Here is a 57671-nt window from a genome sequence, read left to right on the forward strand (position 1 = left end):
AGGAGATCATCGGCTTCTTCATCTCCGGACATCCGCTCGAACGGTTTCGCGCCGTCGTCGAGGTCGTCGGCACACGGACGACCGCGACCCTTGGCGAGTGGGACGAGCGGCCGGTCACGATCGCCGTGGTGGTGACGGCGATCAAGCGGCAGATCTCCAAGAAAACCGGCAAGGAATACGCGCGGATCACGCTCGAGGATTTCCACGGGACGGCGGAGGCAATCGTCTTCCCCGAAGCGTGGAGCAAGCTCAACCAGGTGATCCGGGTCGACACCGCGATGATGCTCAATGGCGGATACTCCCCGCGGGATCGCGGTGAGGAACAGGCGCCGTTCATCGTCGAGGGGGCCCGCGATCTGGCCGAAATGGAAGCGTCCGGGTCGCTGGCGGTTGCGATTCAGTGGGACTCCCCGGCGCCGCCGTCGGCCGACGTGGTCGGGGCGGTGGTACAGGTCTGCGAGGCCCACCCCGGCCCCGCCGCGCTCTATATTCAGTGGACTGATGGCAACGGCCAGTCGGCGCGGCTCCGGTCGCGCCGGCTGCGGATCGGCGCCGAAGAGGAGACGCTCCGGGCACTCCGCGACCTCTTCGGTACGACGGCCGTTTCACTGATCCGGGCGGAGTGATCTGATGGCCGTAGCGTACACCCTCGAGTTCGAGAAGCCGCTCGCCGAGCTGGAGCGCCAGATCGACGAGCTGAAGCGGATCAGCGGCGAGCGCGGGATCGATGTGGCCGAGGAGATCGGCACCCTCGAAGCGAAGCTCGGCGCGCGCCGCGACGAGATCTATCGCAACCTCACGCCGATGCAGCGCGTCCAGGTGGCCCGGCATCCACGCCGGCCGTACACCCTCGACTACCTCTCCTCCATCTTCACCGACTTCATCGAACTCCACGGCGACCGGCTCTTCCGCGATGATCCGGCGATCGTCGGCGGATGGGCACGGATCAATCGCCAGTCGGTGATGGTCATCGGACACCAGAAGGGCCGCGACACCAAGGAGAACATCAAGCGCAACTTCGGGATGCCGCATCCCGAGGGGTATCGCAAGGCACTGCGCCTGATGCAGGCCGCTGCGCGCTTTCATGCGCCGATCATCACGCTGATCGACACCCCCGGCGCCTATCCCGGACTTGGCGCCGAGGAGCGCGGTCAATCGGAGGCACTGGCGCGGAACATTCTCGAGATGTCGGCGCTCGCCACCCCGATCATCTCGGTGGTGATCGGCGAAGGCGGCTCCGGCGGTGCGCTCGCCCTTGGTGTTGCCGATCGGGTGATGATGTTCGAAAACTCGGTGTACTCGGTGATTTCGCCCGAGGGATGCGCCGCAATCCTCTGGAAGGATGCGACCCAGCGCGAGCGCGCCGCCGAAGCGCTCAAGCTCACCGCCGAGGACCTCACCCGGCTTGGCCTGGTCGACGAGATCATCGCCGAACCGCTGGGTGGTGCGCACTTCGATCCGGAATCCACCGGCGAAGCGTTGCGCGAGGCGCTCATCAAGGCACTCGCCGAGCTCAACAAGGTCCGCCCCGAAAAGCTGGTCAAGCGCCGCCACGACAAGTACGCGGCGATGGGATCGTACGCCAACGCGTGACGATGCAAACGGTCGAGGTCCGCTTCAAGGGAAATCGCCGCGGCTTCTTTGACTGGGGCGTCGCGTCGGCTCCGCTGCGCCTCAATGAGGCGGTCCTCGTGCAGGCGGAGCGCGGCCTCGATTTCGGCCGGGTGAACGCGGTAGGTGCCGCGGCGCTCGCCAAGTGCGGCGGCTGTTCCTCCTGCGAGACCTCACCCGCAACCGGCGTTGAAGGGCGAGGAACCGCCGTTGCGGATGAATCCCCGACCGACGCAATACCGGCCACCTCGGTGGCAGCAGCCGAACACGCGTCGCCCGCCGAAGCCGCAACTCCCGACACGCCAGATGAGATCGCGGCGCCCACCGAATCGTCCGCCGCCGAATCGGTACCGGCAGCAGCACCGAAGCCCGAAGGCGAGCAGCGCCCGCGCGTGATTCGCCGCGCGGGGCCGCGCGACGTGGCCCAGCACGAAGAGCTCCGCCGCAACGAAGACGACGTGCGCCGCCAGGTGACTGAGCGCGCCACGCGCCAGAAGCTGCCGATGCGCGTCTCCGATGCCGAATGGCAGTGGGACAAGAACCGGCTGACGATCTATTTCACGGCGGAGACGCGAGTCGACTTCCGCAACCTGGTTCGCGAGCTCGCCACGCAGTTCCGCACCCGGATCGAGCTGCGCCAGATCGGCGTTCGCGACGAGGCGGCGCGGATCGGCGGGATCGGCCGCTGCGGACGCGAGTTCTGCTGCAGCACCTGGCTCACCAACACCGGACCGGTGAATCTCTCGCTGGCGAAGGATCAGCATCTGTCGCTCAATCCGGCCCAGATTTCCGGCGGCTGCGGCCGGCTGCTCTGCTGCCTCAAGTACGAGCACGAGTTCTATCTCGCGTCGCGCAAACGCTACCCCAAGGAAGGGAAGACAGTGGTGACGTCGCGCGGCCCCGAGAAGGTGATCGCCGTCGACATCTTCCGCGAGCGCGTTGCGCTCCGGAGCGACGAGCATGGCAGCCGGATCATCGCCGCGGTCGACCTCCGCGACGAAATGGAGCGCGCGGCAGCCGCTGGCCCGCCCGACGCGACAACGCCTGCGCCGGCGCCCACAGCTGCACCCCATGACAAGAAGCGCCGCCCGTGACGAAGGCGTTTTACATCACGACCGCGATCGACTACTCCAACGGCGACCCGCATCTCGGCCACGCGCTGGAGAAGGTCGGCGCGGATGCGATCGCCCGCTGGCACCGCCTCAACGGTGAGGCGGTCCATTTCCTCATGGGGATGGACGAGAACGCGCAGAAGGTGATCCAGGCAGCCGAAGCGGCCGGAAGCACGCCTGCGGAGTGGCTCGACGCGATGAGCGAGCGCTTCAACTCGACCTGGAAGCGGCTCGAATGTTCTCACGATGAGTGGATGCGCACCACCGAGCCGCGCCACGCACGCGGCGTGACTGCACTGATTGAAGCGATCCGGAATCGGAATCCCGAGGATCTCTTCGTCGGCGAATACGAAGGACTCTACTGCGTCGGCTGCGAGGAGTTCAAGTCGGAAAGCCAGATTCGCGACGAACGGTGCATCGAGCATCCGTCACGCGAGCTGGTTCACACCAAGGAGCGGAATACCTTCTTCCGGCTGTCGCGCTGGCGGGATACCGTGCTGGAGAGGACCCGCTCTGGCGAGTTCCGCGTCGAACCGGAGATCCGCCGCAACGAAATCCTCCGCGTCCTCGAGGACGGCCTCCAGGACATCTCGATTTCGCGCGGACGCCTGCCGTGGGGGATTCCCTTCCCCGGTACCAACGATGAGACGGTCTACGTCTGGTTCGACGCGTTGATCAATTACCTCAGCGCCACGGGATATCCCGACGCCAACTACACCAACCTCTGGCCGGCCGACGTGCACGTCGTCGGCAAGGGAATCACCCGCTTCCACTGCATCATCTGGCCGGCGATGCTCCTCGCCGCGGGCGTGGAACTGCCGCGGATGGTGTGGGCGCACGGGTACGTGCAGTGGGGCGGCGCCAAGGTGAGCAAGTCGGAAGGCACCTCCGTGTCGCTCGACGAGGCGATTGACTATCGCGGCCCCGACGCGCTCCGCTGGTTCCTCCTCCGCGAAGTCGGCTTCGAGAACGACGGCGATTTTTCCTTCGAACGCTTCGACGCCCGCTACGACGGCGATCTCGCCAACGGCCTCGGCAATCTCGCATCGCGCGTGACGGCAATGATCGTGAAGTACCGTCAGGGCACTATACCATCGGTTACGACAGCAACCTCCCTCGACACTGCGGCCGCTGCAGCGCAGCAGAGCTATGCCGAGGCGTTCGCGCGCAATGCGATCAAGGACGCTGCGGCCGCGCTCTCGGACCTGGTGACCGCTGCGGACGGCTTTATCGCCGCAACCGCACCGTGGTCGCTGGCCAAGGCCGGCAACGACGCAGAGCTCGACGGGACGCTCTCTGCCCTCGCCCGCACACTCGTCCGCCTCGCCGTGATGGCGTCGCCATTCATGCCGACCAAGGCACAGGCGCTCTGGACCGCGCTCGGCCAATCGGGATCACCTGGCGACCCCGAGGCGTGGGCTCGCGCCAAGGATCCCGATATCGGTGGGTCGAAGGTCACCAAGCCCGACAACCTCTTTCCGAAGCCCGCCGCCTGATACGACAAAGGGCGAAGAGAACCGTCTCTTCGCCCTTTCGCCTGCCGGCAACTACTTCGTCAGTTGAACTTCACCGTCGGCACGTTCGCCGCATCGGGGCTGCTCAGATCGAAGTACGGTCGAGGCTTGCCGAGCCCGAACATCTTGGCAGTGAGCACCGTCGGGAACTGCCGGATCGCGCTGTTGAACTGCTGCACTGCCGTGTTGTAGTCGGTGCGGGCGGTGGCAATCCGATGCTCCATTCCTTCGAGCTGATCCTGCAGCGTCCGGAAATTCTCGCTGCTCTGCAACGTCGGGTACGCCTCCTGGATCGCCAGGAGCCGGCCGAGGGGTGCTGCCATCGCCGAATTGGCGGCGGCGATCTGCTGCATGTCGTTGCTCTGCAACGCACCGCTCATCTTTGCCCGCGCGTTGGCGATGGAGATGAAGACGGTGTCCTCATGGTTGGTGATTCCCCGCACCGTGTTCACCAGATTGGGGATCAGGTCATTGCGTTGCTGCAGCTGCACCTTGATCTGGCTCGACGCCTGGTTGATCTGCTCGTCGAGACGCTGCAGCCGGTTGTAGCTGCAACCACTTGCAAGAATCACCAGGCCAGCGAGAAGCGGAGCCGAATAACGGGTACGGCGCATCACTGATCTCCGAGGTGAAATGTGTCTACCAGTTCAACCGTCCGGCACACCAGGTCGAGATACCGGGTGAATGTCTCGGGCGGGCAATTCCATTCGTGTTCGGCGCGATGCATTGCGATCTCGATCGCCACCTGCACGTCGGCGCCGAGTTCGGCGCTGAGCGCCTTCGCCGTCTCGGGCGGCGTGACGCCCGGGCCGCGGCGATATAGCACCGCGATGCACCGCAACAGGGCGAAATAGGTCGAAATCGACGCCAGCGCAAAGCCGCCGAGGATCATCCCGGCATCGCCAAATCGGACATATGCCTGGCGCAGGCGGATCAGCTTTCCGCGCAGTTCCTTTTCGACTGCCTCGCGAAGGTCGGCGGGTGCGACACTCATCCCCTGCACCGGATCGTTGCCGCACAGCACCTTGTGCGACAGCTGCATGTCGGTGATTTCGATCGGGAAGACGTCGTTGGAATGCTCCCATTCGCCGCGGCCCATGATCAGCGGCGGCACGAAGCCGGCCGCATGCCACGCCGTCACCGCCGGCGTCAGCTTGCGCAGCGCGGCGTGCGACACGTCGTCGACCAGCAGCAGCAGATTGACGTCCGAACGCCCCGGAATCCAGTCTCCGCGCGCGGCCGAGCCGTAGAGCATCACGCAGGCATTGAGCCCCGGCAACGCGCTCACCGCGCTGGTCAGTTTCCCGAGTGCCTGGTCGAGCTTGGCACGATCCATCAGAAGCTCCCTCCGGCGCCGCCGCCGCTGAACCCGCCACCACCGCCAAAGCCACCGAATCCGCCGCCGCCACCACCGCCGCCGCCAAATCCTCCGCCGCCGAATCCGCCACCGCCAAAGGAGCGGCCGATCATGTACGGCAGGATCCAGCTGCTTCCGATTCCGCCGCCGCCACCACCACGGCCGCCGCGACCACGCGCGATGAGCGACACGATCCACACGATGAAGATCACCGCGTAGATGATCATCTTGAGCTTGGTGCCGAGCGGAATCGAATCGTCGGATCTCGGCGGCGGACGCGGCCGACGAAGCGACGTATCCTCCACGCCGAGCTCTCGGGCGACCATGTCGCCGATACTGCTCGCGGCGACGTCGAGTGCGCCCGCGTAGTTCCCCTGCTTGAGCGACGGGAGCATCGCGTCACGGATCTGGCCGGAACGGGCGTCGGTGATGGTCCCCTCGAGCCCCTGCCCGGCGCTGATCCAGACCGACCCGTTGTGATCCTTGGTGTGCGGCACCACGAGCACTACCGCACCGGCGTTCCGCAACTTGCTCCCGATCGGCGCATTCTGGCCGACCTTCCAGACGCGGCCGATGTCGCGAGCGACATCCGCCGGGTCGTAGTCGCCAATCGTCGGGAGCGTCACCATGGCGATCTCGGCCCCGGTCACGTCCTGGAGGTGCTGGAGCCGCGCCTCGAGGGCGCCGCGAGTGCTTGCGTCGAGCAGGTTGGCGGCGTCGGTGACGAACCCGGTCGGAGTCGCCGGGAACAGCTTCGCCGTGGGCGGGAGCTGCTGCCCACCGAGCGCCAGAGTTACACCGAGTTGGAGCGCCGCGAGGGCGCCGGTACCTTTCCTCAGAGTCGCCATCTGCTCCAAAGCCTGGTGGACATCACCGGCACCGGACGTCTTTCAGTTCCGGTCCGCAACAAAGATACTCGTTGAGGGCCTCGTGAGTTTCGTTTCGGTCGTTTCGCGCCTGCAACATCTGTCACCGAAGTCCGCCGCGCTCATGCTCGCGTGCGGCGCCTTGTCACTTGGCGCCGTGACACTCGACGCGCAAGCCCAGGCCCAGACGCTTCCGATTGCGGCGCGAGCGAAAGGCCTCAAGACCGCGCCGGTCACGGTGTACGAGATGGCGGACTTCCAGTGTCCGTACTGTCGTCAGTTCGCCGTCGAGACGATGCCGACGATCGACAAGGAATACGTCAAGACCGGCAAGGTACGCTGGGTCTTCATCAACCTGCCGCTGCAATCGCTTCACGCCAACGCCGAGGCCGCGGCCGAATTCGCCGCCTGCGCCGGCCGGGAGAATCGCTTCTGGCAAGCGCACGACATGCTGTACCAGGCACAGGCCGACTGGGAGAACCTTCCCAATCCGGCCGCCTACTTCCAGTCGCACTTCGTCTCGCTCGGGCTCAAGCGCGACAGCATGATGCAATGCCTCACCTCGGGTGCCGGCGCCGCGATGGTCAAGGACGATGCCGCCGGCGCCGAAAAGGCGGGTGCGCACAGCACGCCGACGTTCTACATCGAGGGCGGAATGATGGACGGCGCGCAGCCGATCGGGATCTTCCGCAGGGTGCTCGATTCGATCTACACCGCGAAGAAGAAGCAGCACTGACCGATGCCGTGAGCGTCAACCGCCACTGACCGTCACGATGATGTCGTAGAGCGAGTGGGTCCACGCGGTGATCCCGAAGCCACGCATCAGGTAGAGGGTGCTGAACACCAGGCCGGCGAGGAAGCGAAAGAGGAACGACGACACCTTAAGCGTGTCGCCATAGGCACCGATGTAGTGGAAGGAGGAGAAGAGCAGCGCACTCAGCACCGCCGCGAACACGCCGGCACCGCGCGCCTTCCACCCGAAGACCCTCGTCGCGACGAGCGACAACCCGCCCACGAGAATCACCCGGAACAACAGCTCTTCGTAGATCCCGGCGCCGAGCGACACCATCAATTGCGTCTTGATGTCGAGCCCCTTGATCGGCGCCGCCAGGACGAAGTAGTGGAGCAGTGCCGCCGTGGCATATCGCAGCAGCACGCCGACGACGACGGCAAGGATCACCGACTCGGCGAACATCCCCGCGAAGATCGCCGGCTTGAGCGGACCGCGGTTGCGGCGCCAGTCACGAATCACCAGCCACGCACCGAACGTCACGAGCAGCACGTCGAAGGCGATCACGCCATTCGCGCCGGCGAGCCTCGCGAACGGCGCCTTCAGCATCACGTCAGCGCCGTTGCGCACCCCCGGCGCCGCCGGATCACTCAGCGCCCACGCAAGTACCTCGTAGGCGGCAAGCAACGGAGCCGCGAAGAGGATCGAGTATCGCGGGCTGCGGCTGTAGACGTAATACGCCGGCTGAGGCATCGGCGAAAGGTAGCGGCCCCGGGGAGACCCCGGAGTAGCTTTCGCCATGCCGCGAACGTCAGTCGCTTACCGGATCGCCGCCACCATCGGCGTTCCACTCGTTCCATTGGTGGCACGCACCGGAGGCAGGCGGCATGCTCACGCCGACCGGCTCGATGCGCCGGAAGACCTTCGCGATTGGGCGCAGACGCATCGTGATGCAGCGCGCCCGCTCGCCTGGTTCCACGCTGCTTCGGTTGGTGAGGGGCTCCAGGCGCTGGCGGTGATGAACGCGTTCCGGCAGATGGTGCCCGAGGCGCAGGTCATCTACACCCACTACTCGCCATCCGCCGAAGAATTCGCGGCGACAACCGGCGCCGACTGGCACGGCTACCTCTGCTATGACCGCCGCTCCGATGTCGAGCAGATGCTCGCTGCTGCCGCTCCGGATCTTCTTGTCTTCGCCAAGCTCGATCTCTGGCCCGAACTCGCGACACGCGCTTCCGCCGCAGGTGCCGCGGTCGCAATGGTCGCCGCCAGCGTGAGCCCCGACAGCGGCCGCCTCCGCTGGCCGTCGCGCGTCTTCGCCCGCCCAGGCTACACCGTGCTCGATCGTGTTGCCGCGAATTCCGCCGAGGACGCCGAGCGACTGGTCATCCTCGGCGCACCGGGCGACCGCATCACCGTCACCGGCGACCCACGTGTCGACTCGGTCATCGATCGTGTCGACCGCACCCCCGCCGATGATCCGTTGCGACGAATCGCAGAAGCAGAGCGGACCCTCGTCGCTGGAAGCACCTGGCTGCAGGACGAGGAGGTCGTCCTCGCGGCCTTCCGGCGTGTTCGCGACGCCCATCCGCGTGCGACGCTGATCATTGCGCCGCATCAGCCGACACGTGAAAATCTCCATCGCATTGCACGCCGGGCTGCCGAACTCGGACTGCCGGAAACGGTGCGGCTCTCGACGATGCGAGGCCCGGGAGAGCATCCGCTGATCGTCATCGACACCGTCGGCGTCCTCGCGCGCGCATATGCGTCGGGGTCGATCGCCTACGTCGGTGGCGGATTCGGGTTGAAGGGGATTCACTCGATCCTCGAGCCGGCGGCATGGCACCGGCCGGTGATCATCGGACGGCACGACCGCGGCTCGCGCGACGCGGCAATGCTCGACGCAGCCGGCGCTCTCACTCGGTTGACCGCGTCCGATCCCGCTGCGCAGCTCACTGCACGCTGGTTGTCGTGGCTCGACGATCCCGCCGCCGCGCACGCCGCCGGTGAAGCGGCTCGCCGCGCACTCGAGGGAGACCGCGGGGCGGCACAGAGATCTGCCGATCTCCTCGTGCCGTTGTTGCGCCGAAAGAGTGGCGGGTAAGGCGACCGCTTAAACGAAACGAGGCCCCATCGGGGCCCCGTCGACGATCAGATTGTCGCTGCAATCACGGCGCGAAGCCGAGCCCAAGACTCACGATGCTCGGATGCAGCCCGTCGTTCGACACGTGGTCGTACGCGGCGCGGATCGTTATGCCGTTGATCAGCGAGAGATCGATCCCGCCGCTGAAGCCAAATTCCGTGTTGGTCCCCGTGACGTCGGAATGCAGCATGTCGAGGCGCGGCGCGATCCATGGCTTGATCGCGAACGCCGGGTTCGGGATCGTCGCGGCGAATCCAATCGACAGCGGCACGTGGGTGAAGTGTTCGTTGCCGAACGACCAACTGCCGACGCCGCCCTGGAGCATGATGCGGAACGGCACCAGCGGTCCGCCGAGTAGGCGCAGCGACGCCGCGACCGCCGGCGACCATACGCCGTCCGCGTCCTTCGGAGAGTAGTGCGAGAGCTGCCCTGACACCCCGAAAAACCCGAGGCCGATCGCCGCGCGCCCTGCCACTGCGGTCCCCGAGCCGTAATCGCTGTTCGGAAAGCCGACATCGGCGCCGATGGTCAGTCCGGTTGGCGCGCCGTTGTTCACGACCGGCATGCCGAGCGCCTGGCCTTCTGCGGCCGTGGTGATCGACGCGGCAAGGCCGAGCGTCAGCAGGATACGACCAACCATCAGGCTCTCCAGGTCTTCAGTGCAGGAATGCGGCGGTGAATCCGATGCCGCTCATGTCGCCGATCGCGGCGCTGAAACGCAGATCGAGGCGAGGCGTCACGCGCGCGTCGAGACCGAAACCGAGGGTGAATTGCGTCCCCGACGCGTCGCCGAAGAGTAATCTCAGCACCGGCTGTGCATAGGGGACCAGTGAAATATCGGACCCCTCGATCAGCACGCGCCGGCCCATCGAAAAACCGATCGGGACGTAGCCGAAGGTGAAGCCGTTGCCGCTTTCCATTCCGAGCCCCGCGGTAAATGATCCGTCAAGCGGGAACGACTCGGAGTGGGTCACCAGCCGGGCGCGCAGGTCGGTTCCGAGGAGGAGATCGGTGCGTGAATCGGGGCCGGGACCGTTGTGAAAGCCGCCGCGGAAGCCAAGATCGACGGAATTGGTGAAACCTTCGCGGTAGGAACCTTCGAGGTCAAATCCGGCGCTCGGCTCCGACAGCGAGATGCCGATTTCGCTGTGGGCAAAGGCGCGGTACGGCGCCTGGAAGACCGGCGTACCAGTCGACTGCGCAGCACAGATGGCGAGCGGAAGTGCCACCATCAGTGCCGCACCATACAGACTATTACGGAGCATCAGCTCTCTCCTTGAACTCGTTCTGCGAGAATGCGGACGCTGTTCTTGACGACCTGCAGAAAGCCGCCTTGCACACGAAAACGACGCGTCATTCCGCCGGCCTTCACGGTAAGGAGACCGGAGCCGAGCACGGTCATCAGCGGCGCGTGGTTGGCGAGGATACCGAGCTCGCCGTCGAACGCCGGAGCGATCACGGAATCGGCGTCGCCGTCGAAGACCGCCGCTTCCGGCGAGATCACGGTGACGTGCATCAAGACTTGAGCTCCTGCGCCTTCTTGATCACGTCCTCGATGCCGCCCTGCATGTAGAACGCCTGCTCCGGCAGCGAATCGAACTCACCCGAGAGGACCCGTTCGAACGACGTGATCGTGTCCTCGAGCTTGACGTACTTGCCGGGGAAGCCGGTGAACTGCTCGGCCACGTGGAACGGCTGCGAGAGGAACTTCTGCAACCGCCGCGCCCGGCCTACAATCAGCTTGTCGTCTTCCGAGAGCTCGTCCATGCCGAGAATCGCGATGATGTCCTGGAGCGCCTTGTAACGCTGCAGCGTGCGCTGCAGGCCGATCGCGACGTTGTAGTGCCGCTCGCCGATGAACTGCGGCGCCAGGATGCGCGACGTGGAGTCGAGCGGATCGACCGCGGGGTAGATCCCGAGCTCGGAGATCGCGCGCGACAGCACGACCGTCGCATCGAGGTGCGCGAACGCCGTCGCCGGCGCCGGATCGGTGAGATCGTCGGCGGGGACGTAGATCGCCTGCACCGACGTGATCGACCCGTTGCGTGTCGAGGTGATCCGCTCCTGCAGGTCGCCCATCTCCGTCGCCAGCGTCGGCTGGTAACCCGCCGCGCTCGGCATCCGCCCGAGGAGCGCCGACACTTCGGCGCCGGCCTGCGTGAAGCGGAAGATGTTGTCGATGAAAAGGAGGACGTCCTGGCCTTCGACGTCGCGGAAGTATTCCGCCACGGTCAACCCCGAGAGGCCGACGCGAAGGCGCGCACCCGGCGGCTCGTTCATCTGGCCGTAGATCAGGGCGCAGCTGCCGAGGACCCCTGATTCCTTCATTTCGAGATAGAGATCGTTCCCTTCACGAGTCCGCTCACCGACGCCGCAGAAGACCGACTTGCCGCCGTGGCCCTTCTGCACGTTGTGGATCAGCTCCATGATGACGACCGTCTTGCCGACGCCGGCGCCGCCGAAGAGGCCGATCTTGCCGCCCTTCACGAACGGGGCGATCAGGTCGACGACCTTGATCCCGGTCTCGAGGATCTCGGTCTTCGGCTCGAGCGCCGTGAACTGCGGCGACGGCCGGTGAATCGGCCAGCGCGGCACGTCGCTCCCGATCGGAGCGCCGCCATCGACCGGTTCGCCAAGGACATTGAGGATCCGGCCGAGAGCCGCTTCGCCGACCGGCACCGAGACCGGGGCGCCGGTGTCGATCGCCTCCATCCCGCGGGTCACGCCGTCGGTCGAGCTCATCGCCACCGCGCGCACCTGGTTCTGCCCGATGTGCTGCTGCACTTCGGCGGTGAGATGGACCGGCACCGGCCCCCTGGTGTCGTTCACCGTGAGCGCGTTGTACAGCTCGGGGAGGTGCTCCGGCGGAAACTCGACGTCGAGCACCGGGCCGATGATCTGGACGATCGTCCCGACAGTCTTCTCAGTGGATACGGCGGTTGCGGTCATCGTGTCGTCATTCCCTGTTCGTAAATGTTCATCGTTCACCAACCTGTCATCCCGAGCCGCAGGCGAGGGATCGCATCGTTGCGGGCCGATCACTCCAGCGCTGCCGCGCCCCCAACCAGCTCGGCGATCTCCTGCGTGATCTGCGCCTGACGCTGCCGGTTGTACGTCCGTTTCAGCGCCTCAAGCAGATCGCCTGCGTTGTCCGTCGCGTTCTTCATCGCCGTGCGCCGCGCCGCCTGCTCCGCCGCCACCGTCTCGACCAGCCCGCGATAGAGCATGTTCCGCACATAGAGCGGCAGCAGCTCGCGAAGCAGCGTTCCCGGGTCGGGCGCGAGGATGTAATCGGGACGCATCCCCTTCGCCGTCGTCTCCGGCCGCTCGACCGGCAGCACGCGCACCGTCGCCGGTGGCGCATTCAGCACCGACATGAACCGCGACTGCACCAGCTCGACCACACCGACGCGACCTTCGGCGAAATCGGTCAGCACCCCATCCATCACCGATGCCGCGTGCTCTGCCGTCGGCCGATCGCCGATGTCGACGCGTTCGGCCAGGAATTGCCGTCCGATGTACTTGAAGAAGGAGATCCCCTTCTTGCCGATCCCCACCAGCTCGACGGTGTACCCCTCGGCGCTCAACGCGTCGATCCGCCGGCGCGCTTCCTTGATCAGGTTGGAATTGAAGCCGCCGGCGAGGCCGCGGTTCGACGTGATCAGGATCACCACCGCGCGCGACGGTCCGCCCTGCGACGGCTTCGGCGGGGTGCGCAGCAGCGCGAACTGCGACGCAAGATCGGGGGTGGCGAGATCGGCAATCACTTCACGCAGCGCGTCGGCGAACGGGCGCGCCGCGGTGACGCGGTCCTGGGCCCGCTTCAACTTCGACGTCGCCACCAGTTCCATCGTGCGCGTGATCTTGCGCGTGTTGTTGATCGACCGGATCCGGCCCTTCAATGCGCGATTGGTCGCCATCTCAGGCCGGCTTGAACATCGGCTTGAAGGCGCCGATGGCGTCGTTGATCTCGCCCTTCACGGCGTCATCGAGGGTCTTCTTCTCCCGGATCGCCGCCAGCACCTGCGGCCGCGACGAGCGGAGCCACGCGATGAAATCCGACTCCCACTGGCGGACGTTGCGCGTGTCGACATCGTCGAGAAAACCGTTGGTCACGGCATAGATCGCGACGATCTGCTCGTCGACCGGGACCGGCTGGTACTGCGGCTGCTTGAGGACTTCGACCATGCGCGCGCCGCGCGCCAGTTGCCGCTGCGTCGCCGCGTCGAGGTCGGAGCCGAACTGCGCGAACGCTTCGAGTTCGCGGTATTGCGCCAGCGAGAGCCGCAGCGGACCGGCGACCTGCTTCATCGCCTTGATCTGCGCGTTGCCGCCCACGCGGGAGACCGAGATGCCGACGTCGACCGCGGGGCGGACGTTGGCGTAGAAGAGATCGGTCTGCAGGAAGATCTGGCCGTCGGTGATCGAGATCACGTTGGTCGGGATGTACGCCGAGACGTCACCGGCCTGCGTCTCGATGATCGGCAGCGCCGTGAGCGAACCGCCCGGCACCTTGATGCGCGGATCGAGTTCGGTCGTCCTGGGATCGGTCGAGATCTTCGCCGCGCGCTCAAGCAGGCGCGAGTGGAGATAGAAGACGTCGCCGGGATACGCTTCGCGCCCAGGCGGGCGGCGGAGAATCAACGACATCTGGCGGTACGCTGCGGCCTGCTTCGACAGGTCGTCGTACACGCAGAGCGTTGCCTTCCCCTGCTCGTACATGAAGTACTCGGCGATCGCGGCACCGGCATACGGCGCGATGAACTGCAGCGGCGCCGGATCAGATGCGGAGGCCACGACCACGACCGTGTAATCCATCGCGCCGGCCGACTTGAGCTTCTCCACCACCGTCGCCACGGTCGAGCGCTTCTGCCCGATCGCGACGTAGACGCAGATGACGCCGGTTCCCTTCTGATTGATGATCGTGTCGATCGCGATCGCCGTCTTGCCGGTGCCGCGGTCGCCGATGATCAGCTCGCGCTGTCCGCGGCCGATCGGAATCATCGAGTCGATCGCCTTGATCCCGGTCTGCAGCGGCTCGGTGACCGGCTGGCGAACGATGATCCCAGGCGCGAGGAACTCGACCGGGCGCGGCGTCGCTGCTTCAACCGGACCCATCCCGTCGATCGGTTCGCCGAGCGCATCGACGACGCGGCCGAGAATATTCGGCCCCGACTTCACCTCGAGGAGGCGGCCGGTGCAGCGCACCTCGTCGCCTTCCTTGAGCTTGAGGTAGTCGCCCATGATCGCGGCGCCAACCGAATCCTGCTCCAGGTTGAGCACCAGTCCCGCGATCCGGTCGCCGGTTTCGCGCACCGTGAACTCGAGCATCTCACCGGCGATGGCGCTTCGCAGCCCGTAGATCAGGGCAACGCCGTCCTTCACTTCGAGGACGGTACCGACGTCGTTGACGTCCATCGAGCCGAGATCAGCGGCCTCGATTTCCTTGAGCAGAATCTCTTTCAATTCGCCGGGGCGCAGCATCGAATCCGTGGCCATGACACTCAACGGCTGAAGGTTCAGGAACGGGATCGTGAATAGCTTGTGAAAATAGTCACAAGGGCCGGTTTGGAACAAGCGCAAAAGAATAGTCTGGCGCCCCGTTTTGGGCACCGATTCCGGCGTCTTCCGATCACTTCCAGCGGCTGCTGATTCCGGTGCCGAGACGCTCGGCGATCCGGGACGCATCGAGGGTCGCGACCCGGCGGGCGGGAACGCCAAAAGTCCGCCGCGCGGTCTGCTGCAGCAGCGAGACCGACGAGAATCGAAGCAGCCGCGCTGCGTCCTCGACGCGATAGCCGGGATTCCCCAGCAGCTGTCCCGCCGCCACCAGCCGCACCGCGTCGATCGCCCGCTTGAGCGAGGGGGCGCCGCCGGCCCCGAATCGCCGCGACAATGTCTCCCGCCGCACGCCGAGGAGCCGGGCCAGCGCGTCGGTGTCGAGTCCCGCGGGCGCGTGGGAGATGATCAGCGACCAGGCGTCGCGCTGCATCGAGTCAGTGAGATCGAGGTCGTTCGAGAGCGGGAGAAGTTCCGAGAGGCGCCGGCCAGTGAGCCCGTGCCGATCGAGGATCCTGCTCAGGACCGGTTCATCAAGTCCCTCGACTGCCAGTGCCGCGACCCGTTCGCGATGGAGGCGGCGGAGGAGGTCGGCGTCGTCGGAACGGATCGGGAGATAGGCGATCAGCGGGATCGCGGGAAAATCGCGACGCAGCGCGTCGAGCACCGGGCCACGTGCGGCAGCCGGACCAAGAATGATCGCGTCGAGACAGTGACGATGGAGGAGTGCGGCGAGCTGCGCCGGAGTCCGTGCGGTGAAGAGCGGCCACGCGGTGCGCGGGAGTGCCCGCCGGAGTGCCACGGTCGCAGGCTGCCGTTCGAGCAACGCCGCGACCGCTGGCATCTCAGCTCACGAGCCGCTCGGTTGCACCGGCTCGGGGAGCGGCCGCGCGCGCCCCTGCCCCACTGCGATCATCGTCCGCGCCATCTCGGCCGCACGCCGGAGGACACCGCGCGCGTTGTCGTAGCTCAGCACGTCGAGGGCGCGATCGAGATGCTCCCATCGCACCGCAGTGATCCCCTCGTCGAGCTGCGGAGTGCATTCTCCCTCCAGCGACTCGAAGAGAAAGAAGTGGCAGAATTTGTGGATGTAGCGCCCGCGGAAGCGGAAGTGCCAATCGATGATCCGGATCGGCCCCTGCACGGTGAGCTCCGCGAGCCCGGTCTCTTCGCGGGTTTCGCGCACCGCCGCGATCACCGGCGACTCGCCGTCTTCGAGGTGTCCCTTGGGAAAGCCCCAGTGCTGATAGCTGTCCTTGATCAGCAGGAAGCGCGGCGTCCCATCAGCGTCACGGCGATAGACGATCCCGCCGGCAGAGACTTCGCGCTCGGCCTTTTTCTTCGACATGGAGGCAATCTAACAACGGGAAACGTGAGGGGAACGCAGTACCGTCTACGCCGCGAAACTCTGCAGGGCGCGCCCCACTTCGCCCTCGCGCAGCCGCTTGAGCGCGCGGTCACGGAGCTGGCGCACTCGCTCGCGCGTCACGCCGAGCATGGTGCCGATCTCCTCGAGGGTGTGCTCGCGGCCGCCGTCGAGACCGAAGTAGAGCGATAGCACCTTCGAGTCGCGCGCCGGCAGGGTTTTCAGCGCCTTGGCGATCTCCTCGGCCCGGAAGCGCTGCATCACCTCTTCCTCGGCGTCGACCGGGCCGTCCATCGAGAAGCGGTCGATCAGCGAGCGATCACTTTCGCCGTCGAGCGGCGCGTCGAAGCGGACCTCGGCGGTGTTGAGTGCGGCGAGCGACAGCACCACTTCGACAGTGAGGCCGGTGGAGCGAGCGAGTTCTTCCGGCGTCGGTTCGCGGCGGAGTTCCTGGCGCAGGAGTTCCGCGGTGCGGACGATGCGCGAGAGATCGGCGGTGCGATTGAGCGGGACGCGAACGGTGCGGCCGTGCCGGGCGAGCGAGGCGAGGATCGACTGGCGGATCCACCAGACGGCGTAGGAGATGAACTTGACCCCCTGGTCGGGGTCGAACTTCTTCGCCGCGGTCATCAGGCCGACGTTCCCTTCACCGATCAGGTCGGTGAGCGCCATCCCGCGGTTCTGGTACTTCTTGGCGACCGAGATCACGAAGCGGAGGTTGCGCTTCACCAGCTCCTGCATCGCGTCTTCGTCGCCCATCCGGACCCGCTTGGCGACGGCGATCTCCTGCGGGAGGGTGAGCAGCGGAGTGCGCGACACCTCGTAGAGATATTGGTCGAGGATGTCGCCGTCGGCGTCAAAGACGCCCAGGGACCGGGATGTATCGTGCTTGCGAGGCTTTCGTGGAGGCGGCGATTCGGCGGCGAGGATCTCAGCGAGACTGAGACCATCGGCGAGCCGGCGAACCGTCGCGGAGAGGAGCGGCGGCCTTGGCGCACCACGAGCGAGAGCGGTCGAGCTTTTCATCGATGCGTGCCCTACGATAGGCGTGCGACGCAAACCACGAAAGATCTACCGATTTTCCTTGACACCATCTGACGCGACAGATAGGTTGACCGCCCGCTGGACCGGGCCGATTTGTATGCGGTGCAGCAAAGGTAACGGGGGCGTAGCTCAGTTGGGAGAGCGCGTGAATGGCATTCACGAGGTCAGGGGTTCGATCCCCCTCGCCTCCACTTGTCCCGAGCGCAGCGAGGGATCGGCTGGAGTGGCAAAAAGAGGGTCGGGACGATAGTTTCGGCACCTCGATGCGGGAATAGCTCAGTTGGTAGAGCACAACCTTGCCAAGGTTGGGGTCGCGGGTTCGAGTCCCGTTTCCCGCTCTCGTGCAGGATGATTGAATCGTCGCGGGGTGGAGCAGTCTGGTAGCTCGCCGGGCTCATAACCCGGAGGTCGTGGGTTCAAATCCCACCCCCGCCATGGCAGGACACGGGCAGCCGGCCTTCGGGGCCCGTTGCCCGTCTTGTTTGATGGGGCGGTTAGCTCAGTTGGTTAGAGCGCTACGTTGACATCGTAGAGGTCACAAGTTCGAGTCTTGTACCGCCCATCCTGAGCGCGGCAGCGGCATCGCCGCTGCGGAGTCGAAGGATCGCTCACGAGCAGTTCGCGGGTCCATAGCTCAACTGGATAGAGCATCTGACTACGGATCAGAAGGTTGGGGGTTCGACTCCCTCTGGGCCCATTCACGAGGTGCGAAGGTCGCCGACCTTCGCACCTGTTTCTTTTTCGGCGCATTAGAGTCCTGTCCATCCTCAACCCCGGAATCCCCGCTGACGTTCACGTCGCTCAAGCTCCACCCAGCCTTGCAGAAGAGCCTCAAGGAACTCGGATTCACCCGCCCCACGCCGGTGCAGGCGGAGGCGATCCCGCCGGCCGTCGAAGGGCGCGACGTCCTGGCGTGCGCCATGACGGGCAGCGGCAAGACTGCCGCGTTTCTCCTTCCGATTCTCAACCGGCTGATCGACCAGCCGCGCCGCACCACGCGCGCGCTGATCCTCACGCCGACGCGTGAGCTCGCGGCACAGATCCTCGAGGATTGCAACGCGCTGGCGATTCATACGCCGGTGACAGCGGCCGCGATCTATGGTGGCGTCGGAATGGGACCGCAGGAACACGCGTTCCGGAGCGGCGTCGACGTGCTGGTCGCGACACCCGGGCGGCTGCTCGATCATTTCAAGTTCTCGTATGCGCGGCTGACGGGAGTCGAGGTGCTGGTACTCGACGAAGCTGATCGCATGCTCGACATGGGATTCCTCCCCGACATCAAGCGCGTCCTCCGTCACGTGCCGGCCAAGCGTCAGACGCTCTTCTTCTCCGCCACGATGCCACCGCCGATTGCCGCGTTGACGCGCGACATGCTTCGCGATCCGGTGTTGATCCGCTTGCAACGAGAGGCGGCTCCCGCGGTCGGGATCACCCAGGCGGTGTATCCCGTGCCGCAGGATCTCAAGGTCGGTCTGCTCATCGCGCTGCTGCAACGCGGCGAAATCGACGACGCGCTGGTGTTCACCCGCACCAAGCACCGTGCCGACCGGTTGGCCAAGTATCTGAGCGCGGCCGGGATCCCGGTCGACCGGATTCACGGCAATCGCTCGCAGTCGCAGCGCACCGCCGCCCTCCGTGCGTTCAAGAGCGGCCGGGTTCGCGTGCTCGTGGCGACCGATATCGTGGCGCGGGGTATCGACATCACCGAGCTCGGCCATGTCGTCAACTTCGACGTCCCCGCGGTGCCGGAGGATTACATCCACCGGGTGGGCCGGACGGCGCGCGCCGCCGCGACGGGTGATGCATTCACTTTCGTGTCGCCTGCCGAAGAAGAGGATCTGCGGGGGATCGAGCGCGCGCTGGGCAAGAGACTGCCGCGCGTGACGGTGCCGGATTTTGACTACACTGCCCGCGGAGAGGTGCCGCCGCCGGCGCCGAGACCGCAGGCGCGGCGATCAGGTCAAGCGAAACGCCGGCCACCGGAAGGGGCGCACGGAAAGACGCCAGCGGCCAAGCCGGTGGCAGGGCCCGGGGCGGGGGCGGGGGCGGGGGCGCGCCCCGCGCGCGATCCGAATTCGTCGCGCAGCAACCGGCGGCGGCGTTGGCGCGGGAAGCAGGATTGAAGAGGCGTCGGAAAATCGGCTGACGGCGAAAAACATTGCGTCCGCCGGAGATGACATCGCTTCCGGCGCCTTGGACCATCCTTTCCCCGTCGAGAAATCGCTTTCCCGGCCGATGATATCACTTCACCAGAAAATAGATTGCGTCAGTTCGCGATGACATCGCTTCCCGGCGCGAGGACCGTATTTCAGGCGGGATAAACTCTGTTTTACCCGGAAGGAATTCCGCTTCACCCCAGCAAGAAATCACTTTCCGGTGCCATGACGCCGCTTCCGGCGCTCACGACCTCGTTTCCGCGGCCGCGACGTTACATCACCGGATTGGAATCGTCTTTCCCGGTGAAGTATCGAACCCTGGCGCCAATTCACCGAGCTTCAGCAAGCGAATCGCTCTCTTCGGGAAATGATACGCTACTTCGGAAGTCGAGTACGGTTCTTCCGAAGTCGAAGACGAAGCTTCCCAGGAATGAGATCGAGCTTTTGCCGAACGATATCGAGCTTCAGCGGCGGGATACTGCATCGGGATTGGATGGCGCAGTGCTACCAGTGGGGGGACGCGCCGACTATGTTCGCCGACGTGTCTGGCGGGCGGAGTTTGCGAGGAGGGCGTGGTTGGGAGCGGGCGGCGGTATCGATCGCTTCGAGATATGGCCCTTTTCCCGAATTGAAGTGTCGTGTAAGTTGTTCCGCCGCATGAGTTTCGGGGCGTAGCGCAGCCCGGTTAGCGCGCCTGCTTCGGGAGCAGGAGGTCCGGGGTTCAAATCCCCGCGCCCCGATGAGTTTGCAAATGATTGCCCTGCTTCGGTCTACACGACTTTGCGGGGTTTTCGTTTTCGGGGGTTTTCCTGCGTTGGTGTCCGTTCCGGTGTCCGTTGCGAAAAACACGGTGTCCGTTTGCTCAACTTTCCAGCACTCTTCTCGCTGCTTGCGCAGCGCGCATCGCCTCTTCGCTTGGGCGCTGGTAGCACTTCACCACCGTCATCGGGTCCTTCCATCCTCCCAAATCGCAGAGGTCTCGCAGTCCCACATGGCGAAGTTCTGATGCAAAGTTGCGTCTGAACGCATGCCATCCCCTTCCCTTCACCACCGACAACTTCGCGAGCAGCTGCGCCTTCTGCATCCAATCGCGTGCAAGGTCGGTACCAACCTGCCTTGCTGTTGCCTTTACTCCGGGAAGGACGGGAGTATCTCCGATGCCTGGCGCTTGTCGCCGAGCATTTTCGAAGGCACATCGTGCAGTATCTGTCATCGGCGTCACATGTTCGTTGCCGATTTTATCCGCTTCCTCTCGCCACGTAATGCGTCCCGTAGCGAAATCGATGTCCCGCCACTGAAGTGAAAGAATCGCGTTGAGCCGATGCCCCGTCTCATGCGCAAGTACGAGCAAGCAGCCGAACTGCCATGGAAAGGAGTCGGCGGTGGCGAGCAACGCGCGGTACTGTGGTTCGGTGAACACCGGACGATGCGGTGTGCCATCATCGGTGATCTTGAGCGTTGCCAGCGGATTCCGTTCAAGGAACCCTGCGGTCACTCCCCACGTCAGAATCCCCTTAAGGAGCCGGAGATCGTAGGCAATAGTGCGCCGCTTGAGCGGGAAGTGCTTGCCGCGGTCCGCCTTCTTGCGAGGTCTGAGGTCGCCGAGGCGGCGCCTCTCGACTTCGAATCGTGCAACATCTCGCGCGGTGAGTTCGTACGCAAAACGCTGTTTCCCGAGGATGCCCCGGAAGAGCGCGATAGACGCCTTGTCGTGTCCCTGGGTTGATAGTGCTTTGGTTGGCGTAACGGTCCGTTCGTAGTTGTCAAAGAGCGTGTCGAGCGTGACGTCTTCCGGGCGGTCGGGGAGTCGCAACGTTGCCGCGAGTTCATCGGCTTGCTGCTTGGCCCGTGCGCGGTCGGAGTGTCCCAACGATTCGCGAACCTTCCGACCGTCCCGCCTATACTCGGCGAACAACCTTCCGGAGTGGTGTACAAAGATCCGGACCCTGTTCGCTCCCTTCTCGCCGCTGATGTATTTCCAGCGGGCCTGCGTGGTAGCGCGTGGCATTATTTGCCTCCATCTGGCGTCAGGTGTGACGCCCGCGCTGTCTGCCGAGCAGGTCGAACATGCAGGGGGCGGCCGGGAAGCCGCAACGGCTTCCGGGGTAGGTCGGCTGCCCGGACCTTGGGAGCATTCTTCCGCCCCCGGTTGACCAGCCGACCCGTCCGCAGCATTCGCCCGATGGAATCGGGGCTGTAGCCGCTCCGGAGGGCCGCCTGGGTGAGGTTCAGGAGCTCGGTCCCCTCATCCCGGGCGACCGAGTCTAGGTCGGCCAACAGCTCGTCTAGAATAGGGCCGACCGGGGCGCTGAAGCCGCGCCGGGACCACTCGTCCCGAAGCCCGACCCACTTGGCGTTGAAGTCGTGACGCGTCACCGCTCGGCCTATTCGTCCCATTCGCGGAGAATGTCATCGACAATTGCGACGGCATCGTCTCGCGTCGACTCCGGATCGATTTCGTTTCGAAGCGCGTCCTTCACCTCTCGCGCAACGTCTCGGCGATCCCATTCGTCCCAGAGTTGGGTCTCGCGTTCCGCGTGTGAGAGCCCGTACTGAATCACTTCCTTGCGGCGCTGGCGGTTCTTCGCTTCTTCGCGTTCGTCGGCCGCATGCCGGGCAGTCCGTTCCCGCTCGTCGCACCACGGTTGCAGGATCTTGTCGACGCGTACCTTGATGTATTGGTACGCATGCGCTGACGCCGAACGCGGGAATTGCGTCGCGGTAACGTAGGAGGCGAGATCGCGCGTCACCTCGGCGCGGTGCTCCACAGGCGCGCCAGCAAGAGCCGCCACCATATCCCCGTACTGCCTCAGCCCGGACAATCGTCGCTCGTCGTCAGCTTGGGCGCGTACCTGTTCGTCTCGCTCTCGCGAGGCGCGCTCTGCGGCCCGCGCTTGGGCATCGCGCCGTTCAGCTACCTCTCGCACGCGCCGATCGATCTCGTCGCGCTGAATCGCGATCTTGCGGACTTGAAGGTCCGCCCGCGCCTGATGGACGGAATCTTCCCACGGTTTGGATGGGGCCGACGACGGGCTGAGCGGTTCGTCTTCGGTGACGTAGTCAAACTCTGGCATCTCGTCGCTATCCGGCGGATCATCGCTCTGCCCGTTCGCCCGTGAACTCTCGTGAGCTCGTTCTGACCGAAGCTCCTCGATCTCACGTTCGTCGTACCGGCGCTCGCCGCCCGGTGTCCGTACCGGGTGGACGAGGCCCCGCGCCTCCCACCGCCGGAGCGTCGCCTGCGCTACGCCCAGTCTGATCGCAGCTTCGTTGATTCGCAGCATCGCGCCTTCCTTGGCCCAGCTAACTGTGTCCAGACATGTCTAACGGCCGGGTCCCGTCGGCAGACTTGTCTATGCATACCTTGACCACAAAAGAGAATTGGCATTTATTCACTATATGGCAATACCCACTCATTCTGATCTGAGCGGCAAGGTCAACGCACTGATCGAGCGATTCTTCGGAGGTAATCGGAGCGCCGCCGCGAGGACCTGGCGGGTGCCGCAGCCGACGGTGCAGCGCCTTGCGGTGGGCGACACCGAGACGGTTCGGGCGTCGACACTCATGAAGATCGCCGCGACACACGAAACCTCCGTTGACTGGCTATTGAACGGGCGGGGACCGGATCCTCTGGCTACTGACCCGCTGCCCTTCGTCGAATACACGGACCTCGAACAGATCGTCGACAGTTTGGGGCTATCTGCGGTGACGCGCCGGTACGTCCTCGACCTGCCGAAAACGATCTCCACCGCCCATTCAATTCTTTGCGACTGGGGAACAGTCGGACCGGACGCCCCGCCCTCACAACCGGACGACGTCGTTCAGGTGGCGCGAGATGCGAAATACAAGGCATCAGCGCTTCAGTATGTGAGTTGGGCCTATTTGTTCGATGGGATGATCAAAGCGTACGGGCGGGAGCGTGTTCGGGAGAAATTGGAGAGCGAAGTTCGAAGAATCAGACTAGGGTTTCATCCAGTTCCGCTGGAACTGATGTGGATGAAAGAGGCGGCTCCAATTCTGGATGCACTCGACGCGCGACTCGCTCTGTACGGTGGCGGGCCCGTGGGGGTGGCGATGTATGACGATCCGCCGATCCTCGCGCTGAACTCGATTCCACCGGAATCGTCGAAGCCAAAGCGAGGACGTCCAGCGAAAGTCCACCGGTCAATGAGGGGCTAATGGATCTTAAGGAGATCACGTGGCAACGGCGGCGCCCCGCATTCGCCATGAATGGCCGCACAGCCCTATTGCTAGTCTCGATCGCAATATTTGGACGGGTGAACGGCATCGACGCGCAAGAAGTTCGGTATGAGGGCTCTGTCACGAATCATGGGTTCGCTTCACAACCAAACCAGAAGGGGCTCATCGGCACGCTCCAATGGAGCGGTAGCGTCGCAGATTCCAATAGCGGGGTGTTGAGAATTGGCGCCCCGCTCAGCGGGTCAGGAGCCGCAGCGTATTGGACGTGGGACGACACCGTCGTGCTCGGGTCGATCAGCCCCACAGGTGATACCATCTTTTGGCTCGGACGGATCCGCGGCGACACGCTGGAAGGCGAATACGCAATTGCGGGAGGCAGCGCCCTGGGTCAGGGCGGTACTTGGCGAATGGCACGTACTGCCGGTCCCCCATTCTCAGAGACACCCGATACAGATCGGATTGACCTTACGACGCTTGTGAGGATGACGGCTCCGTTCCGTAGCTTTGCCGATGATGTAAATTCGATTGGTCAGCCGCCGAGTGCAGTGGACCATTCGGGTGCCTCGGATTCGGCAACCATTCCGGCAGTGACCGATTCACCGAACTCGCAAACCACTCCACCTGAACGCAATCTGAATCGCATCATTCCGATTCTGGTACTCGTTGGAGTCATTGTACTCGCGCTAACATGGTTTTTTCGGCGGGCGGAGCCCATCGCAAAGAGACGCGCCCGGGCCCAGGCGAGACCGGGCAGCGTAACGGTGTCCAGCAAATCAACGGGGACTAGAACTGTGCCAGCCGAAGCCCGCTGGCAAGTCACGGGTGATCTGGACGAACCCGCCAAGAACAGAGTCAGCACCGCGGCGGTTGCGTGGTTAGGTCGCAATGCCTTTCGCACTTTGGGTCTGCCGGGCGATGCCACAATGAGCGCCATTTACGACGCGGATCAGGCGGCAAGGAGATCCGTTCGACTCGGGACCCGGAGGCGAACGGTGTGGGATCTGGACTTCATCAGCGAACCGAATCGCTCTGATGCGACACTTCGCGATGCGGTCGGCCGCCTCGCTAACCCGCTGGATCGTGTGCGCGAAAGGTTGTTCTGGGTGCATCAGTGCCCGGATATCGCACGAGCGTCCGCCCACGCTCTAGACCAACTCGCATCCCTTTCATCCGGTGTGTTTGGACCCCACGACTCTGCATTCTTCACACTGTTGCACGTGTGCGTGCACGATCCGCTCATGTTGGATGAACCTCGGTGGCTTGGAGCCATCGCCGCGTGGACTCGTGCGCTAGAAGGAGACGGCTATTGGGCCGCGGTCGTTGCCCTGGAGGCGACCGGCGGGTTTTCCTCTCCGGCAGCAGAAACGGACATCACGCTTCTCCGTCGGGAAGCGTTCCGGGGGGTCGCCGACGTACTCGCTTCAATCGCCCGTACCGCCATAGCTGTTGAATCATTGCCCCTCGCTAGCCGAGCTCTCCGGATCTTGACCCAGTCGGCATTGCCAGGACGACCAGAGGTTGAGCTGCTCGCCGACATATTGAACCCTCTGCTTCGGGCGCTCGAAACACTTTGCGAAGAGATTGCCACAGACTGTGCCAAGGAGGTCGTCCGTCTCAATGATGCCAGCGTCATTGCCAGCAATGTCGCAGCCTGTTCAGTCGGACTAGCGCGCTTTGACTCCCGAATCCCCAACCGGTTGGATGATATCATCGCTCTGGGCGGCTTGGACAGCGCCGTCGGAAGAGCTGCGCGCGAGGCCGCAGCCATTTGCTTGCGACGACTCGCGACCGACTTCACATGGGGTAACGAGTTCGCTACCGCGGGCGACCTATTGAACCGGGCGACAGAAGTGGCACGTGGATTGGCTATCTCGGCTCAAATCGAGACAGAGCGAACCAAGGTTCAAGCGACGGCCGCGCACTTCTATGCGCCGATAGCGACGATTGATATCAATGGCACTCCGCTGATCGTGCATCGCGACAAGATCACGTTCGGTAATCAGTCGATAGTCCCGCACAATGTTCGCCATATCAAGCTCGGTATCTTCAAGAGGTACACAAATGGGCTGAGGACCAGTCAGTCCTATTGCGTTTGGTTGTCCGACGGATCCAAGACAATGACCATTGAATGCGCGGCCGGTTGGCTCGTGCCCGGTTCCGTAATCGAGACCCGTTGGAAAGCGACCGTCGGCGCAATCTGGACTGCCGTAGTGGCGCGGATGCTCGACCAGTGCATCAATCAGCTGCGGAGCGGCGATGGCTTTGAAATCGGCAACCTACGATTCGACAAACGCGGCGTTCATCGCGTCGGCGAGTATTCACCGGTTCACATGGCTCTTTTGCGGGCGAGACGCCGCGCGTTCGGCGGTGCGAGCGCCGAAGAGCGGCAAAGGTCCGCATTTCATGCAGAATGGAAAGCGGTGTCATTCCGCACCGCCGGCGGCTCGGTCACAGTGTTCAACGCGAAAAAGGTATTGGCGAGATTTGTGCTTCGCGAGACCTGGAATGCGGTGCTAATCGAACCATTGCTATCGCATCTATTCGAAGAGGGGCGGCTGTGGGCCGTAATCCAAGAAAAAAGCACCTGAAATCCGCCAAGGCGCGGAAAACGATTGCACAGCCGCCGAAACTGACGGCTCTCGATGGGGACTCTGGCAACGTCTCGATCTCCTTGGAAGCCCTCGGTGAGCTTGGAGTCGAATGGTGGCGGCTCGATCGGTGGGCGCTCGACGTACCCGACGATCGTTTGGTCGCGAGGCATGTCGCTCGCCGTTTATCGCGAGTGCTACAAGCAATCGGCGTCGAAGTGGTCGATCTCACTGGAAAACCCTATGACGCGGGAATGGCCGTCGAGGTGCTGGAAACGATCAGCGACCCGACTAAGTCGGCAGTCGGCGACGCGGTGGGTGAAACCGTTGCGCCTTTGGTATCGTTGTCGGGCCGAATAATACGCCACGGACAAGTCGTGGTGCACAGGGGGATGAACCAACGATGACAACGCATCTTCAGTATGGCATCGACCTCGGCACCACAAACTCGTGTGTCGCACGAGCTACTGGGCTGGACCTGCGGGTTTATCAAAACAACGACCAGATGAACGTAACGCCCTCCGTCGTTCGCGTTCTTAAGACAGGTCGCGTCATCACGGGTAAGCGCGCGTACAACGCGATCGCGGACGACGCGGCTAACATCGCTCGTGAATTCAAGAGATGGATGGGGCAGAAAGCGGGTAAGGACTTTCCGTCCACCGGACGGTCGATGTCTGCTGAAGAGCTTTCTGCCGAAATAATCAAATCACTTCGGGATGATGTTGCACGCGCCGAGGGCGAGTCACCAACTGCCAGCGTAGTAACAGTCCCGGCTGCGTTCGGAGCCTTGCAATGCGAGGCCACGGCCCGCGCTTGTAACCTGGGTGGGCTAGTTCAGGCACCCCTCCTCCAAGAACCTCTCGCGGCAGCAATCGCCTACGGCATTGCTCCGGGCGCGCGAGATCAACGCTGGCTCGTCTTCGACTTCGGCGGTGGCACCTTGGACGTGGCAGTTGTTTCCACAAAAGACGGCCGTTTGAGCGTACTCGAACATCGAGGGAACAACTTACTGGGTGGGAAAGACATCGACCGCGCGATCGTCGAGCACGTCTTGCTCCCCGCCGTCAAAGCAAGTTTCCGGCTGCCCGATCCGGCCGAAGACCCCGCCCGCTTCGCTCGACTCATGCAACACCTGCTTGTTAGCGCGGAAGAGGCTAAAATCGACCTGTCGTCAACCGAATCTGTCGTCGTGAGTTTGATTGATTTGGGGCTGGATGCCGACGGGCGTGCGATTGAATTGGAGCTTTCCGTTAGCCGGTCGGAATTGGAGCGAACAATGGAGCCGATTCTCGACCGGGCGATTCGACTGGCGGAGGAGGCTTTGACCGGTGCTCGTACTGCTTCCGACGACCTGGATCGAGTCCTACTCGTGGGCGGCCCGACGCAGAGTCCGCACGTGCGCGATACAATCGCTTCGCGGCTGAAAGCTAGAGTCGACCTTTCCGTGGATCCAATGACCGCTGTTGCGAGAGGTGCTGCACTCTATGCGGCGACTATTGAGCGGGAATACCATCCACCGCTGTCCGCTACCAGGGTAACCGCTGAAGCAACTAGACAACGCATAGTTCTTGCCTACGACGCAGTCAGTGCAACACTGTCGCCCATAATTGCTGGAAGACTCGACGGCGGCGCCGGACGGGTAAGTGAACTCCGCCTGGAAACGGATGGTGGGTTCTGGACGAGCGGCTGGCTCTCTCTTCTAGATGGTACATTCGAAACACAACCGATGTTACAAGAAGGAAAGGCATCTCGCATTTTCATCTATGGTCGCGACGCAACGGGCACCCTTGTCGACGTCGAACCGGATGAACTGTCTATTCGTCACGGCCTGGTGGTAGCGTCTCCACCTCTGCCGCACACGCTTAGCGTCGAGGTCATGCGAGCCAACGGCAAAATGGAGCTCGATCCAATCTTCAAGCGTGGCACGTCACTCCCTGCTGAGCGAAGCGTGCGGTATCGGGCTGACAGGTCCGCTAAGCCAGGGCTTGCTGAGACATCCCTAGCAATCAAGCTCTGGGAAGGAGAGGCCTTTAGCAATCCATCAGATAACGATTGGGTCGGCCACGTGACAATTGAGGCGACGGAGATCAGCCGCACGATTCCTGAAGGATCAGAGATCGAGATCACAATTCGCATCGACGCATCCCGAATTATCACCATCGAAGCTTTCGTGCCAATCTTGAATCAGCATTTCGCCGATCGGCTGTTTGTCCCGAAGGAGCAGGAGAAGGACTACGACGAAATCGCGTCGACGATGCCTTCCGAGATTGAGGATTATAGGGCACGACTCACGAACATCAGGTCAGCGATGGATGGGATCGCGGGATCAGGCGACAAGCATTCGGAAGAAGTCGGTCGCGTTCAGGCCGAACTCGAAGACTTGACCGCGCAGTCGAAACAATATTCCGGTCTAGGGAGCGAGGACCCCGACCAAGCGAAGCGCCTCGCGGAAGGAGCGCGCAATGTGCGCGCGCGCCTGTCCAACTTGGAAGGTGCCGTCGGAGGCGTCGGTCGGGCATCCTCCTTGATCGAAGCAGTTCGGGCAACGCGCGAGAGTACACGCGAAGTCGTGGAGCGCTTTGGAGACGCCATCGAAAAGAAGGAATTGATGTTGCTGGAAGGTCAGCTCGGACCTAGGTCAGGAGCAGGGTCCGACGAGCAGTTGGAGAAGCTGCTCAGCGCGCTGAAATCGTTACGGTGGCGTGTTCTGGCTGCGCAGGACTGGTGGTGGCGCGAGTTGTTCGATTCGCTCAAGGCACCGGAAAGGGGATTGGAACGCCATCCGGGAGCGGTAGAACTCTTCTCGGAAGGTGACGCTGCCGTACGCAAAAGCGATGGGACGCGGCTGCGGCACGTGGTGAACGAGCTATGGAAACTGCTGCCGAAGGATCAATTGCAGAAGGATCAGGAGCGCGTCATTCGCTCGGGGCTTCGGAGGTACTAGATGAGCACATCCAAACGCCCGAGCCTCCCGTCCGGCCATCCAGTAGACGGGGGTTCACGAATCGAGAAGCCACTACATGTCGACGGCGTCATAGAGGTCTACAGTCTGGCCGGAGATTCCGCGAGAGTCTTCGTGCATGTTCCAGGCGCCAGTGAAAACCCCTCTGCCGTTGGCGTTCGGCTAGCATCATGGTGGGACGCGTTGGGCAATATGCTCGCTACGGTCACGACGGTCCCCGGCTCGCAGCGAGGTTTTGACGCAGTTGTTGAGGTGACAGGCCGCTGGCTTGGTTCGAGGGGGAGCCAGAATGGGCATCCCATGGCGGAGCCTGAGTTACTGGAACTGCTCAGCGACCTCTCCTCGGTATCCGCAATCTCGATGGCGTGCGGCGGCGAGCCGCTGCTTATGCCGTCGCTGCTCTGGTGGCCGCGGCCCAATGGGGCGCGTGCGCTTCCGATTTACCTTGCCCCGAATCTGCCTGATGAGGCTCGGCTGGTGAGAGAGGCCGGCCGGCTTGTCTACGAGTTGGCATCCGGCATCGCGTTGGCTGACGTGAATGGACCCGCGCCACTCATATCGAAGTGGGTCAGGTCGATCAGCCCGGCGTTTGCCGAACTGCTCCGGCGTTGCCTGTCGGACGGACCCGATCGTATTAGCACATTGGCCGAGCTGGACCACTACTCAGCGAATGGACCGAGCGCCAAGCCTCCTCCAATCGCCGGTCCGGGCCTCGCAGTGAGCGAACGCGCGGGAAAGGGGCTTTCTGCCGTCGCCGGGATGCATGATCTGAAATCGCTACTCGAGAGGGAGGTCGTCGGACCCATCCGCGATCCAGAGCCGTACAGGCGATATGGCTTAGGCACTCCAAACGGAGTGCTCCTCTACGGACCGCCTGGGTGCGGCAAGACATGGATCGCGCGGAAGCTCGCCGAAGAAGTCGGCCACTTCTATGTCGAGATCATTCCGTCCGAGATTGCCAGCCCGTACATCCACGACAGCGTGCTTCGTATCCGTCGGCTATTTGATACAGCAGCCGAAAATGCTCCGGCGATAGTCTTCATCGACGAATTTGAGGCGTTGGCGCCGTCGCGTGCCGATCTTGGCGGTCATCAACAATACAAGAGCGAAGAAGTCAATGAATTCCTCGTGCATTTGAATGCTTGCTCAGACAAACATGTGTTCGTAATTGCGGCCACTAATGAGCCACAGAAAATTGACCCGGCAATTCGGCGCACTGGCAGACTCGACAAAATTATCTACGTCGGCCCGCCTGACCAGGAGGCGCGCATCGAAATGCTGCGCATGCATCTTGCCAAGCGCCCCGTCGCCCCAGACCTCGATTTTGAGGGAATCGCATCGAGACTGGAAGGCTACTCTGCGAGCGACATACGATTCCTTGTCGATGAGGCTGCGCGCGGCGCCCTAGGATCGAAGAGCGATATCACCAATGATATTCTGATCGCGGCCCAAGGCCGAGTCCCCGCCTCGGTAAGGCCCGAGGATGAACTGCGCTTCCGGGATATCATGGGACGGGGTTGACCTATCGACCGCAGACCCGCCTGGCTCCTAGTCCCTCGGTCCAAGGCAGCGCCCTAACAAAGCACCTCCAACGGCCGTATAATCTCCGCTCGCCTCGCATCGCCGGAGCCGTTATGGAATTGCTTGTCGTCTGTGCGTTGATAGGACTCTTGCCTGCTGCGATTGCCAAGAGCAAGGGACACAGCTTCGCGCTCTGGTGGATTTACGGCGCGGCACTCTTCATTATTGCGCTACCGCATGCTCTGATCATGAAGCCTAGCAAGACAGGATTGGAAGCCGAAGCTATCGCGGCAGGCAAGAAGAAGTGCCCATACTGCGCCGAAATGATTCAACAAGAGGCGAAGGTTTGTCGGTATTGCGGAAAAGACGTCGCCTAGTGTCAACACCCCAGAGACGTATCATCGGCGCACTTGCGGTGTTGGCACTCGGAACCTTGTTCTACGCTCTTTGCGGAATTTATACGATTCAACCAATCGGTGCCCTGCCGGAGGGCAAGACGTTGCTCGTGTGGCGGCAATCTGGCTCGCCCTTCTTTGATTCACCTGACGGCACATGCTTACGGCGCACCGGGAGCGTTTCGATTTTATGCCGACTCATAGCACTGAAAGCCGCACCCGTCGACCACATTATCATGCGCTTTGCCTACAGCCGATGGGCGTACATGCAGAGTACCGATGGCGCGACATTCGACCGCTAGGCCGCTCGCACGTCGCCGTGCGCACGCAGATCGATTCGACGCCGCTCCCAATTCGCCGGCGAGTGAGGCGCCGCCCCAAGCGTTCAATTCCAGCGTCGCGCTGAAAGCTGTACCAGATTTGGAGAGAGGAGTCGTGATACCACTCCCTGTTGCATTCGAGATTGTTCTCGCGGGTTTGCTTGCAGCCTGTTAGCCAGGACGAGACTCGCCCCACAGCGCGTCGAGGACCCCCGCACCCAGCCAACGGGCGAGCTCGCCAGTTGGTCGTTGCTTGCCGATAGCCGCACCAACACGCTGCGTCCAGTGTACCCCCTTGGGATCCAGAATCTTGCTAATCTCTGAAATCACGACCTTCACATCGTCCGATACTCTATCCCATGACCGTACCGCCGCTAAGCGGCTAGCCTTATCTCCAAATTGGTTCGCAGCAGCTTCGATCCTCGAGCATCCGGCATCCCAGGTCAGTCCCGGCTCCAACGACGCGAGAACGTCGGTAGTTAGGTAGAGGTTCTCAGCCTCACGACACTCCGTGCGCAAAAACCGCACATGCCTCTGTTGTGGATTGTCTCCCACCGGAAGCGGTTGATCGCCATCGAGGAGAGCGAATCCTGCCGGCATAGCAGCGTCGTCCCTCAGGCTAGCGAACACCCGTTCGAGACTAACCTGGTATTGTCGAATTTTTTGGCCTTCGCACGGAACCACCGCGAATGACGTTATGTGGTGACGTGGCACTTGACTCCAAATCCGGTAGTCATCGTCGCCCTCCACAAGCAATAGCGGAACTCCGAAGAGCGGGCCCATGAGCGCGTGGCCGCCCAAAACGGAAGCAAGCTCCCGAAGAGCTTCTGAGAACGGCACCGCGTGCAACTCGGTCTTCGTGCGATCCATGTAGATCTGTGACGTGTTCTCTTTCCCGAATTGCCCAATCGCCGCCAACAGCGTCGTGCTGTGCGTCGCGACCACAAACTGCAACTCAAAACGATCGCCTACCTGTACTAAGAAATCGGCAAAACGGACCTGAAGATCCGGGTGGATATGTGCATCTGGCTCGTCAACAAGTACGACTCGTGGCACTCCCGCTTGAAGCTCCCAAATCGCCGCAATTGTGAGAATGTCGATTCCAATGCTTAAGAGCTGAGCTTCGCCGCTGCTCAATTGATCCACATTCTTAATCTCTTGACCGTCGCTGGCGCGACTAAGGCGATATGGCGGCACGGCGCTTCGAAGCTTGACGTCGAAGTCAGGCAACAACATGGAAAGAAAGCGCTCAAGCTCATCTGGCGCGGGAGTCCCAACTGCACCTGCTCGCCCTGCTCCCCGCTCCATGAAATACGCTTGCACTCTCGCGAGCGTGTGGCTGCGGTATTCTGGTGTAAAGTTCCTTTGTGACTGCTGACTGCGTTCCTCAGCGCTCAATTGAGGCTTCAGAAAATTCGCGTTGTAGTTGAATTCGCCTGTGCGTTCTGGAACGACATAGTGTGTACCGATTCGGTTGTGGTCCCGCCAAGAACGGAGCAAGAGGCTCTTCCCGCTGCCATTCTTGCCGAAAAGTACCGTCAATGCGGTGAGATCAGCGAGCTGCCATGCCCCGCCGCCGAGAACGGCAGCTCGTGGAACGCTCGATTGCTGGGTGTAGACCTTCATTCCAGCCTCCCCGGCCGAGAAAGCCACAGCTGCCAGATAGACGGGCAACGCATGTCTGTGGCTCGCGTGAACGCAACGGGTTCGCTTATTCGGCCGACGTGGCCTGGTTCGATGCGACTTCGGCCGACTTCGCGTCGTAGTCGTTGATGAACAGCCAAATCAGGTCACCCCGTTGGAGCTTTGCCCGGTTACCCAGCTCAACTCGAATAGCTCTTAGCAACGCCTCAACCTTGTCCATTCCGTCGATTGAGCTAGATGCTTTCCAGTCGTGGTTTCGAACGATTCCCCAGGCTCTGATTACGTCGTTTCCGCCCCACATAAGCGTTTGCTCCGTGAAGCCTTGCATGGCAGCCTGGACTTCTCGATCTGACATCTTTTGATGCGGGTACTTCGACGCCGCCATTGTCCGCATCAACGTGGTAATAAGCTTTTCATAAACCGGTGCCTTTCGCTCGCGAAGATCCTGCTGCAACTTCACGCGTTGCTCCCACGCCTTACCAAGCACCACCGTCGCAGCGGCCACGATTATCGCAGTTGTACCGCCGACAATGGCTTTTCCGACGTCCGAACCGACCTGACTCAACCGACCTATGATTCCAGCCACAAACAGGTAGAGGCCACCGCCGAGGGCGCCGATCATAAGAATTCCGAAGATGACCGATGTGAGCTGACCAAATCTCGCTCGCATTCTCTCCCTCCGTGCTCGTCGAGTACAATGCCTGCCATTCTTGTCGCTTACGTTCATCCACCACAGCGCCAGGTCAGAAAAGTCCGTTAGTTCGCCGTTCGAATCGGCACCGGGCTAGCTCATGAGAAACTGGAGCGCGAGCGCCGAGCCGTCCGTCAAGCCCAAGTCGGCGCGAAAGGCCGTGGCCGAAATCAGCTCCATATGCCGACGGCCGGAACAATCAGGAGAATCGCCGACGAATCGCAGTCCTTCGTCGTCCGATCTCCAACGAAAGTTCCAGGCCAATACTACCTGATCGACTATGACGGGATAGAGTCGTGGATCGAACCCAAACTGGTGCCGGCGCCGTTCGAGGGAGACAAGATCGGCGTAAGCTGCTAACGAGAAAAAGGATTGGGGCCAGGTTGGGTCGACATCCGCGCAAGCGTTCGCTGTACCTCGCGCCAATTGAATCCTCTGATCCCGCGCCCATGCGTCAAGCATGGGTTGTAGGAAGAGTCCCGCGGTTCCGGTGCCTGGACAAAGTCTGCACCGAACATGCGATCCGTTAGGGCGAGTCATCGGTAGTCCAAGATGGGGGGATCGGCGCCGAAGGCACAGATGCATACGTGGCAGCGGCTCAGGGTCAACGCCAAATGGTCCCCTTGCCATCGGTGCGTAGCCCGGCGGACAGAACTGAGAAGCCCGGCGGAGGTCTGTGACCGGCTTGAAGTTTGAAACACGCCTAGCTCTTGCCTGGAAACGAGGCAATTTATCGAAAATTCCCGCGACCGTCGTAAGGATAGTTCGCCGCTCCCCCGAGGTGCCCACGCTCGTTCGAAGGGCGAACAGCGGCAGTGGCCGTGACGGTGCGTTCTTCGTTAGGCTACTACTCCGGCTGGTCGACTGTCAACGCAATCGCGGCGCTGATTGGCGCGCCACGCTCGGAAAACACCCGGCGGACGCCGTCGTCGTTGGGAGAGGTGGTAACGTAGCCTTGGCGGCAGCTGACTAGTTCGTCGACGAAGGTCTCAAGTCGCCATCCCGCCGAGTGTTGTTCCTCGTCAAAGGGCGACCTAAGCAGATAGAGCAGGTCCCCGTAGGAAGGGCTGTATCCCTTCTCACGACTAGCTAGGCTGTCGCGTAGCGCGGCCGCAGGCACCACTCGAACCCCGACGTCGTTTCGGCGGCGGCGGTACGGGCGGGGCGAAAGCGGAAAAGATTGACTCAGAGGTATGCGAGTAGGGTGGTAAAGCATGTAGTGGACCGGAATCTGGTGTGTCCTCTCGTACTCCCGTATTGCGCGGTACTGTTCGTCGTCAATTGTCAGCGCCTTGTATCGCGCGCTTGTCGAAAATGAAAACGTCCGGGCTTCAGTGCTTTTCGCAAATGATAGGTCCGATTGCCAAAGTCGCCCGAAGCCAACCTGATAGTCGATGGGCCGATCTTCCTCGAAATCTTGCTCGATTGGGTACAGGCGCTTGCTTTGCAGCAGCGCAATTTTGCCCTTTCGAACTTTGCCACCGCGGCGCAATAGGAACAGAATGCCGATGTCGGCGATCTCCCAGGAGCCCCAGTGATGCATTCCACCGAGGTAATGGATGTCCATGCGTACGACCCATTGGGACGGAAGAACCGTCGGCGCCGCGACGTTCGAGAAGTGTTCTACCAGCGAAAGGTCAAAGTGGGTTTCGTGAAGCGTGGGAATGTGCGCCATTTTGTGAGCCAAGCGCCAGTTGCACTCGGCGAACGTCGCGCGAAGCCAATCGCGAACGTCCTTAGGGATCGGAACCTCAGACCTAGCCATTGGGAATTAGGCTGGAGTCCTTCACGTAGACGAAAAAGATTCCTTTGATCAACTCATGCCTGCGATAGAAGTCATCCTGACTGAGCATCTTGACTGGTTTCCCGGGTTCAATTTTGGGCAACCCCAATGGCCAAGTGATCTCTTCCCGATCGATTACAGGTTCCGGCAACCACTGCCACGTCCCGTCTGAAAACAAGATGATTGCCTTTCGATTCACCAGTGTGTACATCATGCCTCCTTGAATTTCGCGCCCTAGATTGTAAGTATACCGCGAATCGAGGCGCAGTTCTGTTGGTTACCGAGGCAGATCTGCCGCAGCTATGTCGCCTCAACGGACTTCGAACGCGCCCGCCCCCCCCCCAGACGAATGGACACCGGAACGGACACCACGTTTTGGTGTCCGTTCCGGTGTCCATTGAGGTACGTTTTCGTGTCGAATCGAGAGAAACCATCCCGGCAGACAGGCGGGCTTTCTCAGGAAACTCCGGCATTGCAGCGTGATTGGGCACTTGCGTAGGACGCTTCGGGAGCAGGAGGTCCGGGGTTCAAATCCCCGCGCCCCGATGAATTGGAAGTGATCGCCTCGCTTGGGTCTACATGACTGAGCGAGGTTTTCGCTTGCCCCGTCTTCCGAAGCGCTGACGCGACGTTGCGCCTGATGGCGTGCCATCCCCTTTCCTTGACGCCCGCCCGTTTGTTCTGTATTGTAGAACATATGCAACCCTCCATGGGCGACCTCGAATTCTCCGTCCTGCTCGCGGTGGCCCGCGAAGCCGACGCGGCGTACGGCGCAGCGATACGCAGGGATGTCTCGACCCGGGCACGGCGTGACTACTCCGTCGGAGCGATCTACTCGACCCTGCAGCGCCTCGAGGACAAGAGGCTGCTCACCTCCCGTGAATCAGAGCCCATGCCGGTTCGCGGCGGTCGCGCGCGACGCTACTTCATGCTGACCGTCTCGGGCCGGGGCGCACTGCGGGCGGCCGCGAAGGCTCGCCGGGCACAATTGCGCGACCTGCCGTTCGGATGGCGGCCGGCATGACGCGTACGCCCCCGCCTGACGCCCGACTGTTGCTGTCGACGCTCATAGGCACGCACCCGTATCGCGACAGCATTCTTGGTGATCTGGAAGAGCAATACGCAGAACGTCTCGAATCCACCGGCGAGGCCGCCGCCCGCCAGTGGTATCGCCGTGAGGTAGTCCGCTCGATCATCCCGTTCGTGGCAATGCGAGGTGCGGCCTGCCGGTCAGCGCTTCGCGTCGTCGCGGCGGTGCTCGCGGCGTACGCCGGAACCCTCGGCCTCATTGCGGCCCTGGTTCCACCGCTCGAGCGGATCGCTGCAGTTCGTGGTGCCCCGCCATTTGGTCTCGGCTATCTCGTGTTGCTGACAATCATTGGCGCAATGGCCGGGTACGCCGCCGCGCGCTTTGCCGCCAAGGATGCCAGGCTGGGTGCGCAGATCCTGTTGATTGTCACGCTGGCCATAGGAGCCGGTCACGTCGCAAAGGGTGCGCCATCCGAACGCTGGTTGCGCGCGGTCAAGGTGATCATGCTTGCGACCGCGTTCGCCGCCGGAGCGGCCGCCGCATCGAGGCGACATCGATCATCTTCACTGCCCAGGACAGGATCGATCCGATGAAACTGTCAGCCCGTACGATCGCTATCGCACTCTGCCTTTCCCCAGCGTTCGCGCCCAATGCTCGCGGTCAATACGCCGCGCGGCCGCAACCAGCCGTCGCCGGACTCGTCGCGGCGTTTGCCCAGCATCCCGTGGTGGCAATCGCGGAGGCACACTCGCTGCGCGAAGCGGGCGATCTGTATGTCGCGCTGGTGCGTGACCCGGAGTTTCAGCGAACCGTCAACGATATCGTGGTCGAATTCGCGAGCCGGCAGTCACAGGCGTTGCTCGACCGCTACGTCGTTGCGGGAGATTCCGTGGCCGAGGACACGTTGCGGACGATCTGGCGGAACACCACGAAGGTGGCCGGCTGGGACTCGCCCGTGTACACGCGGTGGCTTACCGCAATTCGCGATGTCAATCGAAAGCTTCCCGCCGGCCACAGGATCCGCGTGCTCGCCGGAGACACGCGCGTGGACTGGCAGGCATTGCACACACCCGCAGACTGGGCCGCACTGGGCGACAACAACGTGTCGTTCGCGGATGTGATCATCAACGACGTCCTGAAGAAGCGGCACAAGGCACTCGTCGTCCTCGGCAGCAATCACCTGATGCACGGCGGCTCGCCGCGTGACGGCACGCCCAATACCACGTCACGCGTCGAGGCGCAGTTTCCCGGGGCGATGTACGTGGCACTCGAGTTTACCGGATGGCCAGGAGGCGACACCACCGGCATGCGCATCGCCAGCGAACGCTGGCCCAACAGGAGTATTGCTGCGGTGGCCGGGACGTGGCTCGCCCCGGTGCTCGTCGGCAGCAACAATTACCGATTCGATGCGCTCGCCGATGGGCTGCTCTATCTCGGCCCCGCAGAGGCGTTTCATCGGGAAGAGATGCCGCCGTCATACTACGATCAGGCATACATCACCGAAGTGCCGCGACGTTCGTGGATCGAGTTTGGCGATTCAGCTCGCCTGGCAGGACTGATGCCGGTTGGACAGGTTATCGAACATCAGGTGCCGAGCCGAGTGTTGCCGCGGGACCGGCATGTGTGGGTATATATACCGCCGGGATATCGCATGGCGGACAGCGCCAGCACGTCGCTGCTGATCGCGTTCGATGGAGGCGTCTACACCGGCGACATTCCGCTTCCACGGATCCTCGATTCGCTGATCACCGCGAAAGCGATTCCGTCGACTGTGGCTGTCATGATCGACAATGCTTCGGGTCCGGAACGCATTGCCGACCTCGGCAATCGTGTTCCGTTCGCGACCTTCGTGACCGACGAGCTGGTGCCGTGGATGCGAACTCACTACGGCGTCACCCACGCGCCGGAACGGACGGTTATCACGGGGTCGAGCGCGGGTGGGCTCGCGTCAGCCTACATCGCGTTGCGCCGCCCGGATATTGTCGGCAACGTGGTCTCGCAGAGCGGCGCCTTCTGGCGCGGCATTGACGCGAGCGATGGCCCGCCATTCGAGCTGATTACACATCAAGTAACCGCTGCTCCGCGCGCGAACATCCGGTTCTTCCTGGATGTCGGTTCCACCGAATCGACGGGGGCAATGGGCGGGACGGCGCCATCCATTCTCGATGCGAATCGCCATCTGCGGAGTGCCTTGATTTCGAAAGGATACGCTGTGACATATTTCGAGGTGCCGGGCGGCGCTCACGCGCCGGATTCATGGCGGAAACGGCTTCCCATCGACTTGGCCGCCGCGCTGAGGGTGAGGTGAGGCGCGCTGAGACCCGGACAGCGGCCGCGATCGTCGTGCGTAAATGACGCACAACTGAAGAAGAGGCCACCCCGTCCTCACGAGGAGCAGCCCATGACAACCGCCCCCGAACGGCATGTCCTCCCTGAAGGCGCCGGACTTCGCCTTCAATCCGGCCCGGGCCGCGACCTGATCTTCAAGGTCACTGGCGACGACACCAACGGCGCCTTCGACTACTTCATCGTCGAGGTGGCACCGCATGGCGGGCCACCGCTTCACGTTCATCACCGGCAAGAAGAGACGATTCACGTGCTCACGGGGAAGTTCAAGGTCCGGATCGGCGAATCGACCTATAGTCTCGACGAGGGAGGCTTCGCGTATCTCCCGGCCGGCGTACCCCACGCGTTTCTCAACCTCACCGCCGAACCAGCGGAGATCATCGTGGTGTACACGCCGGGCGGCGGCCACAGATTCTACGAGGATCTCGGTCCGGTGGCGCGGAATCCAGCATCGACTCGCCAGGAAATCGCCGACGTCTTCGAGCGACATGGGATGACACTGCTGGGGGCGCCGCTCACGGCGGACTAGCCGACGTGGCTGCCTCCGTGCGTAGAATATCGACCTCGCTCCCGACATTTCCTCACGAGGAGGAACGCCCCGCCCCGCGAGCACCCCTCGTCATTTCCGCTTCTGAAAACGGATACTTCGATTCCTTGTTGCGAAGGAGGATGATCGGCAAGAGGAACAACACCAGCGCGGCGGCGAACACACCGATGCCCCCAAGGATGAAGTCTTCCGTCGTCGCAAGATTGTTCGTCACCACATACCAGATGTACCAGGCGCCGATCGGCCAGAAGAGGAGGACGTTTGTCGCGAACCCCGGGTTGTAGAGCCTTCTCTGCTTGATGGGAATCACGACGACATGGGCGAGCGTCTGAAACAGGCCGAGACCGATCTGGGCTAGGCCGAGCCAGATCATACCGGGGAAACAGATTGCCAGGATATAGAAGGGGTAGGTCAAAAAGACGTTGCTGATCATGCACTGGTTGGCGTTCAACGGGTATCTGTCTGGATGCGCCTTCTCTCCGAACATGATCGTGTTCGATACCGTAGGAAATCCTCCGGGGTAGGCATATTCCTCGACCTGGTGAGCCAGCATCGCCATGAAGCTCAAGATGAGGATTAGCTGAATGGTGCTGAAGCTGCTCCCCCGGAAGCCCAAGAGAAACGCAAGGGCGACGAAAAGGATTCCTCCGACATGGTACCAGTTGTGGCGGTAGTATTTCATCTGTGGTAGACGTGTTCGCCGCGCTATGCGTGGCGCGGCAGCGTGCGAACCCAGTCGGTGAACGTCAGCGCGCGAATCCCATACCGCTGTTCCGTTCCCGCGATGTCGGCTGAGTAGCCGACCCTCTCGAACCATTCGGTCATGAGTGCCACGTCCTCGCTCTGCTGGCGCACCTGCTCGATCGGGATCTGCTGGTACGTGAGCGCCTTGCCGACGACCGGCGAAAGTGCGGCAGCAGCTTCGGTCATCGTAACGGAGTCGCCAGCGATGTCGACTTCGGCGTTCTCCATCCGGTCAGCATCAGCAAAGGCCTTCGCACCGAATTTGCCGATGTCGTCGACGGCAATCATCTGCAACTTTGTATCAGGTGCCAGCCCCATGGCGAGCTTGTCCCCGGCAAGCGACCACGGCGAGAGGAGGTTCTCCATGAAGAACACCGGGCGGATGATCGCGTATGACGGGAAGCCAAGTCCCTTGACCGTCTGTTCGATACGGAACTTGTTGTCGAAGTGCGGAATGCCGGTGTCCTTCTGGGCCGAGCTGACGGACGCGTACACGAACCGCTGCACGCCCTGGTCGCGGGCGAGTTGCGCGAGGCGCTTCCCCTGGATCTCTTCCTTCTCGACCCCGGCTTCCCACGTATTCTGCACCGAGTAGACTCCCCATGCATCGTCGAGCGCGCGCGCCAGCGAAGCATCATCGTCGAGATCGCCCGCGACGATTTCGACGCCAGCGGCGGCGAGGGCCTTCGCCGCGTCGGATTCGGGTTTACGTGTGAGCGCACGAAGCATGAACCCGCCGCGCTTCACAAGGTGACGGAGCGTCGCGCCGCCCTGATGTCCCGTCGCGCCGGTGATCAAGATCAGTTTGTCAGGCATGTGAACTTCCCATTGAAATTGTTGCACGCCCAGCCTTCAGACGGCGTTTCACCACCCAGCTCCCGAAAGGTAGAACCCTGCGGACCCAACCGGCGTTGCGGAGCCTCCGCCCAGGCGCGATACTCCACTCCTCCCGCCGACTGCGCCGCAGCCGACCGTCCTCGTCCGATGAGCCAACAATGAAATCCGGATTCCATGCCCGCTTCGCCGCACTGATCGCTGCTTCGATCCTCGCGGCCTGTTCCGGCTCCGGGTACGGCACCACCACGCCGCCACCCCCGCCACCGCCCGCTCCACCACCACCGCCACCACCTCCGCCGCCGCCGCCGCCGGTCACGCAGCATCTCTATCTCGGGCAGGACGACGTACCAGGGAAGCTTCTCGTCTACAACTTGCCGCTCAGTGCCAGCAGCACGGCGGTCGACAGCGTGCCGTACAATGCCAACGGCTCCCTCAGCATCAACACGACGACACTCGTGGCAACCCGGATCACGGACCTCAGCGTCTCGTTGTTCCAGCTCCCGCTGACATCGGCGAGCAGTGCGTATGCCACGATCCCGGTGGGACTCGTCGAGTATCCGCTCCTCCTGCCGAGCGGTGCACTCTATCTGAGCGCGCGGGACACGATCCACATCTATACGCCGCCGTTCACCAGCGGTTCGACGCCAGGCAGCCAGCTGGTGACGCCAAACTTCACGGCCGGCATGACCATTGATCCCAACGGCACGGTCTACGCGAGCAATGCAACGCAGATCGACGTCATCAGCGGCGGTATCCTCACGACAACGCTGACAGCCGCCCCAGGAACCGAATTCGATGCAGTCGCCGCGAGCGCAACGCAGCTCTTCGCGTGCGAGGGGACCAACATCGCCAGTCATGTCTACATCTATTCGCTGCCGCTCACCGCAAACGCAACTCCCGCGGTGACGATGAATTCAGGAACCATAGGCATCAGCGGCTGCGCGCTCGATTCGAGCGGCAAGCTCTACCTCACCTGGGGGCCGACGGTCGTTGTCTTTGCTCCGCCGTTCACCAACAGCAGTACTCCCGTCCTCTCCCTCACCGTCAACGGCGGTGCCAGCGGCATTGCGATCGGACCGTAGCCGGCGCTTTCACCACTTTCGTTCAGCGCCAGGTTGCCCGCGTGGTCGAACGGACGGACCAGCAGGCAAGCTGACGAGAAGCTGTCAGCATCCGTCGTTTACGATCCGGATAAAGCCGGATCCGCCTTGCACCGGCATACATGCTGCGTCACGATTGAGTCATGATACGCGGGACTCAGCAGCTTTGTCGTCGCCAATCCGAACCAGCGTTCACCGTCGCTGGAGTACGTCGGCCGAGGTTGCGCGCGGCGTGATTGCCATCATCCTCGCCGCGGGCCGCGGGCCGCGGCAGGCGGCTCGGCGATCTCGGCACCGGGATGCCGAAGTGCCTCCTGCCGATCAACGGGCGATCGTCGCTCGATCTCTACGCCAGCGCCTTCGAGCGCGCCGGGGTGATCGACGAGGTCATCGTGGTGGGCGGCTACCGGATCAATGATGTTCGCAACAGTCTCCCCGCCGGCTTTCGCCTGATCGACAACCCCGACTACGCCACCACAAACAGCCTGGCGTCACTCGCACTGGCACTGCAGTCGATTCCCGCTGACGACGACATCGCGGTCTTCAACGCGGATGTGATCTATCAGCCCGATCTCCTCGGCCGCTTCGTGCGATCGCCGCGACGGACGGCGATGCTGATCGACGAGCTCCGAGATCATGACCCGAACGAGTACCAGGTACGGGTCGTCGATGGCATGATCGCGCGCCTCAGTCCGTTGATCCCGCCCGAAGAGTCGTTCGGCCAGGACGCGCAGGCGTTCAGGATCGCACCAGAGCATTTGCCATTGGTCCGCGACTTCGTGCAGCAGGAGCTCGACGGCGGCGGCCGCACCACGCTTTACAGCGGCTGGGTCCTGACCATGCTTGCCAAGCAGGGCCTGCTCCATCCGGTGTACACCAACGGCCAGATGTGGAGCGAGTTCGATACTGCCCACGATTACCAGCGATGTGTCGAACTCGCGACCGCGGAAGAAGGACGGACGCCGTTCTTCGGATCGTACGGCCTCGACGACACCGCGCCGGTCACCAACGCAGATGAGGATGTCGTGGAGCTGGCGCAGTTGGAACGCCGGTCGTTCGGCTCGCTGGCGCGGCGCACGTGGGATGCGGTTGCACATGGCAAGCTGCCGTGGCGCCTGCAGTGGCTCGCGGAGTTGCCGGCGGCCCTGCGTGCCTCACCGCGACGGGCGCTGCGCTGGATGATGCCACTGGCGACTCGCTCGATGACGAGGGAGAGTTTCCGCCTCCAGGTGCACGGCGCACGGATGATGGCGGACGTGATGGACGCAGCGGCGGAGGTCGGCATCCGGCCGTACCTGATGTGGGGGACACTCCTCGGCTGCATTCGCGAGGGCGGCTTCATTCGCGGCGATCATGACGTCGATCTCGGCGTTGCCGACGGGGAGTTCGAACGAATCCCCGAATTGACTGCCCTGATGCTTGCGCGGGAATACACGCTGCGTGCAGAGACCGACACCAAGGTGTCGTTCATCCATCCGAAGGTCCCACTCTGGATCGACCTCGACCGATTGGTCGAGTCCCGCGATCACTTCTGGATCCCCGATCCGCCAGGACAGAACGCGTTCAGACATGCATACTGGTTTCCACGCCCCTCCTTCGAGACGCTGTCGGTGCGCCGCTTCGAAGGGGTCGATGTATTCGTGCCGGATGGCGCGGAGGAGATCCTGACGGCGATCTACGGAACGTGGTGGATTCCGCAGCAGAAGCGCCACTTCCAGCGCGGCCCGCTCAATCTGATGATGCAGGAACAGCCGGTCGGCTCAGTCGTCGAACGTTAGCGTCACCGCGCTCGCGTCGAACGTTGCCCAGAGCGTCTCGCCGATTCGAGGAATGCCGAATGTCGTCAGGTCACTATTCAGGACTGCGCTGAGCACCGGCTCACCATCGAGTGTCATCAGGGTCTGCCGGCCGCCGTGCGCCGGAACGATTTCGAGCAACTCGCCCTGCACCACGTTGATGCCCCGCCGATCCGCCGGCCGTTCGCGATGCAGCGTGATCACATCGGGGGAAATCGTGAGTGTCACGGCATCGCCGTTCCCTGGCGCCGGCGCCGCACACCAGAGATCTCCCCATGTCGTGGCGACGCGCCGCCACTCGCCATCGCCGCCGGGGGCCGGAGCGCGTTCCACCATCGTGCCACTCAGGAGGTTCACGCCAAGAAACGCCGCGACGTACGGCGACCGCGGCCGCCTCACGAACTCGTCTCGACTGCCGATCTGCGTGATTCGTCCATCTTCGAGCGCCGCGATCCGATCGCCGAGAATGAGTGCTTCCGACGGCGCGTGAGTGGCATAGACCGTCGCGCAAGCGAGCGATTCGAGGATCGCGCGGAGTGCTGTCCTGATCGACCGCCGGGTCGCGAGATCGAGCGCCGACATCGGCTCGTCGAGGAGGAGGAGTTGCGGCCGAAGGACCAGCGCACGCGAGAGTGCCACGCGTTGCTGCTGACCACCCGACAGTTCTCGCGGGCGCGCGCCGGCGAGCTTCGCGATCCCCAGCTGTTCCAGTGATTCTGCCACGCGAGACTCGATCTCGGCCCGATCGGTCCTCATCGCACGCAAACCGAAGGCGACGTTCTCGAACACGGTCAGATGAGGGAAGAGCGCGTAATCCTGCGGCACAAAGCCGATGGCACGCTGCCACGGTGGCATCATGAGATCGCGCGCGGCGTCTGCGTACACCACATCGTCGAGTGCGATCGATCCGTTGTCGGGGACTTCCAGCCCCGCGAGCAGCCGCAGCAGCGTGCTCTTCCCCGATCCGCTCTCACCGACAACGACGAGCGTCGTCCCTGCGTCGACGGAGAACGCGACGTCGAGCCGGAAAGCGCCGAGACGCTTAACGACCGCGACGTCGAGCATCGGAGTCCCTGCCGCCGATCGCCGCGCCCCATGGCGCAAAGCGGAGTGCGGCGAGGATCGCAAAGGAGAAGAGGATCAGGAGGACGGCGAGCGCCACCGCGCTGTCGAGGTCGCTCTGCAGCGCGGAATAGACTGCGAGCGGCATCGTCTGCGTGCGCCCCATCAGGTTGCCGGCGAAGGTGATCGTGGCGCCGAACTCGCCGAGCGCCCGCGCCCACGACATCGCCGCACCCGCGAGGAGCGATGGCAGCGCCAGCGGCAGCAGCACGCGCCGGAAGAGATGCATCGGCGAGGCACGGAGCGTCATCGCGACATCACGATATTTCGGTTCGACTTCGCGCAGCCCCGCGACCACCGCCGAGATGAAGTACGGCGTCGCCACGAAGAGCTGCGCGAGGATCACTGCCAGCGTGGTGAACGGAATCGACAGACCAAGCGCGCTCAGCGCCTTCCCGGCGATCCCGGCCCGCCCGAACGCCAGCAGGAGCCCGACACCGGCCACCGTCGGCGGCAGGACGATCGGCAGTTCGACCAGCACTTCGACCAACCGCTTGCCACGGAAGTGATAGGTGGCGAGAAGATAGGCGACCGGGATTCCGAGCGTTGCGACGGCGATCGTGGCGATCACGCTGGTGAAGAGCGAGAGCTTGAGCGCCTCGATCACGATCGGCTGCTGGATGTAATGCCAGAGCGAAGCTGGTGGCACCCTGAAGAGGAGCGCCACAAGCGGTAGCGCGAGAATGACGAGGAGTGCCGCGATCGCAACCGCGACGACAAATCGCAGCGCGAACGATCGCACCGCGTTGGTCAGTGGCTCGCTCGCACGGGGACGAAGCCGTTCCGCGCCAGCACGTCCTGGCCGCTTGGCGAGAGGACGAGCTGCACGAACGCCTCCGCCGCTTTGCTGGTCGAGCGCCTGAGTACTGCAATCGGATAGTCGGCCAGCGGATTCGCGGGCTCGGGGATTGCGATCCGGGTTACCGCCTTCGCCACGGCGGGAGTGACGTCGGAGAGGTAGACGATCCCCGCATCGGCCTCGCCGAGTTGCACCTTCGCGACCACACCCTTCACGTTGTCTTCATTCGAGACGACGCGGGCGTTGACGTCCTCGGCGTAATTAGCCGGGAAGCCGGGCTGCTTCGCCAATGCGTCGATCGTCGTGCGGGCATAGTGTCCGACAGGCACGGCGGGATCGGCGAGGACCAGCTTGACGCCGGGCTTTGCAAGATCGTGAAGCGTCACGATGTGCGCCGGATTCTCCTTCGGCACGATCACGACGAGGTGATTGTGCACGAAGACCGCAGGCGCGCCCTTCGTCAGGCCGGCGTCGTGCACCACCTTCATCCAGTGATCGTCGGCGGAGGCGAAGACGTCGGCGGGAGCGCCTTGCTGGATCTGCAGCGCAAGCGCCTGTGATCCGGCGAAGTTGAACGCGATCTCGACAGTCGGATCGTGATGCCTCAGCGTATCCGCGATCTCGTTGAACGCTGCCGTGAGCGACGCCGCCGCGAAGACCGTCACCTTCTCGCGTTGCGGCGCCGGTTTGCCGGGTGGAATGATGGCACCCACCATCGTGACCAGCATGAGGCTCTGCATCGTGGCGATCACAACGTCCTCCGGAAGAGCATTACCGATCCGGCAAACATCAGCACGGCGAAACCGAGAAGGAAGAGGATATCGGGCAGAATGACTGTCACGGCCGCTCCCTTGAGCAGCAGCACTCGCAACGCGTGCACGGCGTAGGTGAACGGGTCGATCATCGACACGACGCGGAGCCATCCCGGCAGCGCCTTGACCGGGTAGATCGCGCCGCTCGGAAAGTAGAGCAGCGTGTTGAGCATGCCGAACAGCGCCCGCGGCGCGATCGGGTTGTTCATTCGCGCCACAAGGCACGACGTCATCGCCATGAATGCGAATGACGAGATCGCCACCAGGACGATCAACGCCAGCAGGCGCCCCGGTTCGAGCACTGCCGTGGCGCCCGCGCCGAGACCGCCGGCCACGATGATCAGCACGCCGCCGAGGGTCGCCTTGATCGTCCCGGCGATGTTCTGCCCCATCAGCAGCTCGAGCTTGGTGATCGGCGTGACGAGATACCCCTCGTGCACGCCGCGCTGCTTGTCGTCGAGATACATGATCGCGCCGCCGATCATGACCGACATGAAGAGGCCCAGCGAGATCACGCCGGGGAGCATGTAGCGCGCGTATGGGATGTACGGATACAACTCCACCGGTTCGAGATTCACCGCCGGCGTGAGCCGCGGCTCCGGGCGATCGCGCACCGCTTCCGTCACTGCGCCCTGCGCCAGCCCGTGCAACGTGGAGGAGATGAAGTTGTCGGTGTTGTCGAGGAGGATCCCGACTTCGGGTTTCTGGCCCGAATACACATCGCGGGAGAAGTGTGGCGGAATGACCAGCGCTCCCTGCACCTTGCCGCTGCGCACGTCGTGCACCGCCGATTGTTCGTCGGCGTACTCGACCGGCTCGACCATGTCGCCGTTGGCCTGGAGGACGTAGAACGCCTCGCGCACGCGGCGCCCCGCGGGGCCGCCATCTTCGTCGACCATTGCCACCGAGAGATGCGTGATCCTCCCGGCAAAGGCGTTGCCGAGCACCAGGAGATTGAGGAGCGGCATCAACCCCGTCATCACAAGCACCAGTGGCGAGCGCACGAACTTGCGCAGCTCGCGCTCCATGATCGCGAGGACGCGGCCGAGGTTCACCGCCGACCTCGCGGCCCCGCGCCGGCTTCCGCACCAGCGACGTTGTGCTCACCAAAGGAATGGCCGGCGTAGTGCGCGAAGACGTCGTCGAGGGTCGTGGTGCTCACCGCCAGCGATTGCAGCTGGACCCCGGCATCGCGCGCCATCCCGACCAGTGCCGTCGCCGTGCGCCCCGCTTCTTCGGCCACGATCCGCCAGGTATCACCGCCGAGTGGTTGAACGACGCTGACGCCGGGAAGTGTGTGCAGGCGTGCGTCCCAGTCGGCGGGAACTGCACCGAACCGTGCATCGATCGCGCTTGCCCCGGGTACCGAGAGCTTTAGCGCCCTCGGCGTGTCGAGGACAACGAGGCGCCCACGATCGACAATGGCGATCCGGTCACAGAGCCGGTCGGCTTCGTCCATGTAATGCGTGGTGAGGAGGATCGTCAGCCGCCGCTCCTGCTTGATCAGCGTGAGCAGCTCCCAGACTTCGGCGCGCGACACCGGATCGAGACCGGTTGTCGGCTCGTCGAGAAAGAGAATCGCCGGCGAGTGCACCAGCCCGCGGGCGATCTCGACGCGACGCCGCATCCCGCCCGACAGCGTGCCGACCAGCGATTTGCGACGATCGGCGAGGTGCACCATCTCGAGGAGTTCGGTGATGTTCTGCAGCCGGCGCTCGCGCGGCACGCCGTAGAGCTTGGCGTAGATCGACAGGTTTTCCTCGACCGACAGGTCGACATCGGTCGTAAGCGCCTGCGGGATTACGCCGATTGACAGGCGCGCGCGGTCGGGATCAGCGGTCACATCGTGACCCGCCACCGTCACCCTGCCGCTGGTGATCGGCACCAGCGTCGTCATCATCCGGATCAGCGTGCTCTTTCCGGCGCCATTGGGGCCGAGGAGCCCGAACGTCTCCCCCGCGCCGACGGTGAACGACACGTCGTTGACCGCGGTCAGTGCGTCGTACTGCTTGACCGCGTGCTCGACCACGATCGCCGGAGCAGCGGTCCCGGTCGTCCCGTCGCGATCGGGGCCCGCTGCCACCGGCAGCGGCGGTGCAGCAGTCATGACTTCTTCACCGGGAGGATCACGTTTGCCGACATCCCCGGCACCAGGGTGTGATCGGGATTCGGAATTGCCACGCGGAACGCCACCGCGCGGATGTCGCGCTTCGACGAACTGATGTCGTGCTGCGTCGCGAAATCGGCTTCGACGCTCTTGCTCAGCACCACGCCGCGAAGCTGGCGTCCGCTCGGGAAAGTCACCGTGAGCGAATCGCCGACGGCGACACCGCCTGCATCGGTTTCCGGCGCCGCGACGCGCACCCACAGATGATCGGGATCGATGATCACCGCCACCGGCGAACCGGGGCCAACCAGTTCGCCACGCCGCGCCACGAGCACCTGAACCACGCCGCCAACGGGCGCCGTGAGATCGGTGTAGCCGAGGCGCGTTCCCGCCGCTGCCGAATCCGCCTGGGCGCTGTGCAGCTGTGCGCGGCTCGCCACCACCTTGCTCTCCGCTGCGCGCGAGGCGAGCGCAGCGGCATCGGCTCGGCGCACGTCGGCCTGTGCCCCGCGCAGCGTCTCGCGTGACGCGGCCAGTGTCTGCTCCTGCACCTTCGCCGCGGTGCTCGCCTGCTCGAGGGCCTGCTCCGATACCGCGCCGCCGGCCGCGAGTGCGGCAGTCCGCTTGGCGTCGTTGCGCAGCCGCGTGAGCTCGGCCGTCTCCCGCACCACATCGGCGCTGTCGGCCGCCAGCTTGGCGCGCGCCGCCGCCTGATCTGCCACCGCTTCGCCGGTTGCCTGCTGCGCGGTCGTGGTCGCCTCGGCCAGCGCGGCACGTGCGCCCGCAGCCGTTGCGCCAGCCGACGACGCCATCGCCGCGAGCTCGCTCGGATCGAGCGATGCAATCCTGTCTCCCGCCTTGACCGTGGCACCCTCGTCGATCCAGATCGAATCAATCCGCGCCTGCACCGGCGGGGTCACTACCACCTCGTTGGCGTCGACGATCCCGGCGAGGGTGAGCTGGTTCGCGCCGCGGTGGACCAGCAACCACCACGCCACCACGAGGATCGCGACCACGAGAGTGGCAATACCAACGACGCGGCGACTCATCGGGCCGCCGCGTGCATGCCGTTCGACATCAGTGCATCTCCCCCGCGGCTGCGGGTCCGGAGTGTTTGCGGAGCAGGAAGACCGCCGGCGCCACGACGGCAAAGCAGATCAGGATCAGGATCCAGCAGTCGTTGTACGCCAGCATCGACGCCTGCCGCATCAGCTGCCCGTCGAGAATTCCCACTGCGCGGTGTTGCGCCTCGACCAGCGACCCGCCCTGCTGCAGCATCCCGCCGACCAGGCCGTTGTATCGCTGCTCGAAGATCGGGTTGCCGGGGTAGGTGTTCGCCACCAGATCGGCGCGGTGATACGCCGTGTGCCGCGTGAGATACGCCACCAGCACGGCGATTCCGAATGAGCCGCCGAGCTGCCGCGAGAGATTGATCAGGCCGCTCGCCTGCTGCGCCTGCGCCGGCTCGAGCGCGCCGTACGCCGCGTTGTTGATCGGCGTGAAGAGGAGGCCGAGGGCAAGTCCGCGAATGATCAGCGCCAGTCGCGCATCGGGTTCGCCGGACTGGGTGCTCAGATGTCCCAGCGTCCACATCGCCAGCAGCATCATCCCCATGCCGGCGAGGATCAGGTACCGGGCATCGGCTTTCGGCTTGGCGCCGTTGAGCAGCAGGCCGCAGAAGATCGCCATGATCCCTGTCGCGATCCCGCCGGGAAGCATCGTGAGCCCGGTTTCGGTGGGCGTGAAATTGAGAATCCCCTGGGTGAAGAGCGGGAAGAGGAACGTCCCGCCGTAGAGCCCGAAGCCGAGCACCACAAAGAGGAAGATCGACGCCGACAGGTCGCGATTCTTGAGGACCCGGAACTCGATCACCGGGTGCTTGTTCCTCGCCGACAGTTGCCACCAGACCATCGTGACCAGGGTCACGATCGATACGATCGACAATTCGACGATCAGCGAATCGGCAAACCAGTCCTTGCGATTCCCCTCTTCGAGGACGTACTGCAGCGAACCGACGCCGATGATGAGCAGCGAGATCCCGAGCCAGTCGACCGGCCCCGAACGGCGCTTCATCTCCGGCGGATCATGCAGGAACGTCGTCACCAGGAACGCCGCCATGAAGCCGATCGGGATGTTGATGAAGAAGCACCAGTTCCAGTTGTAATTGTCGGTGATCCAGCCGCCGAGCGTCGGGCCCAGCGTCGGCGCCATGATCACGCCGAGAATGAAGATCGCCTGGACCAGCCCCTGCTCTTCGCGCTTGAAGACCTGTCGCAGCGTCGCCTGCGCCGTGGAGAGGAGTGCCGCGCCACCCGCGCCCTGCACCAGGCGCCAGACGATGATCTCCGACAGGCTCGACGACATCCCGCACATGAACGACGCGCCGACGAAGATGAAGATCGAGACGGTGAGATATCGCTTCCGGCCGAACGTCGCCGTGAAGAACGCCGTCATCGGGAGGACGACAACGTTGGCCAGGATGTACGACGTGGCAACCCACGCGATCTCTTCGCGCGTGGCGCCGAGATTCCCCGCCATGCTCGGCAACGACACGTTGATGATCGTGGTGTCGAGGATCTCCATGATCGCCGCGGTGATCAGGCCGAGGAGGATGAACCACCGGTATTTCTCGACGAACTCGGCGTGGTCCTCCGCGTCGGCGGCGCCCGCCGCTGATTCCGGTTTCGCGGCCGCTACCATGACGGCGCTCCGATCACTTCGACCCTGGCGATGATGTCTCCCTCGAGAATCCTGTCGACCACGTCCAATCCGTTCGTCACCGCACCGAACACCGTGTAGAGGTGATCGAGGCGGGGGTTGTCGGCGAGATTGATGAACCACTGCGCGTCGCCGGTGTCCCGTCCACGAGATGAGATGCCGATCGTACCACGCGCATGCGAACGGCCGGTGAGCTCATCCCGCATGAACAGCGAATCACCGACGTACTCCGACGCGTCGGGACCGCCCCCCTGCACCACGAAATTCGGTTCCACGCGCTGGAAGACGTGGCCGTCGTAGTAGTGCGCACGCGCGAGTTCGACGATCCGCGCCACGGTTGCGGGGGCGTCGGCGGGGTCGAGAAGAACGGTGAACGTGCCCCCGCCACTGGAGTCCGACATTGTCACGCGCAACGTGATCGCCGGCGTGAAATACAACGCGGCGAGCGGCCGGCTGCGCAGCGCCAGAGGCTGTGGATGCGCTTCGACCGCACTCCCCGACCATTTGGTGAGAATCACCGCGGTATTCGTGGCAATCGTCGTATCGAAGTCAGCGAGATATCGGGTGAGCCTCGTGCTGGTGCCGAGCGAGCCCATCTCGCCGATCCGCGTGAGGAGCATCACCCGAGGATCGCGGGCATTCTCCCGGCGCTCGGCGCTGAGCGAGTCGAAGGCGTCGAGGATCGCGGGAAGTGCCGCGGGCGACGTCGAACCGCGCAGCGCGGTCGCTGCTTCGAGGACGACCTGGTTCCCGTGTGAATGGAGCGCTGCGATGAACTCGGGATCGGCTTGATGGTGAACCAGGCGTGAGAGACCGGCGATTGCGGTTGCGCGGACGTTGTTGTCGGGATCCTGCGCCAGCGTTTGAAGGACCACGACATTGCGCGAGGCGGTGGCGGCGTTCGCGGCAAACACACGAGCCGCAGAGGGCGGCGAAGTGGTCGCGAGCGTCGCAACGAACGGCGCCGCGCGAGCGGAGTCAATCTTCGCGAGCGCAACGATCGCGTGCGCCCGGCGCTGCCAGCTGTGGCCCGGAGCCTTGGCCCGATCGGGGTGTTCGACCGTGCCGAGGAGTGCCGCGATCACCATCGCGGTGTCGGCGCAAGGCGAGCCAAGTGCGTCGATCGCGGTGAGCGCGACATGATCGGAATGATCGCGAGTCGCGGCAAGGATCGGAGCGCACGCCGGGCGTTGCGCTCCGGCGCGTGCAGCGGCGACGGCACCGACCCGAACGATCTGGCTCGGATCGGCAAACGCTGCCTGTACCAGTTTGCGCCGAAGATCGGGCGACAATCCCTTTGCACCGACCAGCGCGAGACGGCGAACCTGTTCGTCGTGATCGCGAAAGGCGGCGACGACCGTCGCGGAATCGAGCGCATTGAGATTGCCGAGCGCTTCGACGGCGAGGCGACGCGAAGCGGCCTCGGCAGGCGGAGTTGCAGCTGACTTCAGGTAGACGATCGACGCCGGCGTCGACGCCCGAATAGTCGAGAGTTCGTAAAGCGCGTCGACGAATCCCGGTGCATGGTCTGCCTGCGCGCGCGCGAGGATCGCCGAGATCGCCTCGCGGGACTCCACGGTATCGGCGTACGGCAGCCGGCCGATTGCGGTCGCGATGATGCCGGCCACCTCGTCATTCCGCTCGGTGGCAAGTGCCAGGCGCAGCGCTGACGCCGCGGCGCGAACTGCTGGCTGCAGCGAATCGTTCGGGCGCCGAGTTGCCCGGCTCACCCCCTGGGCGATCGCGTTGGCCGCTTCGCCCCGGATTGCGGGGACGGGATCATGGAGGAGGGGGAGTAGATCGAGGGAGGGATTGTTCGTCGTCGGAGCGACGTGGATCACGAGGTCAGGGCGCTGCAGCCGCCCCAGCGCCCGAATGGCGATGCGGCGCAGCAGCGTGTCGCTCGAACCGAGGTAGGCGATGAGCGGTCCCGCGCCATCGCTTCCCGTGGCGCGGGCGTCTTCGATCTGCAGGATTCGTTGGAGTGCGGCGGAGTCGGCGTGGGGCCGGGACTGCGAAAGGGCCCGGTCCGCCCTCGCGAAGGCGATACAGCCAACAAGCGCGATCGCGAGGGGGAACCGGCGTCTCATCCCTTTAATATGTCACGTCAAAGGCTCCGTTGGTGACGGTGAGCGTCCCGGTGGCCCCGCCGCTTACGGCCGCCGCGACCATCGAAAAGGTCCCCACCACGTGATTGGACGTGAAGGTCGTGAAAGTCACGCTTCCAGAGCCGCCCGGTGCGTAGGTGTCCCATCCACCCCCTGTGCCACTGGCGACAATCCCGGAGGAGCCGGGAGTATTGAGGTAAGTCAGTGAGTAGGTCCCGGGTCCGGTGGCCTGGACGACTGCCATCGAAATCCCGTAGGTCAGGTTGAGCCCTGCCATCGCGAAGATGCCGTTGCTGACGGCGACTGACGGCTTGGCGGCTGCGGCCCAAGCCTGGCCGTTGATCGTGGCGCTCATGCCAAAGTTCCCCTGCGGTCCGCCGCCGCCACCGGGGCCGGTGGTCGAATCGGAGGAGGAGCAGCCAGCGGTAGTGACGAGGGCGGAAAGGGCGAGGGCGGAAAGAACGCGGCGGATCATCGGGATTCTCCAGGCGAGGTGTGGGGACGGGGACTGGTTCGGCGTCGAGGGTTTGGTCCGTTAGCATTGCGCAGGACGCGGGCAGCGCCCGTCATTGGGGTGTGCGCGGCCGGTTGTGGGTTGCTGGCGGGCGCCCGGGTGCCTGGAACTGAAGCGAGGGTGATCATGGAAATCGTGAACGACGAGGAGCGGGGGCGGTTTGTCGTCGACTTCCCCGAGGGGGAGGGGGTGCTGATCTACCGCTTACCGAGGGCGGGTGTGATCGAGCTGTTCCACACCGAGGTCGACCCGTTGCTCCGAGGGCGCGGGGTGGCGGGGATGCTGGCGCAGCATGGATTTGACGTGGCACGGGCGAAGGGGTGGAAGGTGGTGGTGACCTGTCCTTACGTGAAGGCGTGGGCGAAGCGACATCCGGAGGTCGAGGATCTGATTGTGGAGCGGTAGCGATGTCGAGGATCTGCTAGTGGCGCGCCAGCGATTTGGTAGCGGGATGCTTGCTCCGGGAGGCGGGGGGCGATAGAGTTGTCACCCCACCAACGGGTCCGTAGCTCAGCTGGATAGAGCGCTTGCCTCCGGCGCAAGAGGTCGTGGGTTCGAATCCCGCCGGGCCCATGTTCCACCACACCACACTTCGGAATCACCACCGGCATCTCAACGCCGTTCGTCATGCGGACACCGCGCCCTCACGTACCCCGATCCGGGTGACCCCCTTCCGCCTCGCAGCGGCTCGCCTCCACGCTTCCCATCCGTTGGCCACCAGCAATCCCGCCAGGAGGAAATACGCCGCACCGATCAATTCGAAGACGGCGTAGCTCGCCACGCCGGCGATCACACCGAAAACCACCTGGTCACGATGCCGGGGTGACGACGTCGGTGGATCAGTGATCATGAAGAAAGCGAAATACAATGCCGCATGGAGGTCTGGCGTCCGGTAGACCTCCTCAACGCTGGCCGGATTCCCCAAAAACGCCGCCACGGTGAACAGCAGGTAATAGCAGCCGAGAAAGGCGAGGACCGCCGGAATCCGGTCAACCCGCTGCGCGATGAACCCACCTGCCGCCACCAGGATGATCAACGCGACCGGCGTGATCTCCGCCAGCGCACCCCACCAGCTCTGGCCAGTATTGAACAGATAGAACGTGGCAATCAGCGCCAGCGCCGCGGGGTTGAACACATTCGCGGTACGCGCCCGGAACAGGTACTTGCTCACGACGCCGACCGCCGCCGTCACCGCGCCGACGTACCATGGCTCCTGCGGCGTCAGGATCATCGCGACGATCAACCCGGTGATCAACGCTCCGCTGGGAAAGGACCAGCGTCCCTTGCGAATCCGCAGGATCGGTGCGTCGACCAGCATCGCAGCACCGGCCGCCGCAACAAGACCGGGGAGCACACGCATGGCGTTGCTGCCTGTCGCGGCGAGCACTGCCAGCGCGACGAGTTCGATCATCGCCACGCCTTTGGGCGTGCGGATGAATCTCCGAAACGTCACCGCGGCGCGCCGCTATGCTGGCGCATGCTGCTCAAGCGCTGTCATCCCCGCCGTCGCGAACCGTTCCAGCCCCGGCGTGAGCAGCAGCCCCTGGACGCCGTGTCGCTGGAGCAGCGCGAGGCCGTCGTCCGGGCCAAGCACGAACGCTGCCGTGCCGAGCGCGTCGGCCAGCATCGCCGACGGGGCGATGACGGTGACGCTCGCCAGCGCGGCCGCAGTGATACCACTTCGGGGATCGATGATGTGATGCCCTGCGTCCGTGCGCCGCCGATAGTCACCCGAGGTGCACACCGCCGTATTCGACACTCGCAATGTCTCGACGAGGTGATGATCGGTGCGCGGATCCTCGATGCCGATCGCCCATGACTCGCCCTCCACGTTGCGTCCCGCAAGGTAAAGATCACCGCCGGCGTCGATCGCAAAATCCTCGAACCGCGCCAATTTGCGCGCTGCGGTATCGATCGCCAGGCCCTTCGCCACCGCACCCAGGTCGAGGAGGAGCGGCCGCTGAAGCGTGATCTCTCGTGTGACGGGATCGAGGTGAACGTCGCGATACGACACCGGGTCGTCACCATCGAGAAGCGTGCGTACCGTGCGACCACTGCGAGAGTCGACGTTGAAACCACGCGCTTCCAGTTGCCGGCCGATTGTCGGATCGAACGCACCGTTCGTCTCGTCCGCCACGGTCAGCGCGAACTGCACCGCCTCGAAGAGTAACGCGCTGACTCGCACAGGCACGCCGATTCGGGTCGACAGCTGCGAGAGTTCGCTCTTCGGATCGAAGCGGGTACACACCTCTTCGATGGCGTGAAACCACCCAGCCGCACCCTGCACGGCGGCGAGGCGTTCACGCCGGTCGCGTTCGGTTGCACCGTGACCCACGACGTCGATCGTCACCACGGTCCCCATCGCGGCGACGGTATGAACGCAACGGTCGCTCACTTCGCCTTGGCGAGTGCTTCGGAGATGGCGTTGGCAAAGGCGCTGCTGCTCTGCGTAGCGCCCGACACGTAGTCGACGGCAGCGCTCTGCCGCGCCAGTACTTCCGGCGGAAGATCGGAAATCCACGAGCACGAATAGCGCGTCAGGCACTGGGTGATCGATGCGGCGGTGATATGACCATTCTTGATTTCGACCGACGCCTCGATGTCACCGTGTCGCGACGTTCCCCACCCGGTGTAGAGTCCATCCTTGAATTGACCGCGGGGTTTCTCTGCTGCTGCCGTCGAGTCGGTCGACTGCCGCGTGCTTGCCGAGCCCGAGGTATCGGGTGTGACGACAGGCGCGGTCGCCGCCGCGACGACGGCGGCCGACATGGTAGTCGAATCGATAGCCTGCACCGGAGCCGCGGTGGGTGCGGCGGCCGGCACTGGCTTGCCGTTCGCGCGGGGCGTACCGACGGGAGAATGTCGATTCGTGTCGACTTGCACCGTTTTCGACGCGGTGACTTTCACAGGCGCGCTGTCTGCTCCCGCGATCCCCGTGACCGGTTCGGCGACCGACGAATCAAGTGCCACCGCAATGGCATTCAACACGACTGGCCTCACCGGCCCGGATTCCTCGGCAATTCGCTCCGCCGCCGCACGGGTGCGCGCGTAACCCGCGGCATACACCGTGAGTACCGCAGCTGAGCTGAGTACCAGTAGCCGACTCTTGATAGTGTTGGGTCGTTCGTCGGGCGTCATCTTGGGGGCCTGTGGACGGCGTCGCGTGCCACAAAGATAGCCTGGAGTGCCAAGCGCGGCGGGAGCAGGGCTACCGCCTGCGAAGTATCATTAAGGCCATTCTCCGCCCCAGATCGGTCCACCATGACTACTGCGTTGCTACGCAGCACCGCCGGTGATGGCGTTCGCTTTCTCCCGGGAGAAATCGTCGCGGGACGCTACCGCATGGTCGGGATGCTCGGCCGGGGCGGGATGGGCGAGGTCTATCGCGCCGACGACATGAAACTTGGCCAGCCGGTGGCGCTGAAGTTTCTCACGCAGCAGTTCGGCGACGATCCCGCCCGCCTCGAACCGTTCCTCGACGAAGTCCGCCTCTCGCTCCGGGTCACCCATCCCAACGTCTGCCGAGTCT

At 63.6% G+C, this 57671-nt stretch carries 54 protein-coding genes and 7 tRNA genes (1 of these 61 running past the window's edge); 29 read left to right on the forward strand and 32 right to left on the reverse strand.

Going from position 1 to position 57671, the window contains the following annotated elements; all coding sequences use genetic code 11:
* From VGM20_05495 to metG, 4 genes are all read left to right on the forward strand, one after another.
* The coding region (locus VGM20_05495; protein HEY4100316.1) for an OB-fold nucleic acid binding domain-containing protein at positions 1-626 on the forward strand (626 nt) is incomplete at its 5' end.
* Positions 627-630: 4 nt separating this feature from the next.
* Entirely contained in the window at positions 631-1593 is a 963-nt protein-coding gene (locus VGM20_05500; GenBank protein ID HEY4100317.1) for an acetyl-CoA carboxylase carboxyltransferase subunit alpha, read from the forward strand.
* Positions 1594-1595: 2 nt separating this feature from the next.
* Entirely contained in the window at positions 1596-2705 is a 1110-nt protein-coding gene (ricT, locus tag VGM20_05505) for a regulatory iron-sulfur-containing complex subunit RicT (GenBank protein ID HEY4100318.1), read from the forward strand.
* Positions 2702-4219, forward strand: coding sequence for a methionine--tRNA ligase (gene metG / locus VGM20_05510; protein ID HEY4100319.1), 1518 nt, complete (start codon positions 2702-2704; stop codon positions 4217-4219). The genes ricT and metG overlap by 4 nt, the downstream gene beginning before the upstream one ends.
* 59 nt (positions 4220-4278) lie before the next feature.
* Here metG and VGM20_05515 read toward each other — a convergent pair whose 3' ends face one another.
* From VGM20_05515 to VGM20_05525, 3 genes are read right to left on the reverse strand one after another with little or no spacing between them, the layout of a single operon-like run.
* Positions 4279-4851: a LemA family protein gene (locus tag VGM20_05515; GenBank protein HEY4100320.1), complete on the reverse strand. Its 573-nt coding sequence runs from the start codon at positions 4849-4851 to the stop codon at positions 4279-4281.
* Entirely contained in the window at positions 4851-5573 is a 723-nt protein-coding gene (locus VGM20_05520; GenBank protein HEY4100321.1) for a hypothetical protein, read from the reverse strand. Before VGM20_05520 ends, VGM20_05515 begins: the two co-directional genes overlap by 1 nt.
* Entirely contained in the window at positions 5573-6442 is an 870-nt protein-coding gene (locus tag VGM20_05525; GenBank protein HEY4100322.1) for a TPM domain-containing protein, read from the reverse strand. The genes VGM20_05520 and VGM20_05525 overlap by 1 nt, the downstream gene beginning before the upstream one ends.
* A gap of 82 nt (positions 6443-6524) precedes the next feature.
* Between VGM20_05525 and VGM20_05530 the strand changes: the two genes are divergently transcribed.
* A complete protein-coding gene (locus tag VGM20_05530; protein HEY4100323.1) occupies positions 6525-7196 on the forward strand; it encodes a thioredoxin domain-containing protein in 672 nt (223 codons plus the stop codon).
* Positions 7197-7211: 15 nt separating this feature from the next.
* On the opposite strand, the gene VGM20_05535 is transcribed toward VGM20_05530, so the two are convergent.
* A complete protein-coding gene (locus VGM20_05535; GenBank protein HEY4100324.1) occupies positions 7212-7943 on the reverse strand; it encodes a CPBP family intramembrane glutamic endopeptidase in 732 nt (243 codons plus the stop codon).
* Between the two features lie 46 nt (positions 7944-7989).
* On the opposite strand from VGM20_05535, the gene VGM20_05540 reads away from it, so the two are divergent.
* Positions 7990-9294, forward strand: coding sequence for a glycosyltransferase N-terminal domain-containing protein (locus tag VGM20_05540; protein ID HEY4100325.1), 1305 nt, complete (start codon positions 7990-7992; stop codon positions 9292-9294).
* Between the two features lie 64 nt (positions 9295-9358).
* Here VGM20_05540 and VGM20_05545 read toward each other — a convergent pair whose 3' ends face one another.
* From VGM20_05545 to VGM20_05585, 9 genes are all read right to left on the reverse strand, one after another.
* A complete protein-coding gene (locus VGM20_05545) occupies positions 9359-9973 on the reverse strand; it encodes a hypothetical protein (protein HEY4100326.1) in 615 nt (204 codons plus the stop codon).
* Positions 9974-9989: 16 nt separating this feature from the next.
* Positions 9990-10598 carry a hypothetical protein gene (locus VGM20_05550; GenBank protein HEY4100327.1) on the reverse strand — a complete coding sequence of 203 codons (609 nt, stop codon included), beginning with the start codon at positions 10596-10598 and terminating at the stop codon, positions 9990-9992.
* The gene (gene atpC / locus VGM20_05555; protein ID HEY4100328.1) at positions 10598-10849 is read right to left on the reverse strand and encodes an ATP synthase F1 subunit epsilon; all 252 of its coding nucleotides are present in this window, start codon (positions 10847-10849) and stop codon (positions 10598-10600) included. The genes VGM20_05550 and atpC overlap by 1 nt, the downstream gene beginning before the upstream one ends.
* The gene (gene atpD / locus VGM20_05560) at positions 10849-12282 is read right to left on the reverse strand and encodes a F0F1 ATP synthase subunit beta (protein HEY4100329.1); all 1434 of its coding nucleotides are present in this window, start codon (positions 12280-12282) and stop codon (positions 10849-10851) included. Before atpD ends, atpC begins: the two co-directional genes overlap by 1 nt.
* Before the next feature lie 89 nt (positions 12283-12371).
* Entirely contained in the window at positions 12372-13253 is an 882-nt protein-coding gene (gene atpG / locus VGM20_05565; GenBank protein HEY4100330.1) for an ATP synthase F1 subunit gamma, read from the reverse strand.
* A 1-nt stretch (position 13254) separates the two neighbouring features.
* A complete protein-coding gene (gene atpA, locus VGM20_05570) occupies positions 13255-14832 on the reverse strand; it encodes a F0F1 ATP synthase subunit alpha (protein HEY4100331.1) in 1578 nt (525 codons plus the stop codon).
* Positions 14833-14965: 133 nt separating this feature from the next.
* Positions 14966-15736, reverse strand: a complete 771-nt coding sequence (locus VGM20_05575) for an AraC family transcriptional regulator (protein HEY4100332.1) — start codon at positions 15734-15736, stop codon at positions 14966-14968.
* 6 nt (positions 15737-15742) lie between these two features.
* Entirely contained in the window at positions 15743-16240 is a 498-nt protein-coding gene (locus VGM20_05580) for an NUDIX hydrolase (protein HEY4100333.1), read from the reverse strand.
* Positions 16241-16285: 45 nt separating this feature from the next.
* Complete coding sequence (locus VGM20_05585; protein ID HEY4100334.1) at positions 16286-17284, reverse strand: RNA polymerase sigma factor RpoD/SigA; 999 nt, start codon at positions 17282-17284, stop codon at positions 16286-16288.
* Between the two features lie 136 nt (positions 17285-17420).
* Here VGM20_05585 and VGM20_05590 point away from each other — a divergent pair.
* The 7 genes from VGM20_05590 to VGM20_05620 all read left to right on the forward strand — a co-directional run bounded on the left by VGM20_05590 (position 17421) and on the right by VGM20_05620 (position 20198).
* Positions 17421-17493, forward strand: a tRNA-Ala gene (locus tag VGM20_05590).
* Positions 17494-17567: 74 nt separating this feature from the next.
* Positions 17568-17640: transfer RNA gene (locus VGM20_05595), tRNA-Gly, on the forward strand.
* A gap of 23 nt (positions 17641-17663) precedes the next feature.
* A tRNA-Met gene (locus VGM20_05600) sits at positions 17664-17737 on the forward strand.
* Between the two features lie 53 nt (positions 17738-17790).
* Positions 17791-17864, forward strand: a tRNA-Val gene (locus VGM20_05605).
* Positions 17865-17925: 61 nt separating this feature from the next.
* Positions 17926-17999, forward strand: a tRNA-Arg gene (locus VGM20_05610).
* A 121-nt stretch (positions 18000-18120) separates the two neighbouring features.
* Positions 18121-19425 carry a DEAD/DEAH box helicase gene (locus VGM20_05615; protein HEY4100335.1) on the forward strand — a complete coding sequence of 435 codons (1305 nt, stop codon included), beginning with the start codon at positions 18121-18123 and terminating at the stop codon, positions 19423-19425.
* Positions 19426-20123: 698 nt separating this feature from the next.
* Positions 20124-20198 (forward strand) — tRNA-Pro (locus tag VGM20_05620).
* Positions 20199-20320: 122 nt separating this feature from the next.
* Here VGM20_05620 and VGM20_05625 read toward each other — a convergent pair.
* A complete protein-coding gene (locus VGM20_05625) occupies positions 20321-21466 on the reverse strand; it encodes a site-specific integrase (GenBank protein HEY4100336.1) in 1146 nt (381 codons plus the stop codon).
* Between the two features lie 376 nt (positions 21467-21842).
* Positions 21843-22208, reverse strand: a complete 366-nt coding sequence (locus VGM20_05630; protein ID HEY4100337.1) for a hypothetical protein — start codon at positions 22206-22208, stop codon at positions 21843-21845.
* A 9-nt stretch (positions 22209-22217) separates the two neighbouring features.
* On the opposite strand from VGM20_05630, the gene VGM20_05635 reads away from it, so the two are divergent.
* The 7 genes from VGM20_05635 to VGM20_05665 all read left to right on the forward strand — a co-directional run bounded on the left by VGM20_05635 (position 22218) and on the right by VGM20_05665 (position 31106).
* Entirely contained in the window at positions 22218-22577 is a 360-nt protein-coding gene (locus VGM20_05635; GenBank protein HEY4100338.1) for a hypothetical protein, read from the forward strand.
* 280 nt (positions 22578-22857) lie between these two features.
* Positions 22858-23637 (forward strand): hypothetical protein, encoded by a 780-nt coding sequence (locus VGM20_05640; GenBank protein HEY4100339.1) that lies wholly within the window; start codon positions 22858-22860, stop codon positions 23635-23637.
* Positions 23638-23735: 98 nt separating this feature from the next.
* Complete coding sequence (locus VGM20_05645) at positions 23736-26246, forward strand: hypothetical protein (GenBank protein ID HEY4100340.1); 2511 nt, start codon at positions 23736-23738, stop codon at positions 26244-26246.
* A complete protein-coding gene (locus VGM20_05650; protein HEY4100341.1) occupies positions 26216-26653 on the forward strand; it encodes a hypothetical protein in 438 nt (145 codons plus the stop codon). Before VGM20_05645 ends, VGM20_05650 begins: the two co-directional genes overlap by 31 nt.
* Positions 26650-29190 (forward strand): Hsp70 family protein, encoded by a 2541-nt coding sequence (locus VGM20_05655; GenBank protein ID HEY4100342.1) that lies wholly within the window; start codon positions 26650-26652, stop codon positions 29188-29190. Before VGM20_05650 ends, VGM20_05655 begins: the two co-directional genes overlap by 4 nt.
* A 318-nt stretch (positions 29191-29508) precedes the next feature.
* On the forward strand, positions 29509-30729 hold the full coding sequence (locus VGM20_05660; GenBank protein ID HEY4100343.1) for an ATP-binding protein: 1221 nt from the start codon (positions 29509-29511) through the stop codon (positions 30727-30729).
* A gap of 113 nt (positions 30730-30842) precedes the next feature.
* Positions 30843-31106 carry a hypothetical protein gene (locus VGM20_05665; GenBank protein ID HEY4100344.1) on the forward strand — a complete coding sequence of 88 codons (264 nt, stop codon included), beginning with the start codon at positions 30843-30845 and terminating at the stop codon, positions 31104-31106.
* 509 nt (positions 31107-31615) lie between these two features.
* Here the strand turns inward: VGM20_05665 and VGM20_05670 are convergent.
* The 3 genes from VGM20_05670 to VGM20_05680 all read right to left on the reverse strand — a co-directional run bounded on the left by VGM20_05670 (position 31616) and on the right by VGM20_05680 (position 35454).
* Positions 31616-33070, reverse strand: a complete 1455-nt coding sequence (locus tag VGM20_05670) for an AAA family ATPase (GenBank protein ID HEY4100345.1) — start codon at positions 33068-33070, stop codon at positions 31616-31618.
* Positions 33071-33155: 85 nt separating this feature from the next.
* Positions 33156-33758, reverse strand: a complete 603-nt coding sequence (locus VGM20_05675) for a hypothetical protein (GenBank protein HEY4100346.1) — start codon at positions 33756-33758, stop codon at positions 33156-33158.
* 868 nt (positions 33759-34626) lie between these two features.
* Positions 34627-35454 carry a hypothetical protein gene (locus VGM20_05680; GenBank protein ID HEY4100347.1) on the reverse strand — a complete coding sequence of 276 codons (828 nt, stop codon included), beginning with the start codon at positions 35452-35454 and terminating at the stop codon, positions 34627-34629.
* An 805-nt stretch (positions 35455-36259) separates the two neighbouring features.
* Between VGM20_05680 and VGM20_05685 the strand changes: the two genes are divergently transcribed.
* The 4 genes from VGM20_05685 to VGM20_05700 all read left to right on the forward strand — a co-directional run bounded on the left by VGM20_05685 (position 36260) and on the right by VGM20_05700 (position 39467).
* On the forward strand, positions 36260-36586 hold the full coding sequence (locus VGM20_05685; GenBank protein ID HEY4100348.1) for a PadR family transcriptional regulator: 327 nt from the start codon (positions 36260-36262) through the stop codon (positions 36584-36586).
* Positions 36583-37185, forward strand: a complete 603-nt coding sequence (locus tag VGM20_05690; protein HEY4100349.1) for a permease prefix domain 2-containing transporter — start codon at positions 36583-36585, stop codon at positions 37183-37185. Before VGM20_05685 ends, VGM20_05690 begins: the two co-directional genes overlap by 4 nt.
* On the forward strand, positions 37182-38900 hold the full coding sequence (locus VGM20_05695) for an alpha/beta hydrolase-fold protein (GenBank protein ID HEY4100350.1): 1719 nt from the start codon (positions 37182-37184) through the stop codon (positions 38898-38900). Before VGM20_05690 ends, VGM20_05695 begins: the two co-directional genes overlap by 4 nt.
* Before the next feature lie 93 nt (positions 38901-38993).
* Positions 38994-39467, forward strand: a complete 474-nt coding sequence (locus tag VGM20_05700; GenBank protein HEY4100351.1) for a cupin domain-containing protein — start codon at positions 38994-38996, stop codon at positions 39465-39467.
* Between the two features lie 52 nt (positions 39468-39519).
* On the opposite strand, the gene VGM20_05705 is transcribed toward VGM20_05700, so the two are convergent.
* Both VGM20_05705 and VGM20_05710 read right to left on the reverse strand, forming a co-directional pair.
* Positions 39520-40167, reverse strand: a complete 648-nt coding sequence (locus tag VGM20_05705; GenBank protein HEY4100352.1) for an HXXEE domain-containing protein — start codon at positions 40165-40167, stop codon at positions 39520-39522.
* A gap of 23 nt (positions 40168-40190) precedes the next feature.
* Positions 40191-41045, reverse strand: coding sequence for an NmrA/HSCARG family protein (locus VGM20_05710; GenBank protein ID HEY4100353.1), 855 nt, complete (start codon positions 41043-41045; stop codon positions 40191-40193).
* 179 nt (positions 41046-41224) lie between these two features.
* Between VGM20_05710 and VGM20_05715 the strand changes: the two genes are divergently transcribed.
* Positions 41225-42148, forward strand: a complete 924-nt coding sequence (locus VGM20_05715; protein HEY4100354.1) for a hypothetical protein — start codon at positions 41225-41227, stop codon at positions 42146-42148.
* Positions 42149-42402: 254 nt separating this feature from the next.
* Positions 42403-43944: an NTP transferase domain-containing protein gene (locus VGM20_05720; protein ID HEY4100355.1), complete on the forward strand. Its 1542-nt coding sequence runs from the start codon at positions 42403-42405 to the stop codon at positions 43942-43944.
* Here VGM20_05720 and VGM20_05725 read toward each other — a convergent pair.
* Genes VGM20_05725 through VGM20_05765 form a run of 9 tightly spaced genes read right to left on the reverse strand, consistent with a single transcriptional unit; the run spans position 43927 to position 54103 of the window.
* Positions 43927-45027, reverse strand: coding sequence for an ABC transporter ATP-binding protein (locus tag VGM20_05725; protein HEY4100356.1), 1101 nt, complete (start codon positions 45025-45027; stop codon positions 43927-43929). The genes VGM20_05720 and VGM20_05725 overlap by 18 nt on opposite strands.
* Complete coding sequence (locus tag VGM20_05730; GenBank protein HEY4100357.1) at positions 45005-45826, reverse strand: ABC transporter permease; 822 nt, start codon at positions 45824-45826, stop codon at positions 45005-45007. Before VGM20_05730 ends, VGM20_05725 begins: the two co-directional genes overlap by 23 nt.
* Positions 45827-45834: 8 nt before the next feature.
* The gene (modA, locus tag VGM20_05735; GenBank protein ID HEY4100358.1) at positions 45835-46635 is read right to left on the reverse strand and encodes a molybdate ABC transporter substrate-binding protein; all 801 of its coding nucleotides are present in this window, start codon (positions 46633-46635) and stop codon (positions 45835-45837) included.
* Positions 46632-47750, reverse strand: a complete 1119-nt coding sequence (locus VGM20_05740; GenBank protein ID HEY4100359.1) for an ABC transporter permease — start codon at positions 47748-47750, stop codon at positions 46632-46634. The genes modA and VGM20_05740 overlap by 4 nt, the downstream gene beginning before the upstream one ends.
* Complete coding sequence (locus VGM20_05745; protein ID HEY4100360.1) at positions 47747-48802, reverse strand: ATP-binding cassette domain-containing protein; 1056 nt, start codon at positions 48800-48802, stop codon at positions 47747-47749. Before VGM20_05745 ends, VGM20_05740 begins: the two co-directional genes overlap by 4 nt.
* Positions 48799-49851, reverse strand: coding sequence for an efflux RND transporter periplasmic adaptor subunit (locus VGM20_05750; GenBank protein HEY4100361.1), 1053 nt, complete (start codon positions 49849-49851; stop codon positions 48799-48801). The genes VGM20_05745 and VGM20_05750 overlap by 4 nt, the downstream gene beginning before the upstream one ends.
* 28 nt (positions 49852-49879) lie before the next feature.
* The gene (locus VGM20_05755) at positions 49880-51502 is read right to left on the reverse strand and encodes a DHA2 family efflux MFS transporter permease subunit (protein ID HEY4100362.1); all 1623 of its coding nucleotides are present in this window, start codon (positions 51500-51502) and stop codon (positions 49880-49882) included.
* Positions 51496-53610, reverse strand: coding sequence for a peptidylprolyl isomerase (locus VGM20_05760; protein HEY4100363.1), 2115 nt, complete (start codon positions 53608-53610; stop codon positions 51496-51498). Before VGM20_05760 ends, VGM20_05755 begins: the two co-directional genes overlap by 7 nt.
* Positions 53611-53614: 4 nt before the next feature.
* The gene (locus VGM20_05765) at positions 53615-54103 is read right to left on the reverse strand and encodes a hypothetical protein (GenBank protein HEY4100364.1); all 489 of its coding nucleotides are present in this window, start codon (positions 54101-54103) and stop codon (positions 53615-53617) included.
* Positions 54104-54268: 165 nt separating this feature from the next.
* Between VGM20_05765 and VGM20_05770 the strand changes: the two genes are divergently transcribed.
* Both VGM20_05770 and VGM20_05775 read left to right on the forward strand, forming a co-directional pair.
* Positions 54269-54547, forward strand: a complete 279-nt coding sequence (locus VGM20_05770; protein ID HEY4100365.1) for a GNAT family N-acetyltransferase — start codon at positions 54269-54271, stop codon at positions 54545-54547.
* A gap of 94 nt (positions 54548-54641) precedes the next feature.
* A tRNA-Arg gene (locus VGM20_05775) sits at positions 54642-54715 on the forward strand.
* Positions 54716-54767: 52 nt separating this feature from the next.
* On the opposite strand, the gene VGM20_05780 is transcribed toward VGM20_05775, so the two are convergent.
* From VGM20_05780 to VGM20_05790, 3 genes are read right to left on the reverse strand one after another with little or no spacing between them, the layout of a single operon-like run.
* Positions 54768-55595 (reverse strand): RnfABCDGE type electron transport complex subunit D, encoded by an 828-nt coding sequence (locus VGM20_05780; GenBank protein ID HEY4100366.1) that lies wholly within the window; start codon positions 55593-55595, stop codon positions 54768-54770.
* 12 nt (positions 55596-55607) lie between these two features.
* Entirely contained in the window at positions 55608-56537 is a 930-nt protein-coding gene (locus tag VGM20_05785; GenBank protein HEY4100367.1) for an FAD:protein FMN transferase, read from the reverse strand.
* Complete coding sequence (locus tag VGM20_05790) at positions 56534-57130, reverse strand: FMN-binding protein (GenBank protein ID HEY4100368.1); 597 nt, start codon at positions 57128-57130, stop codon at positions 56534-56536. The genes VGM20_05785 and VGM20_05790 overlap by 4 nt, the downstream gene beginning before the upstream one ends.
* Positions 57131-57403: 273 nt before the next feature.
* On the opposite strand from VGM20_05790, the gene VGM20_05795 reads away from it, so the two are divergent.
* On the forward strand, positions 57404-57671 hold the start of the coding sequence (locus tag VGM20_05795) for a protein kinase (GenBank protein HEY4100369.1). Its footprint extends 2261 nt past the window's final position; only the first 268 of its 2529 coding nucleotides appear in the window; its start codon is at positions 57404-57406; its stop codon lies off the right edge, out of view.

The sequence above is a fragment of the Gemmatimonadales bacterium genome, assembly GCA_036500345.1.
In the GTDB taxonomy this organism is placed as follows: Bacteria; Gemmatimonadota; Gemmatimonadetes; order Gemmatimonadales; family GWC2-71-9; genus Palsa-1233.

What these genes read in the sequence shown, in the direction of transcription:
- VGM20_05500 (HEY4100317.1), top strand. Translation starts at nt 631, where the DNA reads ATGGCCGTAGCGTACACCCTCGAGTTCGAGAAGCCGCTCGCCGAGCTG.
- ricT (HEY4100318.1), top strand. Translation starts at nt 1,596, where the DNA reads ATGCAAACGGTCGAGGTCCGCTTCAAGGGAAATCGCCGCGGCTTCTTT.
- VGM20_05515 (HEY4100320.1), bottom strand. Translation starts at nt 4,851, where the DNA reads ATGCGCCGTACCCGTTATTCGGCTCCGCTTCTCGCTGGCCTGGTGATT.
- VGM20_05520 (HEY4100321.1), bottom strand. Translation starts at nt 5,573, where the DNA reads ATGGATCGTGCCAAGCTCGACCAGGCACTCGGGAAACTGACCAGCGCG.
- VGM20_05525 (HEY4100322.1), bottom strand. Translation starts at nt 6,442, where the DNA reads ATGGCGACTCTGAGGAAAGGTACCGGCGCCCTCGCGGCGCTCCAACTC.
- VGM20_05535 (HEY4100324.1), bottom strand. Translation starts at nt 7,943, where the DNA reads ATGCCTCAGCCGGCGTATTACGTCTACAGCCGCAGCCCGCGATACTCG.
- VGM20_05540 (HEY4100325.1), top strand. Translation starts at nt 7,990, where the DNA reads ATGCCGCGAACGTCAGTCGCTTACCGGATCGCCGCCACCATCGGCGTT.
- VGM20_05545 (HEY4100326.1), bottom strand. Translation starts at nt 9,973, where the DNA reads ATGGTTGGTCGTATCCTGCTGACGCTCGGCCTTGCCGCGTCGATCACC.
- VGM20_05550 (HEY4100327.1), bottom strand. Translation starts at nt 10,598, where the DNA reads ATGCTCCGTAATAGTCTGTATGGTGCGGCACTGATGGTGGCACTTCCG.
- atpC (HEY4100328.1), bottom strand. Translation starts at nt 10,849, where the DNA reads ATGCACGTCACCGTGATCTCGCCGGAAGCGGCGGTCTTCGACGGCGAC.
- atpD (HEY4100329.1), bottom strand. Translation starts at nt 12,282, where the DNA reads ATGACCGCAACCGCCGTATCCACTGAGAAGACTGTCGGGACGATCGTC.
- atpG (HEY4100330.1), bottom strand. Translation starts at nt 13,253, where the DNA reads ATGGCGACCAATCGCGCATTGAAGGGCCGGATCCGGTCGATCAACAAC.
- atpA (HEY4100331.1), bottom strand. Translation starts at nt 14,832, where the DNA reads ATGGCCACGGATTCGATGCTGCGCCCCGGCGAATTGAAAGAGATTCTG.
- VGM20_05575 (HEY4100332.1), bottom strand. Translation starts at nt 15,736, where the DNA reads ATGCCAGCGGTCGCGGCGTTGCTCGAACGGCAGCCTGCGACCGTGGCA.
- VGM20_05580 (HEY4100333.1), bottom strand. Translation starts at nt 16,240, where the DNA reads ATGTCGAAGAAAAAGGCCGAGCGCGAAGTCTCTGCCGGCGGGATCGTC.
- VGM20_05585 (HEY4100334.1), bottom strand. Translation starts at nt 17,284, where the DNA reads ATGAAAAGCTCGACCGCTCTCGCTCGTGGTGCGCCAAGGCCGCCGCTC.
- VGM20_05625 (HEY4100336.1), bottom strand. Translation starts at nt 21,466, where the DNA reads ATGCCACGCGCTACCACGCAGGCCCGCTGGAAATACATCAGCGGCGAG.
- VGM20_05640 (HEY4100339.1), top strand. Translation starts at nt 22,858, where the DNA reads ATGGCAATACCCACTCATTCTGATCTGAGCGGCAAGGTCAACGCACTG.
- VGM20_05655 (HEY4100342.1), top strand. Translation starts at nt 26,650, where the DNA reads ATGACAACGCATCTTCAGTATGGCATCGACCTCGGCACCACAAACTCG.
- VGM20_05660 (HEY4100343.1), top strand. Translation starts at nt 29,509, where the DNA reads ATGGCGGAGCCTGAGTTACTGGAACTGCTCAGCGACCTCTCCTCGGTA.
- VGM20_05665 (HEY4100344.1), top strand. Translation starts at nt 30,843, where the DNA reads ATGGAATTGCTTGTCGTCTGTGCGTTGATAGGACTCTTGCCTGCTGCG.
- VGM20_05670 (HEY4100345.1), bottom strand. Translation starts at nt 33,070, where the DNA reads ATGAAGGTCTACACCCAGCAATCGAGCGTTCCACGAGCTGCCGTTCTC.
- VGM20_05675 (HEY4100346.1), bottom strand. Translation starts at nt 33,758, where the DNA reads ATGCGAGCGAGATTTGGTCAGCTCACATCGGTCATCTTCGGAATTCTT.
- VGM20_05680 (HEY4100347.1), bottom strand. Translation starts at nt 35,454, where the DNA reads ATGGCGCACATTCCCACGCTTCACGAAACCCACTTTGACCTTTCGCTG.
- VGM20_05685 (HEY4100348.1), top strand. Translation starts at nt 36,260, where the DNA reads ATGCAACCCTCCATGGGCGACCTCGAATTCTCCGTCCTGCTCGCGGTG.
- VGM20_05690 (HEY4100349.1), top strand. Translation starts at nt 36,583, where the DNA reads ATGACGCGTACGCCCCCGCCTGACGCCCGACTGTTGCTGTCGACGCTC.
- VGM20_05695 (HEY4100350.1), top strand. Translation starts at nt 37,182, where the DNA reads ATGAAACTGTCAGCCCGTACGATCGCTATCGCACTCTGCCTTTCCCCA.
- VGM20_05700 (HEY4100351.1), top strand. Translation starts at nt 38,994, where the DNA reads ATGACAACCGCCCCCGAACGGCATGTCCTCCCTGAAGGCGCCGGACTT.
- VGM20_05705 (HEY4100352.1), bottom strand. Translation starts at nt 40,167, where the DNA reads ATGAAATACTACCGCCACAACTGGTACCATGTCGGAGGAATCCTTTTC.
- VGM20_05710 (HEY4100353.1), bottom strand. Translation starts at nt 41,045, where the DNA reads ATGCCTGACAAACTGATCTTGATCACCGGCGCGACGGGACATCAGGGC.
- VGM20_05715 (HEY4100354.1), top strand. Translation starts at nt 41,225, where the DNA reads ATGAAATCCGGATTCCATGCCCGCTTCGCCGCACTGATCGCTGCTTCG.
- VGM20_05725 (HEY4100356.1), bottom strand. Translation starts at nt 45,027, where the DNA reads ATGCTCGACGTCGCGGTCGTTAAGCGTCTCGGCGCTTTCCGGCTCGAC.
- VGM20_05745 (HEY4100360.1), bottom strand. Translation starts at nt 48,802, where the DNA reads ATGACTGCTGCACCGCCGCTGCCGGTGGCAGCGGGCCCCGATCGCGAC.
- VGM20_05750 (HEY4100361.1), bottom strand. Translation starts at nt 49,851, where the DNA reads ATGAGTCGCCGCGTCGTTGGTATTGCCACTCTCGTGGTCGCGATCCTC.
- VGM20_05755 (HEY4100362.1), bottom strand. Translation starts at nt 51,502, where the DNA reads ATGGTAGCGGCCGCGAAACCGGAATCAGCGGCGGGCGCCGCCGACGCG.
- VGM20_05760 (HEY4100363.1), bottom strand. Translation starts at nt 53,610, where the DNA reads ATGAGACGCCGGTTCCCCCTCGCGATCGCGCTTGTTGGCTGTATCGCC.
- VGM20_05765 (HEY4100364.1), bottom strand. Translation starts at nt 54,103, where the DNA reads ATGATCCGCCGCGTTCTTTCCGCCCTCGCCCTTTCCGCCCTCGTCACT.
- VGM20_05770 (HEY4100365.1), top strand. Translation starts at nt 54,269, where the DNA reads ATGGAAATCGTGAACGACGAGGAGCGGGGGCGGTTTGTCGTCGACTTC.